General features: G+C 44.7%; 51 protein-coding genes and 9 tRNA genes (2 of these 60 cut by a window edge). 24 read left to right on the forward strand and 36 right to left on the reverse strand.

Features of this window, described 5'->3' with window-relative positions; all coding sequences use genetic code 11:
• On the forward strand, positions 1-2,135 hold the 3' portion of the coding sequence (pta, locus tag MHN00_RS14820; protein WP_075176291.1) for a phosphate acetyltransferase. 7 nt of this gene lie to the left of the window's left edge; 2,135 of the gene's 2,142 nt are visible here — the last part of the coding sequence; its start codon lies off the left edge, out of view; the stop codon is at positions 2,133-2,135.
• A gap of 211 nt (positions 2,136-2,346) precedes the next feature.
• Here the strand turns inward: pta and MHN00_RS14825 are convergent, their stop codons facing one another.
• The 6 genes from MHN00_RS14825 to miaB form a co-directional block, all read right to left on the reverse strand.
• On the reverse strand, positions 2,347-3,645 hold the full coding sequence (locus tag MHN00_RS14825) for an amidohydrolase family protein (protein ID WP_039230292.1): 1,299 nt from the start codon (positions 3,643-3,645) through the stop codon (positions 2,347-2,349).
• A gap of 118 nt (positions 3,646-3,763) precedes the next feature.
• Complete coding sequence (lnt, locus tag MHN00_RS14830) at positions 3,764-5,269, reverse strand: apolipoprotein N-acyltransferase (protein ID WP_239301596.1); 1,506 nt, start codon at positions 5,267-5,269, stop codon at positions 3,764-3,766.
• Between the two features lie 106 nt (positions 5,270-5,375).
• Positions 5,376-6,233, reverse strand: coding sequence for a CNNM family magnesium/cobalt transport protein CorC (corC, locus tag MHN00_RS14835; RefSeq protein WP_014948991.1), 858 nt, complete (start codon positions 6,231-6,233; stop codon positions 5,376-5,378).
• A gap of 116 nt (positions 6,234-6,349) precedes the next feature.
• Positions 6,350-6,826, reverse strand: a complete 477-nt coding sequence (gene ybeY, locus MHN00_RS14840) for an rRNA maturation RNase YbeY (RefSeq protein ID WP_239301597.1) — start codon at positions 6,824-6,826, stop codon at positions 6,350-6,352.
• Complete coding sequence (locus MHN00_RS14845; protein ID WP_039216249.1) at positions 6,823-7,905, reverse strand: PhoH family protein; 1,083 nt, start codon at positions 7,903-7,905, stop codon at positions 6,823-6,825. Before MHN00_RS14845 ends, ybeY begins: the two co-directional genes overlap by 4 nt.
• Before the next feature lie 29 nt (positions 7,906-7,934).
• A complete protein-coding gene (gene miaB / locus MHN00_RS14850) occupies positions 7,935-9,368 on the reverse strand; it encodes a tRNA (N6-isopentenyl adenosine(37)-C2)-methylthiotransferase MiaB (protein ID WP_014948994.1) in 1,434 nt (477 codons plus the stop codon).
• A gap of 305 nt (positions 9,369-9,673) precedes the next feature.
• Between miaB and MHN00_RS14855 the strand changes: the two genes are divergently transcribed.
• The 3 genes from MHN00_RS14855 to MHN00_RS14865 all read left to right on the forward strand — a co-directional run bounded on the left by MHN00_RS14855 (position 9,674) and on the right by MHN00_RS14865 (position 11,613).
• Positions 9,674-10,873, forward strand: a complete 1,200-nt coding sequence (locus MHN00_RS14855) for an FAD-dependent monooxygenase (RefSeq protein ID WP_239301598.1) — start codon at positions 9,674-9,676, stop codon at positions 10,871-10,873.
• Entirely contained in the window at positions 10,873-11,049 is a 177-nt protein-coding gene (locus MHN00_RS14860; RefSeq protein ID WP_014948996.1) for a hypothetical protein, read from the forward strand. The genes MHN00_RS14855 and MHN00_RS14860 overlap by 1 nt, the downstream gene beginning before the upstream one ends.
• Positions 11,050-11,130: 81 nt before the next feature.
• Positions 11,131-11,613, forward strand: a complete 483-nt coding sequence (locus MHN00_RS14865) for a hypothetical protein (protein WP_239301599.1) — start codon at positions 11,131-11,133, stop codon at positions 11,611-11,613.
• Positions 11,614-11,690: 77 nt separating this feature from the next.
• Here MHN00_RS14865 and MHN00_RS14870 read toward each other — a convergent pair whose 3' ends face one another.
• Positions 11,691-12,281 (reverse strand): TetR/AcrR family transcriptional regulator, encoded by a 591-nt coding sequence (locus MHN00_RS14870; protein ID WP_014976138.1) that lies wholly within the window; start codon positions 12,279-12,281, stop codon positions 11,691-11,693.
• Positions 12,282-12,430: 149 nt separating this feature from the next.
• Here MHN00_RS14870 and MHN00_RS14875 point away from each other — a divergent pair, with 149 nt between their 5' ends.
• Positions 12,431-12,982, forward strand: coding sequence for a carboxymuconolactone decarboxylase family protein (locus MHN00_RS14875; RefSeq protein WP_069944045.1), 552 nt, complete (start codon positions 12,431-12,433; stop codon positions 12,980-12,982).
• Positions 12,983-13,143: 161 nt separating this feature from the next.
• On the opposite strand, the gene MHN00_RS14880 is transcribed toward MHN00_RS14875, so the two are convergent.
• A complete protein-coding gene (locus MHN00_RS14880) occupies positions 13,144-13,326 on the reverse strand; it encodes a hypothetical protein (protein ID WP_239301600.1) in 183 nt (60 codons plus the stop codon).
• Between the two features lie 247 nt (positions 13,327-13,573).
• Here MHN00_RS14880 and MHN00_RS14885 point away from each other — a divergent pair, with 247 nt between their 5' ends.
• Together MHN00_RS14885 and MHN00_RS14890 are read left to right on the forward strand one after the other, a co-directional pair.
• Complete coding sequence (locus MHN00_RS14885) at positions 13,574-13,744, forward strand: hypothetical protein (protein ID WP_014949001.1); 171 nt, start codon at positions 13,574-13,576, stop codon at positions 13,742-13,744.
• A gap of 592 nt (positions 13,745-14,336) precedes the next feature.
• The gene (locus MHN00_RS14890) at positions 14,337-16,901 is read left to right on the forward strand and encodes a TonB-dependent receptor (RefSeq protein ID WP_239301601.1); all 2,565 of its coding nucleotides are present in this window, start codon (positions 14,337-14,339) and stop codon (positions 16,899-16,901) included.
• 69 nt (positions 16,902-16,970) lie between these two features.
• On the opposite strand, the gene MHN00_RS14895 is transcribed toward MHN00_RS14890, so the two are convergent.
• Entirely contained in the window at positions 16,971-17,528 is a 558-nt protein-coding gene (locus tag MHN00_RS14895) for an acyl-CoA thioesterase (protein WP_014976142.1), read from the reverse strand.
• A gap of 92 nt (positions 17,529-17,620) precedes the next feature.
• Here MHN00_RS14895 and MHN00_RS14900 point away from each other — a divergent pair, with 92 nt between their 5' ends.
• Positions 17,621-18,244 carry a flavin reductase family protein gene (locus MHN00_RS14900; RefSeq protein ID WP_083605851.1) on the forward strand — a complete coding sequence of 208 codons (624 nt, stop codon included), beginning with the start codon at positions 17,621-17,623 and terminating at the stop codon, positions 18,242-18,244.
• 11 nt (positions 18,245-18,255) lie between these two features.
• Here MHN00_RS14900 and MHN00_RS14905 read toward each other — a convergent pair whose 3' ends face one another.
• A complete protein-coding gene (locus tag MHN00_RS14905; RefSeq protein WP_039216240.1) occupies positions 18,256-18,600 on the reverse strand; it encodes a helix-turn-helix domain-containing protein in 345 nt (114 codons plus the stop codon).
• A 105-nt stretch (positions 18,601-18,705) separates the two neighbouring features.
• On the opposite strand from MHN00_RS14905, the gene MHN00_RS14910 reads away from it, so the two are divergent.
• Positions 18,706-19,500, forward strand: coding sequence for an SDR family oxidoreductase (locus MHN00_RS14910; protein WP_052235371.1), 795 nt, complete (start codon positions 18,706-18,708; stop codon positions 19,498-19,500).
• Positions 19,501-19,615: 115 nt separating this feature from the next.
• Entirely contained in the window at positions 19,616-20,272 is a 657-nt protein-coding gene (locus MHN00_RS14915) for a cupin domain-containing protein (protein ID WP_075176657.1), read from the forward strand.
• 157 nt (positions 20,273-20,429) lie between these two features.
• Here the strand turns inward: MHN00_RS14915 and MHN00_RS14920 are convergent, their stop codons facing one another.
• The 19 genes from MHN00_RS14920 to lolB all read right to left on the reverse strand — a co-directional run bounded on the left by MHN00_RS14920 (position 20,430) and on the right by lolB (position 31,413).
• Complete coding sequence (locus tag MHN00_RS14920) at positions 20,430-21,836, reverse strand: alanine/glycine:cation symporter family protein (protein WP_014949007.1); 1,407 nt, start codon at positions 21,834-21,836, stop codon at positions 20,430-20,432.
• 320 nt (positions 21,837-22,156) lie between these two features.
• Positions 22,157-22,232 (reverse strand) — tRNA-Gln (locus tag MHN00_RS14925).
• A gap of 4 nt (positions 22,233-22,236) precedes the next feature.
• Positions 22,237-22,321 (reverse strand) — tRNA-Leu (locus MHN00_RS14930).
• 34 nt (positions 22,322-22,355) lie between these two features.
• A tRNA-Met gene (locus MHN00_RS14935) sits at positions 22,356-22,432 on the reverse strand.
• A gap of 52 nt (positions 22,433-22,484) precedes the next feature.
• Positions 22,485-22,560, reverse strand: a tRNA-Gln gene (locus MHN00_RS14940).
• Positions 22,561-22,562: 2 nt separating this feature from the next.
• Positions 22,563-22,647: transfer RNA gene (locus MHN00_RS14945), tRNA-Leu, on the reverse strand.
• Positions 22,648-22,681: 34 nt separating this feature from the next.
• Positions 22,682-22,757 (reverse strand) — tRNA-Gln (locus MHN00_RS14950).
• A 4-nt stretch (positions 22,758-22,761) separates the two neighbouring features.
• Positions 22,762-22,846: transfer RNA gene (locus tag MHN00_RS14955), tRNA-Leu, on the reverse strand.
• A gap of 35 nt (positions 22,847-22,881) precedes the next feature.
• A tRNA-Met gene (locus MHN00_RS14960) sits at positions 22,882-22,958 on the reverse strand.
• Between the two features lie 171 nt (positions 22,959-23,129).
• On the reverse strand, positions 23,130-23,972 hold the full coding sequence (locus MHN00_RS14965; protein ID WP_239301603.1) for a peptidylprolyl isomerase: 843 nt from the start codon (positions 23,970-23,972) through the stop codon (positions 23,130-23,132).
• 277 nt (positions 23,973-24,249) lie between these two features.
• Positions 24,250-25,341 (reverse strand): redox-regulated ATPase YchF, encoded by a 1,092-nt coding sequence (gene ychF, locus MHN00_RS14970; RefSeq protein WP_075176301.1) that lies wholly within the window; start codon positions 25,339-25,341, stop codon positions 24,250-24,252.
• A gap of 41 nt (positions 25,342-25,382) precedes the next feature.
• Positions 25,383-25,964 carry an aminoacyl-tRNA hydrolase gene (pth, locus tag MHN00_RS14975; protein ID WP_039225631.1) on the reverse strand — a complete coding sequence of 194 codons (582 nt, stop codon included), beginning with the start codon at positions 25,962-25,964 and terminating at the stop codon, positions 25,383-25,385.
• Between the two features lie 5 nt (positions 25,965-25,969).
• Positions 25,970-26,602 carry a 50S ribosomal protein L25/general stress protein Ctc gene (locus MHN00_RS14980; protein ID WP_014976150.1) on the reverse strand — a complete coding sequence of 211 codons (633 nt, stop codon included), beginning with the start codon at positions 26,600-26,602 and terminating at the stop codon, positions 25,970-25,972.
• Between the two features lie 364 nt (positions 26,603-26,966).
• Positions 26,967-27,968, reverse strand: coding sequence for an NAD(P)-dependent alcohol dehydrogenase (locus MHN00_RS14985; protein WP_239301605.1), 1,002 nt, complete (start codon positions 27,966-27,968; stop codon positions 26,967-26,969).
• A 124-nt stretch (positions 27,969-28,092) separates the two neighbouring features.
• Positions 28,093-28,575 (reverse strand): ribose-phosphate pyrophosphokinase, encoded by a 483-nt coding sequence (locus tag MHN00_RS14990; protein WP_239301607.1) that lies wholly within the window; start codon positions 28,573-28,575, stop codon positions 28,093-28,095.
• A 255-nt stretch (positions 28,576-28,830) separates the two neighbouring features.
• The gene (locus MHN00_RS14995; RefSeq protein ID WP_014949014.1) at positions 28,831-29,778 is read right to left on the reverse strand and encodes a ribose-phosphate pyrophosphokinase; all 948 of its coding nucleotides are present in this window, start codon (positions 29,776-29,778) and stop codon (positions 28,831-28,833) included.
• A 33-nt stretch (positions 29,779-29,811) separates the two neighbouring features.
• Positions 29,812-29,887, reverse strand: a tRNA-Gln gene (locus MHN00_RS15000).
• A gap of 33 nt (positions 29,888-29,920) precedes the next feature.
• A complete protein-coding gene (gene ispE, locus MHN00_RS15005) occupies positions 29,921-30,787 on the reverse strand; it encodes a 4-(cytidine 5'-diphospho)-2-C-methyl-D-erythritol kinase (protein ID WP_239301624.1) in 867 nt (288 codons plus the stop codon).
• Positions 30,787-31,413, reverse strand: a complete 627-nt coding sequence (gene lolB / locus MHN00_RS15010) for a lipoprotein insertase outer membrane protein LolB (protein ID WP_131138404.1) — start codon at positions 31,411-31,413, stop codon at positions 30,787-30,789. The genes ispE and lolB overlap by 1 nt, the downstream gene beginning before the upstream one ends.
• A gap of 131 nt (positions 31,414-31,544) precedes the next feature.
• Between lolB and hemA the strand changes: the two genes are divergently transcribed.
• From hemA to kdsA, 6 genes are all read left to right on the forward strand, one after another.
• On the forward strand, positions 31,545-32,819 hold the full coding sequence (gene hemA / locus MHN00_RS15015; RefSeq protein WP_014949017.1) for a glutamyl-tRNA reductase: 1,275 nt from the start codon (positions 31,545-31,547) through the stop codon (positions 32,817-32,819).
• A 15-nt stretch (positions 32,820-32,834) separates the two neighbouring features.
• Positions 32,835-33,920, forward strand: coding sequence for a peptide chain release factor 1 (gene prfA, locus MHN00_RS15020; protein ID WP_168463541.1), 1,086 nt, complete (start codon positions 32,835-32,837; stop codon positions 33,918-33,920).
• A 36-nt stretch (positions 33,921-33,956) separates the two neighbouring features.
• Positions 33,957-34,796 carry a peptide chain release factor N(5)-glutamine methyltransferase gene (gene prmC, locus MHN00_RS15025; RefSeq protein WP_239301626.1) on the forward strand — a complete coding sequence of 280 codons (840 nt, stop codon included), beginning with the start codon at positions 33,957-33,959 and terminating at the stop codon, positions 34,794-34,796.
• 153 nt (positions 34,797-34,949) lie between these two features.
• Positions 34,950-36,512, forward strand: a complete 1,563-nt coding sequence (locus tag MHN00_RS15030) for a response regulator (RefSeq protein ID WP_014949020.1) — start codon at positions 34,950-34,952, stop codon at positions 36,510-36,512.
• A gap of 238 nt (positions 36,513-36,750) precedes the next feature.
• Positions 36,751-37,116: a SirB2 family protein gene (locus MHN00_RS15035; RefSeq protein ID WP_239301628.1), complete on the forward strand. Its 366-nt coding sequence runs from the start codon at positions 36,751-36,753 to the stop codon at positions 37,114-37,116.
• A gap of 20 nt (positions 37,117-37,136) precedes the next feature.
• Positions 37,137-37,991, forward strand: coding sequence for a 3-deoxy-8-phosphooctulonate synthase (gene kdsA, locus MHN00_RS15040; protein ID WP_061485402.1), 855 nt, complete (start codon positions 37,137-37,139; stop codon positions 37,989-37,991).
• Positions 37,992-38,053: 62 nt separating this feature from the next.
• On the opposite strand, the gene MHN00_RS15045 is transcribed toward kdsA, so the two are convergent.
• Positions 38,054-38,332 carry a hypothetical protein gene (locus MHN00_RS15045; RefSeq protein WP_014949023.1) on the reverse strand — a complete coding sequence of 93 codons (279 nt, stop codon included), beginning with the start codon at positions 38,330-38,332 and terminating at the stop codon, positions 38,054-38,056.
• A gap of 216 nt (positions 38,333-38,548) precedes the next feature.
• Between MHN00_RS15045 and MHN00_RS15050 the strand changes: the two genes are divergently transcribed.
• The 5 genes from MHN00_RS15050 (at position 38,549) to fusA (ending at position 44,009) form a co-directional block, all read left to right on the forward strand.
• Positions 38,549-39,451: a transcriptional regulator GcvA gene (locus MHN00_RS15050; protein ID WP_014949024.1), complete on the forward strand. Its 903-nt coding sequence runs from the start codon at positions 38,549-38,551 to the stop codon at positions 39,449-39,451.
• 1 nt (position 39,452) lies between these two features.
• Positions 39,453-40,145, forward strand: coding sequence for an alpha/beta family hydrolase (locus MHN00_RS15055; RefSeq protein ID WP_239301630.1), 693 nt, complete (start codon positions 39,453-39,455; stop codon positions 40,143-40,145).
• 35 nt (positions 40,146-40,180) lie between these two features.
• A complete protein-coding gene (locus tag MHN00_RS15060) occupies positions 40,181-40,648 on the forward strand; it encodes a DUF423 domain-containing protein (protein ID WP_239301631.1) in 468 nt (155 codons plus the stop codon).
• On the forward strand, positions 40,641-41,738 hold the full coding sequence (gene rlmM / locus MHN00_RS15065; protein ID WP_239301632.1) for a 23S rRNA (cytidine(2498)-2'-O)-methyltransferase RlmM: 1,098 nt from the start codon (positions 40,641-40,643) through the stop codon (positions 41,736-41,738). The genes MHN00_RS15060 and rlmM overlap by 8 nt, the downstream gene beginning before the upstream one ends.
• A gap of 183 nt (positions 41,739-41,921) precedes the next feature.
• Positions 41,922-44,009, forward strand: coding sequence for an elongation factor G (fusA, locus tag MHN00_RS15070; RefSeq protein WP_039225640.1), 2,088 nt, complete (start codon positions 41,922-41,924; stop codon positions 44,007-44,009).
• Positions 44,010-44,122: 113 nt separating this feature from the next.
• Here the strand turns inward: fusA and cynS are convergent, their stop codons facing one another.
• From cynS to MHN00_RS15100, 6 genes are all read right to left on the reverse strand, one after another.
• A complete protein-coding gene (cynS, locus tag MHN00_RS15075; protein ID WP_014949029.1) occupies positions 44,123-44,572 on the reverse strand; it encodes a cyanase in 450 nt (149 codons plus the stop codon).
• Between the two features lie 18 nt (positions 44,573-44,590).
• The gene (locus MHN00_RS15080; RefSeq protein WP_239301633.1) at positions 44,591-46,501 is read right to left on the reverse strand and encodes a protein phosphatase 2C domain-containing protein; all 1,911 of its coding nucleotides are present in this window, start codon (positions 46,499-46,501) and stop codon (positions 44,591-44,593) included.
• Between the two features lie 126 nt (positions 46,502-46,627).
• The gene (locus tag MHN00_RS15085; protein WP_014949030.1) at positions 46,628-47,476 is read right to left on the reverse strand and encodes a formate/nitrite transporter family protein; all 849 of its coding nucleotides are present in this window, start codon (positions 47,474-47,476) and stop codon (positions 46,628-46,630) included.
• A 440-nt stretch (positions 47,477-47,916) separates the two neighbouring features.
• Positions 47,917-49,983 (reverse strand): DUF3488 and transglutaminase-like domain-containing protein, encoded by a 2,067-nt coding sequence (locus MHN00_RS15090; RefSeq protein ID WP_239301634.1) that lies wholly within the window; start codon positions 49,981-49,983, stop codon positions 47,917-47,919.
• On the reverse strand, positions 49,980-51,113 hold the full coding sequence (locus MHN00_RS15095) for a DUF58 domain-containing protein (protein WP_101564051.1): 1,134 nt from the start codon (positions 51,111-51,113) through the stop codon (positions 49,980-49,982). The genes MHN00_RS15090 and MHN00_RS15095 overlap by 4 nt, the downstream gene beginning before the upstream one ends.
• Positions 51,114-51,149: 36 nt before the next feature.
• Positions 51,150-52,097: a MoxR family ATPase gene (locus MHN00_RS15100; protein WP_101564052.1), complete on the reverse strand. Its 948-nt coding sequence runs from the start codon at positions 52,095-52,097 to the stop codon at positions 51,150-51,152.
• Between the two features lie 500 nt (positions 52,098-52,597).
• Here MHN00_RS15100 and seqA point away from each other — a divergent pair, with 500 nt between their 5' ends.
• The 3 genes from seqA to MHN00_RS15115 form a co-directional block, all read left to right on the forward strand.
• A complete protein-coding gene (seqA, locus tag MHN00_RS15105; protein ID WP_239301635.1) occupies positions 52,598-53,383 on the forward strand; it encodes a replication initiation negative regulator SeqA in 786 nt (261 codons plus the stop codon).
• A gap of 47 nt (positions 53,384-53,430) precedes the next feature.
• Entirely contained in the window at positions 53,431-55,083 is a 1,653-nt protein-coding gene (pgm, locus tag MHN00_RS15110) for a phosphoglucomutase (alpha-D-glucose-1,6-bisphosphate-dependent) (RefSeq protein ID WP_101564056.1), read from the forward strand.
• A 218-nt stretch (positions 55,084-55,301) separates the two neighbouring features.
• Positions 55,302-57,671 carry the 5' portion of a glycogen/starch/alpha-glucan phosphorylase gene (locus tag MHN00_RS15115; RefSeq protein WP_014949036.1) on the forward strand. Its footprint extends 108 nt past the window's final position, so only the first 2,370 of its 2,478 coding nucleotides appear in the window; the start codon lies at positions 55,302-55,304; its stop codon lies off the right edge, out of view.

Genomic DNA, 57,671 nt, shown 5'->3' on the forward strand with positions numbered 1-57,671 from the left:
GCAGAATTATGTTGATCCCCGTAGGCACAAGTGTTGGCCTAACTACGGTCAGCATGGGCCTTGTTCGTGCTATCGAGGAACAAGGCATAAAGCTCAATTTCTTTAAGCCCGTTGCACAGCCACGTAAAGGCGATAACGGCGAAGAGCGCTCTACAGCAATTATTGCGCACCATGCCAGTGTGTCGCCCATCACGCCTTTCGAGCTTGAATACGTAGAGCGAATGATCAGTAACGACAGCACCGATGAGCTCTTAGAGGAGATCATCGAGCGGTTTGAAGAAAGCAGTGTTCAAGAGGCTGTAACTGTTATTGAAGGACTGGTGACAACTCGCCATCATCCTTATGCAGAGCGCCTGAATTTAGAAATTAGTCGGGCACTTGATGCCGACATCGTTTTCGTGGCTGTGCCGGGAAATGAGTCGACCACGGATATCAATCATCGCCTCGAAATCGTTGTAGACACCTATGGCGGTCACAAAAGTCAAAAAGTAGTGGGCTGTATCTTCAATAAGGTTAACGCGCCTTTTGATGAACATGGTCGCTTACGCGCTGATATTGGCGCAATAGAAGCCCCTGAGCACGACGAAGAGCGAACCCAAGCGTTACGTGATTTGCCTATTTTCAAAAAGGGCTTGAGTCTACTTGGCACAATTGACTGGAGCGCTGATTTAGTATCTCCTCGCGCCACCGACGTAGCGAAGCATCTTAACGCTAGCTTGTTAAACGAAGGCGAGCTGGCCGAGCGGCGTTTAAGTAGTGTCACGTTTTGCGCGCGAGAAATTCACAACATGACGCACACCCTAAAGCCGGGGGCGCTACTTGTAATGTCGGGTGATCGCGGCGATGTTTTTGTTTCGTGCTGTTTAGCTGCATTAAACGGCACAAAGCTAGGCGCGCTCTTGCTTACCGGCGGCTATCAGCCAGATGAAAACATTATGGCGTTGTGTAGCCAGGCCATGGAAACGGGCTTACCGGTTATGCTGGTAAATTCCAATACGTGGCAAACAGCACAAGCACTTCACGCTTTTAATCAGGAAGTACCTGTAGATGACAGTAAACGCATTGAAAAGGTGATGGTTCACACTGCGGAAAGTTTAGACGCAAGTTGGGTAAATTCACTTACCCAAAAAGTGTCGCGCCAGAAAAAACTCTCTCCATCAGCGTTTCGTTTTTACCTAACAAACCGTGCAAGGCAGGTAAATAAACGCATTGTGCTTCCTGAAGGAAACGAGCCAAGAACCGTGGTGGCGGCCTCTATTTGTGCCAAACGGGGTCTTGCTCGTCCTGTATTGCTAGGCGATGAAACTGAGATTAGGCGGGTAGCAGAACAGCAAGGTGTTGTACTGAGCGAAGGCGTTGAGATTCTCTCGCCGTCGGCCATTAAAAAAGACTATGTTGAGAGCTTAGTGGCGCTACGCGGCCATAAAGGTGTGACGGAAGTGGTTGCCCAAGAGTTGTTAGAAGATAACGTAACTCTGGGCACGATGATGCTTCAGCAAGATGACGTGGATGGATTAGTGTCAGGTGCAGTAAATACAACTGCGAACACTATTCGCCCAGCGCTCCAGTTAATAAAGACCGCTGAAAACGCGTCGTTGGTGTCGTCAGTATTTTTTATGCTGTTGCCTGACCAAGTTTTGGTTTACGGCGACTGTGCAATTAACCCAGATCCCAACGCTCAACAGCTCGCTGATATTGCTATTCAATCTGCGGAATCTGCACAAATGTTTGGCATTGAACCGCGGGTTGCGATGATTAGCTACAGCACTGGTTCGTCAGGTGCAGGAAGCGATGTAGAAAAGGTGAGAGAGGCAACCAAAATTGCGCAAAGCCTTCGCCCTGATTTACTTATTGATGGTCCACTTCAATACGATGCAGCGGCTATCGAAAGTGTGGGCAAGAGCAAGGCACCAAATAGCCCTGTTGCTGGTAAGGCAAACGTCTTTGTTTTTCCTGACCTCAATACTGGAAATACCACTTACAAAGCGGTACAGCGTAGCTTCGATCTAGTGTGTATTGGCCCAATGCTGCAAGGCATGCGAAAGCCCGTTAACGATTTAAGTCGCGGTGCATTGGTTGACGATATTGTATTTACCATAGCACTTACTGCTATTCAGGCGGCAGGTAACGTTTAACAGGGTAGACTACCTATCTGTTGTAAGGTAGTTGCTGCTAACAAAAACGGCGCTACTTCAAATGAAGTTAGCGCCGTTTTTTATTTTTTAGTCTGATGCAGTGTGATGTATTGCTAAGCTATTAACCTTGCGTAGCGACTATCCTCTGCTCTGTGCAGTAAGCTGCAATCTATGAACTACAAACTAAAATTTTTCCTTTAGCGGCCATTCATCACATCGCGTACTGCTTCACAATTTGTCCATCTTTCATAACAAAGCCCACTTTTTCCATAAGGCTCATATCATCTAGTGGGTTGCCGGGCACTGCGACGATATCTGCCAGCTTACCTTTTTCCAAACTTCCAAGGGTAGCTTCTTGTTTCAGTAAGCGGGCAGGGTTAATAGTAGCAGCTTGAATAGCCTGAATGGGGGTCATACCGAACTTCACCATCCGGGCAAACTGCTTAGGATTATCACCGTGAGGGTAAACCCCGGCATCGGAACCAAATACCATATTTACACCAGCTTTAACTGCCTTCTCAAAGTTTTCGCGCTGAGTTTTACCAACAATACGCTCTTTATTCAGGCTTTCTTCTAGAATACCGGCTTTCTCTCCTTCACCCAGAATATATTCAGTTACGTAAATATCCATAGAGAAGTAAGTACCGTTCTTTTTCGCTAAATCTATCGCTTCGTCATCAAGCAAACTTACATGTTCTACTGAATCTACACCCGCTTTAATGGCTGCTTTAATGCCATTAGTGCCATGAGCATGAGTCGCTACTGTCAAACCACGTAAATGGGCCTCATCAATGAGGGCTTTCATTTCTTCGAATGTGTACTGCTGTGCACCTACTTTTGTGCCTTTAGACAAAACGCCACCTGTAGCGCAGAATTTGATCACGGTAGCGCCGTACTTAATATTTCGACGTACTTTTTTGCGTACTTCCCACGGGCCATCGGCTACACCTTCGCTATAATTGTCATACTCATAGGGCAAAAGATTGCTGTCACAATGGCCGCCAGTTACGCCTAGGCTTGGCCCAGCTACAAACATGCGCGGTCCCACTACGTCGCCCGCGTTGATGGCATCTCTTAACGCAACATCAGCAAAACCAGGTGCACCTACATTACGCACAGTGGTAAAACCTGCATCTAACGTTGCTTTAGCGTGTTTAACGCCAGTAATAGCCGCGCGGGGCAGTGATACTTCTAAACGCTTGTACCCGTGTCGAGTTGCATCACTGGTTAAGTGTACGTGCATATCCATTAACCCAGGCATTAGCGTGGCATTGCCTAAATCAATACGTGTTGCTTCGTTTGGAACTGTCAGGTCTTTAAGACGACCAGATGCAGTAATTATATTGTCCGTTACAATAACAGCCGCCTGTTTGACGACTTTCCCGTTAGCAACGTCAATCATGCGATCTGCAGTAATTACCGTTGTCTCTGCGAAAACAGCAGTAGAGCAAACAATGGCAGTGATAGAAAAGGTGAGTAGTTTTTTTGAAAAAAGAGAAACCCAGTTCACAAGTATTTCCTTAATTAGCACACATTGAACTTTGCAAAAAAACAAGCTCAACATGTCCTACATCGAGTTAGTATTATTATTGAATGACTATTGTGTCGGTACCTTTAACTTGTACAGATCATCTCTGTCTTCGTCTAAGAAGTAACGCACTAACAAATAGCAAAATAACTATAAACCAAACACCTAGCTCTTGAAGATGGTAATACGGTGTAAACCCTCTGGTTGCGACAACTGGCGCCGAAATATTACCTGCCATGAATTGAGGTAGCCGAGCAGTTATTTCGCCTCTGTGGTCTATAAAAGCCGTAATGCCATTATTTGTCGCTCTAACGACAGGGCGGCCTAACTCAAGGGCGCGCATTTGCGCTATCTGCAAATGCTGAGCAGGCCCATGTGAGTGACCAAACCACGCATCATTACTCACGGTTATGATCATGTCGGTATTTTCAAATACATTTGCCATCACTTGATGAGGAAACGCAATTTCAAAACAGATAGCGGGGGCTAGGTGAATGCCGTTAGCTTCAAGGTTTGCCTGTTGATAGTCACCTCGAGAGAATGATGACATAGGTAAATCGAATAGGGGAGCGAGCGGGCGAAGCCAGTCTTCAAAAGGTACGAATTCGCCTACGGGCAATAGATGATGTTTCGAAAATCGGTTGTTGTGGAAATATTGATAGTCGGGATAAGCGGCATCTGGCGTACGTTTACCTAGCACAATTAGGTTGTTCCACGCTTCATCAGTTTCCCAGTTGTAATTAACAATACCCGTAATAAGTGCCGTGTTCTCTTGAAAGGCTCTTTCGTTAACTTTAGCAAGATAAGGTTGGGCTAATGGCTCAAGCTTGGGAACCGCGGCTTCAGGCCAAATGATGAGGTCGTTATCCCATAAGCTTTCAGTTAATTTCCAATAGGTGTCCATGGTTGGACCATCTTGCTCTGGCACCCATCGCAGACTTTGCGCGATGTTGCCTTGAGCCATGCCTACTGAGTAGATTTTTTTGGGGGCAACCCAAGTATGTTGTTTAAGAAGGTAGCCACTGGTAAATAAGCACAGCGCCACTAGCACTGCGTTGGCGAAAGTTCGCTTATTGTGTATCAACGCAAATAGTGTAGCGCTGATAACGATAAGCGCGCTTATTCCCGTTTCCCCGATGATTGGCGCAAAGCCTGAAAGAGGGCTCTCTAATTGACTATACCCTAAAGATAACCATGGAAAGCCGGTTAGCATCCAGCTTCGTAACCACTCAGCCGCAACCCAGAAAAGAGGTAACGCCATTGGCCACAAGTGAGGAGAGAAGAACTTGGCGGTTAACTTGGTGGCAAGCGCAGGATAAAGCGATAAGTAGCCACATAGCAACGCCATAATGCCAATAGATGCCGCAATGGGAAGCCCGCCAAAGTCGGCAATACTCACATGAACCCAACTTATACCCGCTCCAAACCATCCCGCACCGAACAGCCATCCGGCTAAAAATGGGCGATGTTTGAGCTTTATCACCTGACGTATAGCAAGTGCAAGCGCAGGAATAGTTAAAAGCCACATGTTAAAGGGAGCAAAAGCAAGGGTTAAGCTTGCACCACTTAGTAAAAGAAGAAGGTGGGGAGTAAACCGTTTCAGCATAGGAGTCATCTGATCGTGGTTAATAGAGTTGTTACGTCAACATAGGGTGAGCACGCATAAAATCATGCTGCCCTATGCTGAAACAGGCGTAGTTTGCGTTACTTCACTATTCGAGCGAAGGCACTGAAACCTTAAGTTGGATAAGTCGGCGCTTATCAGAGTTAGTCACTTTAAATTGAATGTCGCCAATGGTGATTTCGTCATTGGTTTCAGGCATATGACCAAACGCTTTCAGCACAATACCGCCAATAGTGTCGGCTTCTTCTTCGCTAAACTTGGTTTCAAAAAACTCGTTAAAATCGTCAACCGGCGTTAAGGCTTTAACAGAGTATGTTGATTTATTTAACGGGCGAATATCATCGGTACCATCTTCTTCCGTATCGTATTCGTCTTCAATTTCACCCACGATAATTTCAAGGATATCTTCAATCGTGACTAGACCAGACACACCGCCATATTCGTCTACAACAATGGCCATGTGGTAGCGTTGCTGACGGAACTCTTTAAGCAGAACGTCCACGCGTTTACTTTCTGGAACAATAACCGCTGGGCGAAGAATATCGCGAAGGTTAAATTCTTTTTCCGCGTTAAATGCAAAAGCTAAAAGATCTTTTGCTAACAGAATACCTTCGATGTGGTCTTTATCTTCGCTGATAACAGGGAAACGGGAGTGAGCAGATTCAAGCATTACAGGTAAAAACTCTTCTACCTTTTGCTCTACATCGATGGTGGTCATTTGAGCGCGAGGGATCATGATATCCCTTACTCGCATTTCATTTACCCCAATAACCCCTTCAATCATTTCGCGGGTTTGTGGGTCTATGATTTCGTTCTGTTCAGCATCAGTAATAACCGATACTAACTCTTCTTTACTTCTCGGCTCGCCAGAAATTGAATTTTTTAGTTTATCTAACCAACTCTTGCCTGATGAGCCGTTGGTAGAGTGAGGATTATCGTCGCTCATAATGTCCGTTTAATTGTTAGTTCAACGCCAACGTTAAAATGGTTCTCGCTGGTCGTCAATGTTTTATTGTTATTAAGTGTTAAAGTACTTAACTAACAATGGTTTATATTGAATTGTTAATCAATAGATTCGTAAGGATCAGCAATGCCAAGGTGCGCAAGAATATCAATTTCCTTGCTTTCCATTTCCTCAGCTTCCGCATCATCAATATGGTCGTAACCCATTAAATGCAATAGCCCGTGAACAGTCATGTGCGCGTAGTGGTTGCTTACGTCTTTATGCTGTTCTTCGGCTTCTCGACTAATAACGGGGGCACAAATAACCAGGTCGCCTAAAAGGTTTATTTCTATACCTGGAGGCGCTTCAAACGGAAAAGATAAAACATTTGTGGGTTTATCTTTTCCTCGGTATTCATGGTTAAGGCTTTGACTTTCGGCTTCGTCAGTAAAGCGAATGGTCACTTCTTGCTCAGCTAACCCTTCGTACTTGAGCACGGCGTTAGCCCAAAGCTCAAGTTCCGAAGGTGAGGGAATGGCCGACAAAATGGCCTCGTCACCTTCAAACGCTTGCTGTACATCAATAATGGCACTCACGATGCGTTGTCGTCTTTCGTTTGCGTGGCATTATCGTCTTGAGAAGCCTGTTCACGTTGAAGTCGCAACGCTTCTTCTTTACGTGCTTTGCGAAGACGCTCTTGTTCAGCATCGTGCACTTCATAGGCTCTAACGATACGCGCAACCACAGGGTGACGAACCACGTCTTCAGCGTTAAAGAAGTTAAATGAAATGTCATCCACTTCACTTAACACTTCAATAGCATGACGAAGACCTGATTTTGCACCGCGAGGTAAGTCTACCTGCGTGATGTCACCGGTGATCACCGCTTTTGAATTGAAGCCAATACGGGTTAAGAACATTTTCATTTGCTCTACCGTGGTGTTTTGACTTTCATCCAAAATAATAAAGGCATCGTTCAGTGTTCGACCACGCATATAGGCCAGCGGTGCAACCTCAATCACGTTGCGCTCCATAAGCTTTTCTACTTTCTCGAAGCCCAACATTTCAAATAGGGCGTCGTAAAGAGGACGAAGGTACGGGTCAACTTTTTGTGAAAGGTCGCCGGGCAAGAAGCCGAGTTTTTCACCCGCTTCTACCGCCGGGCGGGTAAGCAAGATACGGCGAATTTCTTGTCGCTCAAGCGCGTCCACAGCAGCAGCGACCGCTAGGTAGGTTTTACCCGTACCGGCAGGTCCAATACCAAAAGTAATATCGTGGTTTACAATGTTCGCCACATATTGCGCTTGGTTAGGGTTACGCGGCTTAATCACACCGCGCTTGGTCTTAATATTGACTTCTTTTCCATAGCCGCCTGTTGCGTCTTTTTCAATAACGCGGGCTTCTTGAATGGCAAGATGAACTTGTTCTGCTTCTAGCTCGGGAATACGGCCCTTAATAGGCTGAGTTTCTATATAAAGAAGCTTAAGTAATTCGCTGGCACTTTTTATTTGCTGCGGTTCACCCAACACCTTGAATGCGTTATTTCGGTAGGTAATTTCTACCCCTAACCTGCGCTCAATTTGTTTAATGTTGTCATCAAAGGGGCCACATAAACTCGACAAACGTTTGCTATCTGCCGGTTCTAATTCAAATTCGTTACTAACCAATGTACTCAAGCTACTTTTTTCCTCGCTATAAAATGTATTTAGGCTGGGTTAAATTGACCCACGCCAAGCTCATCGGGCAAATCTGCCTGATGCTTTGCCATGATAGATTGGGGCGAAACGGCAACACGCAAGCCCATTTCGCTCTCTCTGCGCACAACTTCACCACGTAATGAGTTAGTGAATACGTCAGTGATGTTTACATCAACGAATTCGCCAATCATGTCTGGTGTGCCTTCGAAGTTCACTACACGGTTATTTTCAGTACGTCCCGAAAGCTCCATTGGGTTTTTCTTTGACGGACCTTCAACCAATATTCGTTGCTCTGTGCCAACCATGTGACGAGCAATACGAAGAGCCTGTTGCGTAATACGCTGCTGTAGTAGGTGAAGACGTTGCTTCTTAGTTTCTTCACTTACGTCATCTACTGCGTCGGCAGCAGGCGTACCCGGGCGAGCACTGTAAATAAAGCTGAAGCTAAGGTCGTAATCGACTGCCTGAATCAAATCCATGGTGGCTTCAAAGTCGGCATCTGTTTCACCTGGGAAACCAATAATGAAGTCACTCGACAAACTAATGTTCGGGCGAATTTTCTTCAGCTTACGCATTTTAGACTTGTATTCAATTGCTGTATGGCCACGCTTCATCAAGTTCAATATACGGTCAGAGCCGCTTTGAACAGGCAAGTGTAGGTGGTCTACTAACTCCGGAATAGACGCGTATGCTTCTATAATGTCATCAGTAAATTCAACCGGGTGTGAGGTGGTGTAACGAATTCTGTCGATACCGTCTATGGCCGCTACCAATTCAAGCAGCTCAGAGAAACGACAAATTGTACCGTCGTAATTTTCACCGCGATACGCGTTAACGTTTTGACCTAGAAGATTGACTTCACGCACGCCTTGACCTGCAAGCTGAGCGATTTCAAGCAACACGTCGTCAACAGGACGGCTTACTTCTTCACCGCGGGTGTAAGGCACAACACAGAATGTGCAGTATTTTGAACAGCCTTCCATGATTGAAACGAACGCCGTTGGACCTTCAGCACGTGGTTCAGGTAAACGGTCAAATTTTTCAATTTCCGGGAAGCTAACGTCAATCACTGACTTTGCGCCGCCCTGAAGCTGATTGATCATTTCAGGCAAGCGGTGCAGTGTTTGTGGACCAAAAACTAAGTCTACGAACGGCGCGCGCTGACGAATAGTATCGCCTTCTTGAGAGGCTACACAGCCGCCCACACCGATAATAAGTTCAGGTTTATCTTGCTTAAGTGTTTTCCAACGGCCCAGCTGGTGGAACACCTTTTCCTGTGCTTTTTCACGAATTGAGCATGTGTTAAGCAAAATAACATCGGCTTCTTCAGCACTTTCTGCAGCACTGTAGCCATGCGTTGAGTCTAGTAAGTCTGCCATTTTCTCCGAGTCGTACTCGTTCATTTGGCAGCCCCAGGTTTTGATATACAGCTTTTTAGTCATAACAACTATTCGATAACCTGTTAGTGTTCCTGTAAGTGAGAGCAGTTTCACCGTTGTTTAGAAAAGGTGGCTGCCAGAATGTTATTTTACGTGAGGCGCTTAAATCACCACGTAAAAAACACTGATAATGTCAGTTACAGGAAGATGTTCAAAATAGCCGCATATTTTACCTGTTATGCAAGCATATTCCCAGTATCTTGAGACGATTCGTTAAGAATTGATCTAGGGCAAGCCAGTTCCACGTTTTACTTCACAGCGCTTTGTGTTTTAAGACATAATGCAAGTGCGTGTTTTAAGGAGAGTAAATGGTCGATTTTTGTATAAATGGCGGCGGTATGGTAGGTGCTGCACTTGCGTTGGGACTTGCTCAGCAGCAGTTTAAGGTAGCAGTGATAGAACCGTATCTACCAGCACCTTTTAACGCTGAGAAGGGGCCTGACTTAAGGGTTTCAGCCATCAGCGAAGCATCGGTAACGCTGTTAAAAGCCCTTGGCGCTTGGGAACACATAGCCGCCATGCGTGTTAAACCTTACACAGGCCTAAGCGTGTGGGACGACCCAGCCCATCGAACAGACTTTACCGCACAAAGTATCGACATGCCCCAATTGGGCTTTTTTGTGGAAAACCGATTGTTGCAGCTAGGATGCCACCACGCATTAAAGCAGTTTGACAATGTTGAGCTCATTACCGGACAAACGGTGCAAGATATTCAATTAACGAATACGGCTAAGGTCAGCCTTTCGAATGGCAGAACCATTGAAGCGAGCTGGCTTGTTGGCGCAGATGGCGCAAACTCTCAGGTGAGAAAGGCGGCGGGCATTGGCACTACAGGTTGGCAATATGCGCAGCAGGCGATGGGGATCACTATAAAGATGGAGAACGCCGTTGAAACTGTAACCTGGCAGCAGTTTACATCGAGCGGCCCTAAAGCCTTTTTACCCATGTTTGATAACTACGCCTCGCTCGTTTGGTATGACTCGCCTGACGAACTCAAACGGATTAAAAGTTTAAAAGCGAGCCAACTTGAAAGTGAAATTCTTAAAACGTTTCCCGATGAATTGACCAGAAATGGCAATCGCTTTTCAGTTATTGATAAAGCGATTTTTCCGCTTACCCGTTCTCATGCTAATCAATACGTTAAAGGCAGATGTGTGTTAGTTGGTGATGCAGCACACACTATTAATCCGCTTGCCGGACAGGGTGTTAATTTAGGTTTTAAAGATGTAGAAACCTTTCTTTCTGTGTGTGCTGAATTCAAGCCATTCGGTAGCGACAACGCATTGTCGCTAACCGATAAAGTATTTTCTCAAAGGCTTATCAGCAATTATGAAAAGCCACGAAAGCGAGATAATTTGGTGATGATGACGGCAATGGATGGGTTTTATACCTTGTTTAGCAATGACGTTGCCCCCATAAAATGGATAAGAAACCAGCTTCTTTCTGTGGCGCAGCGCATAGAGCCTGCAAAACAAGAAGTGCTCAAATATGCGATAGGGTTACGATAATGGAAGTGTTAATTTTACTGGCGGTGTTATTTGGTGCGCTAGCATTGATTATACCGCTAATAGAACGCTCTAAAATGCGAATCAGTAATGAGGATGCTGCGAAATGGGCTAAGTGGATTTGGCCCTTAATGGGGATTTTGCTTATCGCCCAGTTGTTGCGGTTACTGTTCTCTTAGCTGCTGCTTAGGTTTAAAAAGTCACAAAATCTAGCCACTTGCCGAACTCAAATCAATTCACTTTTTCAAAGGTTCAAAGGAATGACCGTACAATTTTCGCAAGGGTTCTCCAATCAATGTCCGTGGGTTAATCTAAAAGGCTATAGCCTTTATTATATTTGGCAAGGGCATCCAGCAGACGAAGGCGAAAAACACTTTTATCAGTTGAAGAGTAAACCTGACCCTGAAAAGGTTGGGGTGATGTCTGCCTGCTGGGATGGCTATGCAGGCAGTTATCAGTTAAGTGCTGAAGGAAGCCTTATTCTCACTCGGTTTCATTACTTCCTCCCCAACGGATTGGGGGAGTCCGATGCCTTACTTGAGGAGTTACACGGCGACTTTTACTTAGAATTTAGAACCCACTTTGAAGGCGATCAGCTATATGTACCGTTTGCTGATGGTAAAGTGACTGTTGACCAGGAACAGTGGGTTGAGGTAAAGCGAGCCTACGTTAATCTGAAAACGGACAAAAATGGTTTTTCCACTTGGTTTAATCGGTTCATTCCGAGCCGCTTAGTTAAGTAAACCAGGGCTCATCCAACTGGTTTCACGGCAATTTTCATGAAATGCATTGCGTCAGTTTTTGTAAGCCTTCATCTACATTAATGTGTTTGTTGTGGCCATTGTCCTTTCAAATCGATAATGACTTTGTCTATCATCTTAATAGTTGTTTGATTATCGTCTTGCAGTAAGGCAAACGCTCGTAAGCCAACGAACTGATTTTGAAGCCACTCTGCGGCTGTTGACGTTGGCGTATGTTCAGGCAGCTCACCTTTTTCGATACAGGCTTCAATAATATTTCTAAAACCAGCCTTAAGGGTTTGCATGCTCTCAAGTACAGCTTTTTTGGCAATATCACCAATGAGTTCTAATTCTGCAATAGACTTAACCAACAAGCACTGGCGCATGTAGCGTTGCTCGTCGGGGCCAGTTAATGCTGTTTCAAAAAAGTGGTAAAGAGCGTCTAAAGGTGATTGAGCTTCTGTGACTTGCTTTAAACGTTTTGCACTGTTGTCTGCATAATGCTCAACAACAAGTTTGAATAAACCTTCTTTGCTTTGAAAACGCGCATAAATACTACCGGGGCGCATATCCAATGCCTGCTGAATATCACGCATGCCAGCCGCCTGAAAGCCTCGTTGCCAAAAAAGCGTAGTGGCTTTTTCTATAATCTCATCGTGGTCATATTTCATCGCTGCATACCTTATACGTGAATATTTTGAACATATGTTCAATTATCGCTTGAACGATCGTTCAAGTAAACCTATTATTATTGGCATACGAGTTGTGAGTAGCGCAAAGCGTTGCTTGCAGTTTTTGATCACATCAATAGGAGAGTGACATGAGCGATTTTACTTTACACACGAAAGAGAGTGCGCCAGAAGCAGCGAAGCCTTTACTTGATAATTCGCAAGCAGCATTTGGAATGATTCCAAATCTACATGCAGTAATGGCAGAAGCGCCGACTTTGCTTGAAGGCTATCAAGTGCTGCATAAACTAGCGCAAGAAACATCGTTCAATGCAGAAGAGTTAACGGTGGTTTGGCAGGCAGTGAATGTAGAGCACGCATGTCATTACTGCGTTCCAGCGCATACGGGTATTGCGAAGAGTATGAAAGTGCGCGATGACCTAATTGAAGAGTTGCGAAACGATGAAACACTGTCTGACAGCAAATTGAATACGCTTAAAGAAACTGTGCTGGCTTTAACTCGCGGGCGAGGTAATGTTGATAATGCGCAGCTTGACGCATTTTACAGTGCTGGATACAAGCATCAGCAATTGTTAGAAATCATACTTATATTGGCGCAAAAAGTGATGAGTAATTATACCAATCATTTGGCCGATACGCCTGTAGACGAACCTTTCAAAAAATTTGATTGGTCGCCTAAATAATCATTTGATAGCTCTTTTAAAACGGAAGCAAGGCTTCCGTTTTTTGTTTCTGGCTCAAACGCTTGCGAGCAATCTCGCAAAAACTGAATAGCAGTAGGCTACACAGTGTGTAGATAAAAAGCGCAAACAGCATTTTTCTATTCCTATTCAAAATACGACTATTAAGACGCTAAGGGCAGCTGCGGGCTTAATTCTTCTACGGTTTCCATTGCAACTAACTCTTCGTATCCCTTTTGCTGCAACAGTGTTTTCAAATCATCGCAATTGCTGCATTTATTTTGTTTAGCGATAGCCACTGCTTCGATGAAACACGATAGGAGAGTTATAGATTGTGTTTGTGTCATGGTCTACTTCACTTTTGATTTTACGTAAGTTCGTTGTTTCCATTTTTATTGGAATTACTTTGGCTTAGCCTGAAGTCACTAATGTGACGCTAGCATTACGCTTTTATGAAAAATAAGGGTGAAAAGTTCAAAATACCTTGAAATGTATATACATAGGCTATACATTTTGTATTCGAATAATGTGGTAGTACTTGCAGATTCTCATAGAACGACATACTGCACGTATTGGTATTTGCAAGGATTTAAGGTGTCTGAAAAAAACAATAAAAAGAAGAAAAAGAATAGTCAGATGATTATTCGAATCAACGACGAAGAGCGTGCCCAGTTTATCGCGTTATGCGAAGACCTAGACACTTCTGCTGCTCGTGAAGTTAGACACTTTATTCGAGAATTTATTGCCAAACACGGCGATCAATAGCGGCTTTGCTAAACGTTATGTGAGTGAAGCGAACACTACAAATAAAGATAAGGATTTACATCATGGCTAAGAAAAAAGAGTTAAAAAAAGCGATTAAAGCAACTAAGGCAAAAATTTCTAAGCAAGAAGGAAAGCTGAAAAAGCTTAAGAAGAAGCTTAAAAAAGCATAAGCGCCTATTTGGCGCTCATTAGTGCAAATTTAGTATGAAAAGCGCTCTGAACGGAGCGCTTTTTCTGTTTCATGTACTCTAGTCCAAATTACCTTTTGTGAAGGAGGTATCTTCCTACTGCCTCTTACCACCAGTGCAATAGATGATTCCGTCGCTTCATCTTCAAAATTCCGCCTGTCGTCGATATTAAGGATTTATTACAACTTTAGTATTGTGCGAGCGAATCTTTTTGTGATTTACTCAGCCTTCAAGCACCGCGTGCTTTTCATCTCTAATAATAATAAGTCTGATCAGACAATCTGGCGTTTAGCAGTACCCCAACAACAGAAAGAAGATATTGTATTTCAACGCGTTTTTGATTCAAGAAATACAAAACTACACACTTCGAAAAGTAAAATTTAAAAGAATTCAGGAACAACACAATGCAACAGGCAAAATTTAACGCTTCTGCTTTCAAGCTTTCCCTCATTGCTTCTGCAATTGCAGGAATGGCTTTTTCTTCTTCGTCAGTGCTTGCACAGGAGCAAGCTTCTGTTGATGAGCAAGATGTTGAGCAAATCCAAATTGTAGGTTCACGTCGCGTTGGTCGCACCATCAATGACTCCCCTGTACCTATCGACATTATCGATGCTTCATCTATAGAAGCAACGGGGCTCACTGAAACCAACATGATCTTAAACCAGTTACTGCCTAGCTTTAACTTCCCTCAGCCATCTATTACCGATGGCACCGACCACGTACGACCAGCGCAGCTGCGTGGTTTAGCACCAGACCACACGCTGGTATTAGTTAATGGTAAGCGTCGTCATACCTCTGCGCTTCTTAATTTAAATGGTTCGGTGGGGCGTGGCTCTTCAGCGGTAGATTTAAACGCTATCCCGGCTAATGCGATTAAGCGTATTGAGGTGTTGCGTGACGGTGCTGCGGCTCAGTACGGCTCAGACGCCATTGCCGGTGTTATTAATATTGTTTTGAAAGATGCTGCCGAAGGCGGTGAAGTGTCGGCAACGTATGGTGCTAATGTTACAACAATGGACGGTGTGCCTAACCTTGAAGGTGTGAGTGTTGGTGCTGACGGTAATTTAGCATTCGCTGAAGGAAGCGACAGAGACGTAACCGATGGACAAACCTTTACCCTTCGCGGCAACGTAGGCTTCGAATGGGGAGACGACGGCTTTGTTAACGTATCAGGTGAATACCGCGACCGTGGACAGGCGAACCGTTCGGACTACGACCAGCGAGAAAACTATGCGCGAGACGCGGACGGCAACCTAGACCCTCGTGAGCTTACGGTCAACCGCTACAATCACGTTTACGGAAATGGTGAGGTAGAAGATTACGCCTTGTTCATAAACGCGGGCAAAGCCCTTACTGATAGCGTTGAGTTTTATACTACCGCAGGCTACAGCACTCGTGATTCGGTAGGCGGAGGCTTTTACCGTCGAGCTCAAGATTCACGAAACGTAGTTGAAATTTATCCAGACGGATTCCTACCTTCTATTCAAACTGACATAACCGATATGTCGCTGCTTGCTGGTATTAAGGGCTATGGCGATGTGTGGAATTACGACTTGTCCGTAACACATGGTGGTAATGAGCTTGAGTATGGTGTTATCAACACCCTAAACACGTCTTTAGGTCCAACGAGTCAAACTGAGTTTGACGCGGGTACGCTAGAATACAACACCACAATTGTGAATGCTGACGCGTCACGTTTGGTAGATACCGGGTATTTCTACAGCGAAATGAACTTCGCCATGGGCGCAGAATATCGTCATGAGAGCTATGAGATAACTGCAGGTGAAGAAGGGTCTTACATACAAGGTACGTTTGGACCTGGCGGCGTGGTAACTGACCCGGTAGACGGCCCGTATGGTGCTGCTGGTTCGCAAGTATTCCCTGGCTTTACACCAGAATCTGCAGGTGAAAACAGCCGTCATAACTATAGCTTCTATGTGGATGTAGAAGCTGACGTTGTAGAAAACTGGAACGTAGCAGTGGCAGGGCGCTATGAAGATTATTCTGACTTCGGCAGCACGTTTAATTGGAAAATGTCTCACCGTGTAACCCTGAGTGATGCATTTGCACTTCGAGCGTCAGTATCAACCGGCTTTAGAGCACCATCGCTACAACAGCAATTCTTCACCTCAATCGCGACGGTATTTGTTGATGGCGAGCCAACAGAGACGGGCACATTTGCGCCGTCAAGTGATGTTGCGCAAGCGCTGGGCAGCCCAGGTCTTGATGCAGAAGAATCGAATAACTACAGTGCAGGTTTTACCTACTCGCCAACTGCTGATTTCAACCTGACAGTAGACTTTTATCGCATTGATATCGACGATCGTATCGTGCTGTCTAACAACCTATCAGGTGAGGGTATAGAAGCACTACTTGCGGGTACGGGAGCTAATCAGGCTCGATTCTTCTTAAATGCGATAGATTCGCGTACGGAAGGTGTTGATATCGTTTCTACCTATACGCTTAATACGTCAGATTATGGTGCGTTTAACTTTAACGCAGGTGCTAACTTTAACGATAACGAGGTAACAAATGTTATCGATGCACCTGATGTGTTGCAAAATGCAGGCTTCGACCAGGCTAACTTGTTCGATGATGTTGAACTACGTCGCTTCGAAACGGCTTCGCCTGACAGCAAACTTAACTTAGGTGTTACGTGGAATTATGACCGCTACACAACAACCTTACGCACTACTCGTTATGGTGAAGTGGAAGACCCATCGTCAGTTGAAGCACGCAATGAAATCATTCCATCAGAGTGGATCACAGACCTAGACGTTCGCATTGCGTTAACAGAAGGACTTACCGTTTCTGTTGGTGCTAACAATTTGTTTGATGTGTATCCAGAAACAACCCGTGAACTTGTGGATGATGTAACTACGTTCTCGCGTTTATTCCCGTATTCAGGCTTTTCGCCTTACGGTTTTACAGGCCGTTTTGTTTACGGAAAAGTTTCGTATAGCTTCTAAATAGCACCGGTTCTTGAGTGCTGAAAGCCAGTTGATTAATACGCAACTGGCTTTTTTTGTACCTGTTACTTAGTCATTTTTCTCAAAGGTAACTACACAGCGATGTTCGTTTAAAAGCGCAAAGTCTTCTTTGGGAATAAAAGCGTCGTAATCACGTTGCAGCTTAACTTGTGCTTCTTTGCGAATTTTACTGCGGCGTATAGCCGTTACGAAATTGCGCATTTCATGGTGAGTAGATAACTCTAGCTCAGGGACTGAAACAGGTGTGCCGCTATCATCTTTGGCAACCATGGTAAAAAAGCTGTTATTGGTATGTTTGACCTCGTTGGTTTTGATATTTTCCGTAGTGACTTTTATCCCTACTACCAAGGATGTGTTTCCGACATAATGAACGGTAGCGTCGAGGTGAAGTAAGTCACCCACTTCAACAGGCTGTAAAAACTCGACGCCATCAACGGTAACGGTTACACAATAGGCCCCTGCGTGTTTACTTGCGCAGGCATAGGCGACTTTATCCATTAACGATAAAATGACACCTCCATGCACCTTACCGCCAAAATTTGCAAAAGATGGCACCATTAATTCAGTCAGTCTTGTTCTTGAAAAAGCGACATTACGTGCAGTCATAAACAATCTTTGATCTTAAGCCCTTGAAAAGCGCCGAATAAGCGTTCATATCAGTATTAGATTTACCCTACCACAAATTTTAAGGAATGGTTTTGTCACAAACGCATTTTTATCAACCAAAAGAAGGTCATGGCTTGGCTCACGATCCGTTTAACGCGATCATCGCACCGCGCCCAATCGGATGGATCTCTACAAAATCAAAAATGGGAGTGTTAAACCTTGCTCCTTACAGTTTTTTCAATGCGTTGAACTATACGCCGCCAATTATCGGCTTTTCAGTAGTAGGCAGTAAGAAAGATTCACTGGTAAACGTGCAGGAAACGGGTGAGTTTTGCTGGAATCTTGTATCGGAAGATTTGATTGATGCGATGAACACGACGAGTAAACCTCTGGCACCTGAAGAAAGTGAATTTGACCATGCAGGGCTTCAAACTGTAGAAAGTGAAGTGGTAAGCGTTCCCCGCGTTAAAGCGAGTAAGGTGAGCATGGAATGTAAGCTAACTGATGTGGTACAGCTTAAGACCGCCTCAGGTGAGGAGGTGAATAGCTGGTTTATCATGGGTGAAGTAGTGGGTGTACACATTGATAAATCACTCATAGAGAACGGCGTTTACAGCACGCTGAAAAGTGCGCCAGTTACCCGTGGTGGCGGACGAGGCGATTATTACACTATTTCCCGAGATAACTTTTTCGAAATGCTAAGACCAGAGGGATAGAGCTGGCGATGCTATCTCGATAGATTATTGAGGTCTTCTTGTAAGGCCTCTATTTGTTCTAGTACGGCTAAAAATTTATTTCCAAACTCTGTTACTTGGTATTCAACCCGAGGCGGGAGCTCGTGATACACCGTTTTTTTCAGAATACCAAATTCCGTGTTCTTCTTCAGGCATTGATTTAATACTTTGGTGCTTAGTCCGTCTACAGTACGCACCATTTCACCGGGGCGGTTAATGCCATTTGCCAAGAGTTGGTAAACGGTAAGCGACCATTTACAGCCGTAAATCGTCTCTACCATGCGCGCGCTTTCTTGAGGTGGTATTTTCCGCTCGATTTGTTTTTCTTTAAAATTCATAAAGATGTACCTAAAAGTACTTACTGAACCAAATTATACTTACTATTCATGGAGTTATCTAAGGCGTAAGGTTATCACGAATTGAAAACAGTGAGGGAATTTAAAATGTCACTTTTAAATGATTTTTGTGAAAACCGTAACGCGTTAATTGTAGGCGGTTCAAGCGGTATAGGTCTTGCCACCGCTAAGTTATTGGCGAATGAAGGTGTTAACGTTGTGCTTGTGGGCAAGAATGGTTCCAAACTGGAAGAAGCAGTGAAAGCGGTAAGTACATTCACAAATGTTTCAACCATTAGCATAAACGCTATCCAAGTTGACTTATATAAGCCTGCAGACGTACAAAAATTAATAAAGTATGTAGAAGATGCAGCTATACCTTTTCATTACTTAATAAATGCTGCAGGGTATTTTAACCCTAAGCCATTTTTACAGCATACATGCGAGGATTATGATGTTTATCATGATTTGAATAAAAGCCTATTTTTCATCACCCAAGCGGTAGCCAAAAGAATGTCTCAGCACAGTGTTGGCAGTATTGTTAATGTTGGTTCTATGTGGGCCAAGCAGGCCGTTAAGGCGACTCCTTCGTCTGCTTACTCCATGGCAAAAGCAGCGCTGCATTCACTTACTCAGCATCTGGCCATGGAACTTGCCGACGATGGCATACGTGTAAATGCAGTATCGCCAGCGGTAGTTAAAACACCTATTTACAATGCGTTCGTTCCAGAAGAGCAAACCGATGAAGTATTGGAAGGTTTCAATGCGTTTCATCCGATAGGACGTATAGGAACTCCAGAAGACGTGGCACATGGCATCCTTTATCTGTTATCAGAAAGAGCTAATTGGACTACCGGTACCGTATTAGATATTGATGGTGGTGTAATGGCAGGTAGGAACTAATAAATAGGACGTATCATTATCTTGCTTTGTCTTCATTCTAATAACACGAAGCGAGATGATGTATACGTTTATTCGGTAACAATTGCTTGCTCTAAATAAAACGAGATTATCAATGATGCTTAATATGAACTTTGATGAACGCCTAGCGATCAATACGCAAATGCAAGAGTGGCAGGCGTCACCGTCTTCTACGGTATGGCGGAAGCCTTTAGAGCGTGAAGCAAAAGAGTCTGGTCATACAACTAGCGTCGTGAAGTACGAAGCTGGCGCGAGCTTTAAGCAGCATAGTCATCCTTATGGTGAAGAAATTTTGGTGCTTGAAGGTGTGTTTTCCGATGAACACGGTGATTACCCTGCAGGCACTTACTTGCGTAACCCGCCAGGCAGTGAACATAGCCCTTTCAGTAAAGAAGGCTGTGTGATTCTGGTTAAGCTGAATCAGTTTGATAAGCGCGATTTGAGTGAAGTACGGGTAAATACAAATAAAGCACAATGGCTGCAAGGGCAGGGCGGTTTACAAGTGATGCCGCTTCACAGCTTTGAGCACGAGCATGTGGCGCTAGTTAAGTGGCCCGTGGGAGAGGTATTTAAGCCTCACAAGCATTTCGGAGGTGAAGAAATTTTTGTGCTATCGGGTACATTTAAAGACGAACATGGTGCATACCCAAAAGGCACATGGTTGCGCAATCCTCATATGAGTCAGCATCATCCTTACGTGGATGAGGAAACAATAATATGGGTGAAGACAGGGCATTTGCCAGTAGCGTTGTAGGCCTGCAGGTAAATCAAAACCAGTGTTTTACATGCGGTCAATTGCAACAAACGAAAAAGGCTAACCCGAGGTTAGCCTTTCTTTTGTTTAATCTCACTAGGTCAAAGTTAGCCTGGTAACATCTAACTTTAAAACACTCACCTAGTAAAAGCCGGACTTAATCCCAAATGCCATCTTCTGACTTACCCTGTATTTCACAGTCGCCCGCTTTGTATTCCATGTTTGCGCCACTGTCTTTTTTCTTAAAGTAGTCTTTGCTGATAGACACAATGGTAGGAGTCATCCACACAATAGCGATGATGTTAATCACCGTCATTAGGCCTAACGCCATGTCGGCCATGGCCCATACCTGAGGTAGGGCTGCCTGTGCGCCCCAGTAAATCATGCCTAAATAACCAATAGTGTAAACTGCACGGCCTATTTTGTTATCTAGCTTGAACATGTGCAGGTTACTTTCGCCATAAGCGTAGTTTGCTACTACAGATGTGAATGCAAATAAGCTGATGGCGGCTGCCACAAAGTCAGTACCGCCTTCGCCTAGGTGACTGCTCATCGCATCTTGGGTTAGGCGTATGCCTTCCATTTGATCAGAGCTTGAACCGCCAGCAAGTAAAATGATGAAGGCAGTAGACGTACATAGCACGAGTGTATCTAAGAAAACACCTAGCATTTGAATGTAACCCTGTGATACAGGGTGATTAGGGTTTGGCACAGCACTCGCCGCAGCGTGCGGTACAGAGCCGCTGCCTGCTTCGTTTGAATAAAGCCCGCGCTGAATACCATTTTTAATGGCCGCACCGAGTGCACCAGCGCCAGCTTCCTGCAAGCCAAATGCTGATTTAACGATATCGAGCAGCATGGCTGGCAGTTCGGAAATATTAATGAAGGTAATAGCCAAAGCCACAAGCACGTAGCCTATTCCCATAAAGGGCACCACAAACTCGGCAAAGCGCGCAATGCTTTTAAGGCCTCCCACGACGATTAAGGCTGCCAATGCAATAATGGCTAGGCCTACATATTCTGTGGGGAAAGAGTACGCATTGTTTAATGCATCGGTAATAGTATTGGCTTGAACGGCGCTAAAGACAAAGCCGTAGCCAAAGAACAAACATAGAGAAAATGCGACTGCAAGCCAGGTTTTATTCAAACCTTGCTTGATATAATAAGCGGGACCGCCACGGAACTCGCCGTTTTCGTCACGGACTTTATATAGCTGACCTAGTACACTTTCGGCAAAGCCAGTGGCCATACCTAAAAGGGCAATCATCCACATCCAAAAAATAGCGCCAGCACCACCTAGAGATATAGCAACCGCGACGCCAGCTAAGTTACCCGTGCCTACACGAGCCGATAAGCTGGTACACAAAGCTTGGAATGAACTTATCCCATCCTTAGTAGAAGTGTTACTGCCCTTTAGTAGGCTGAACATATGGCCAAAGTGCCTAAGCTGCACACCGCCAAGTTTAACGGTAAACCAGATACCACATGCAAGCAGCATAATGATAAGTACCTGACCGTCTCCCCAAAGAATATTGTTAACTAATGAAACGAATTCGTTTATCACGCACTTTCCTTCGTTATTGTTTTAATTATTGCTCGGCGTGTAGAAATGAACTGAACATGACAGGTGCGTTGTCAGAACAAACGCTTCGGCTTAAGCAAACTTGTATTTGCTAAACCTTGGAATAAGCCGAGCTATATCGATAAAAACCAATACTAGCACGACAATTAAATGATTGGACAATGAAAACGTACTGAAACTATGACGTTTTATGCTCGCATATAGCAAATTTATTCATTCATGGGGGGGAAGAACACATTTGCTGAACAAAACGAGAGTACAAACAAAAAAAACCGCTCAAAAGAGCGGCTTTTTCAAGAATATGGCTGGGGTAACAGGACTCGAACCTATGAATGGCGGGATCAAAACCCGCTGCCTTACCAACTTGGCTATACCCCAATATTGGTGCGGAAGGAGAGACTTGAACTCTCACGCCGTGAAGCACTGGAACCTAAATCCAGCGTGTCTACCAATTCCACCACTTCCGCAATGTAGACTTCCAATTAAGGAATGAGTAAAAGTTGGTGGCTACGGCGAGATTCGAACTTGCGACCCCATCATTATGAGTGATGTGCTCTAACCAACTGAGCTACGTAGCCTAAACTTTTATCTTCAATAAAAAGCCGCTCGATGAGCGGCTTCTCAAGAATTTGGCTGGGGTAACAGGACTCGAACCTATGAATGGCGGGATCAAAACCCGCTGCCTTACCAACTTGGCTATACCCCAAATGGTGCGGAAGGAGAGACTTGAACTCTCACGCCGTGAAGCACTGGAACCTAAATCCAGCGTGTCTACCAATTCCACCACTTCCGCGTAGACGCTAGCTATAATAGTCATTCAAAAAGAATGGCTGGGGTAACAGGACTCGAACCTATGAATGGCGGGATCAAAACCCGCTGCCTTACCAACTTGGCTATACCCCAGTCGTGGTGCGGAAGGAGAGACTTGAACTCTCACGCCGTGAAGCACTGGAACCTAAATCCAGCGTGTCTACCAATTCCACCACTTCCGCGCAGCTAAACTTTCCTAAAAGAGATAAGTGAGAATTGGTGGCTACGGCGAGATTCGAACTTGCGACCCCATCATTATGAGTGATGTGCTCTAACCAACTGAGCTACGTAGCCTTGCTATTCTCTTCCCTCTCAGGAAGTGGCGCGTATTATGCGTATATGACTGGCAACCGTCAACCCCTTTTTTACTAACTTTTTTTAAATGCTCATTAAGTGTGCGCATTAGGGCGAAATACGCGCAAAAAGCCGTGAAATTGAACAACTTGCACGAAAAAAGTTAGCTATTTACCACGCTTTGTTACTGGTTTTTGTTTGGTAATAACATACGTCAATAGGGCGCGGGCCATACGTATTGTCATGAAAAAACGGGTTATCTAAGTTTCTTCCTGTGTTTGCCCGTTTTTTATATTCTTCATGATGCGGCGTTTGTAAGAAATAAGGTGCCGCGTTGTTTGCATGCACAAAAGCCTGCTTAATTTTGCTTTCTTGCGTTATATCATCTAGAACGCCACCTCTGTCTATATTTCCTCGCGGCAACTTTTGAAGCACATCCATACCGTGCAGTACGCGACCAACGACCGACATATTTCTGTCTAAGTGTCGTGGTGCTTGCCCAATCACAATATAAAACTCCGTACTGGCTGTATCTTTCTCGCTATTGCGAGCAAACGCCACAACACCTGGGCAATGAAGTCCCCACATTTCTTTTCGGCTTTTATCAATGCCTACTGGAAAGCCATCTAAAAATCCGGTGTTAGGCGCAAACATATCCTGATTCTCAACCACGTTTACATTGCTATTAAGCGGTTGCGTAAATTCAGCGTTAATAGGTTTAAGCAGATTCGGCGGAAATTGTGATGCGTCATGCGTATCGTTGCTGCCTGCCTGTGCCACAAACCCGTCTACTACACGATAAAATGCTTGTTCGTTATAAAAGCCTGCGTCTATTAAACTTTTAAACCTGGCCACATGTTTTGGTGCAAGGGTAGGGTGAAGCGCAATAACTACATCGCCATATGCAGTTTTAAACGTCACAGTATTACTCTGAGGAACTTGATACCAACTGGCAGTGTTACTTGCTAATGCTGGTGCCTTTTCAACAGCATCGCTACTGATTTGTGAATTCACTGGATTAGTTTGAGGTTCACTGGCAAAAGAAAAATTAGCCAGGCTTAACAAGCACAACACTTTAATTGAGGTTCTTATTACAGAAAACCGTTTGGCGTGCTGTGATTTGCTGCAAGTTAAAGGGCGTGAAGCGCAAAGCTGATTAATAGTCATTACAAAAGCCGTTAGTTTTTTACTAGTTATATCAGGCCTATGTGCGCTTCACAATTATTCGCTAGAAACAAAAAAGCCACCTTGCGGTGGCTTTAGTAAACAGTGCTAATTTCTACAATAGAAATTACACGTTAAAGCGGAAGTGAATAACGTCACCGTCTTTAACAATATAGTCTTTACCTTCTAAACGCCATTTGCCTGCGTCTTTCGCACCTTGCTCGCCATTGAACTCAACGAAGTGCTCGTAGCCTACGATTTCAGCGCGAATAAAGCCTTTTTCGAAGTCGGTGTGAATTTTACCTGCCGCTTGTGGTGCAGTTGAGCCTTCAGGGAAGGTCCACGCACGTACTTCTTTTACGCCTGCAGTAAAATAGGTTTGTAGTGTAAGAAGACTGTAACCCGCACGAATTACGCGGTTAAGACCTGGTTCTTCTAGACCCATGTCTTGCATAAACTCTTCGCGTTCGTCGTCTTCAAGCTCAGCAATATCAGACTCGATTGCCGCGCACACTGCAACTACAGTGGCATTTTCGCCTGCTGCAATTTCTTTAACCTGATCAAGATACGGGTTGTTTTCAAAACCGTCTTCATTCACGTTTGCAATGTACATGGTTGGCTTAAGGGTAAGCATGTTCATGTAGCTGATTGCCGCAAGCTCTTCTTTAGTCAGCTCAAGTGAACGTAGTAACAAGCCTTCGTCTAGGTGCGGCTTAATCTTCTCAAGCACTTTCATTTCGTACTTGGCATCAGCATCGCCACCTTTGGCGCGCTTAGCAACACGGTGAAGTGCTTTTTCTGTCGTTTCTAGGTCAGCAAGTGCAAGCTCGGTGTTAATAACATCGATATCGTCTTTAGGGCTAACGCGACCTGCAACGTGAACAATGTTCTCATCGTCAAAGCAGCGTACTACGTGACCAATAGCGTCAGTCTCACGGATGTTAGCAAGGAATTTGTTTCCTAAACCTTCACCTTTAGAGGCACCTTCAACCAAGCCAGCAATGTCTACGAATTCCATGGTAGTAGGAATAACGCGCTGAGGCTTTACGATTTCAGCCAACTTGTCCAAACGAAGATCTGGCACAGGAACAACACCTGTGTTTGGCTCGATAGTACAAAACGGGAAGTTTGCCGCTTCTATACCTGCTTTAGTTAATGCATTGAAAAGTGTTGATTTACCTACGTTTGGTAGGCCAACAATACCGCATTTAAAACCCATGGTATGGATCCTTAGTTTGGAAAAGTGATAACTGGCTAGGTTTACCCTTTGTGCGAGTGTAACCTGTTTTGTGCTTGCTTAAGGTCTTCTTTCAGCAAAATTTCTGTACAGCGTACCGCTTCATCGATGGCACTTTCAATGGCTGCTTTTTCTTCTGCTGGTGGTTTTCCAAGAACATGGCCGGTAACGCGGCTTTTATGACCTGGATGACCAATACCTATGCGCAAACGCAAAAAATTCTTGTTGTTACCCATTTTAGCCACAATGTCACGCACGCCATTTTGACTAGAGCTTCCGCCCACTTTGTATTTTGCAACACCTGGGGGTAAATCTAACTCGTCAAACGCTACTAATATTTGTTCTGGTTCTATGCGGTAAAAGTTAGCCAGTGCTGCTACGGCTTGTCCACTTTTATTCATAAAGGTAGTGGGGTAGAGCAAACGGATATCTTTGCCTGCAATGGTAATGCGAGCAGTTTTACCGAAGAATTTGGTTTCTGGTTTTAGCGGGGCGTTGTAGGTGTCGGCTAGTTGGTTGAGAAACCATTCACCGGCATTGTGTCGGGTATTTTCATATTCGGGGCCTGGATTACCCAGACCCACGATAAGGCGGATATCAGCCAAGAGGATTATTCCTCAGAAGCTGCTTCTTCGCCGTCTTCTTCTGCGTCAGCCGCTTTAGGAGCAGGCTTAACAGTTACAACCGCTAGGTCGTGAGCTTCGTCGTTCTTCGCAAGTTCTACTGAAGAAACGCCAGCTGGAAGAGTTAGGTCAGAAAGGTGTAGCGTTTGACCCATTTCAACACCAGCCATGTCTACTTCGATGAACTCAGGAAGGTTCTTAGGTAGACAAGTAACTTCGATTTCAGTTACGTGGTGCTCAGCAATACCGCCAGCTTTAACAGCAGCAGATTTCTCTTCATTTACGAAGTGAAGTGGTACGTTAGTGTGAACGTCTTGACCAGCGATTACACGTTGGAAGTCAATGTGTGTGATCTTTGGCTTGAACGGGTGACGTTGCATATCTTTAACTAGAACTTCAACAACTTTACCGTCAAGGTTAATCTCAAGAACGTGAGAATAAAACGCTTCAAAGTCAGCAGAGTTGTTTACTTTGTTATGATCTAGTGTGATAGAAACTGGTGCTTCTTCACCACCGTAGATGATACCAGGAAGCTTATCTTCGCGACGTAGGCGGCGGCTCGCACCTTTCCCTAGGTCTGTACGAACAGAAGCGTCTAGTTTGAAATTTGCTTCAGACATTGTCTGTCTCCAAAAATATAAGTCTAATAATGTGGATTTTTGCGACCAAAACCCACGGTAAAATGATGTGAATTACGTTAAAAAGTAATTTTCTATGCGCAATAAAACACCAGCCCAAAATTCAAGGGCGGCGAATTCTAACACCACCTACCAAAACATACAATTACAAAGGCAGATAAAATATCCAGCTAAGCAAATGCAAGTATTTGCGTTACTCACAATAAAAGAAGCGCACCTTGGCGCTTCTATCATATTTATAGAAAAAAGCATTTTGTTAAGACTAACTTGACCGCTAATTGTCTCTTTCCAAAGGCTCAATAAGATCAACAGGCCTTAGGAACATAGCAACTTTTTACACAAGCGTTTACTTCGTCAGCACCACTCTGTAATGGGCTTTACCTTCTCTTAATCGAACAATAGCCTCATTTACGTCATCAAACTTGAAGGTTTCGGTCACAGGTTCAATATTGTGGTGTGCAGCGAAATCTAGCATGGTTTTAATGGTCGCGGGGCTTCCCACTGGCGAACCTGACACACTTTTCTGACCACCAATTAAGTTAAACGCACCAATATCTAGAGGTTCAAGGGTGGCGCCTACAAAGTGAAGCCGGCCTTTCGGTGCCAATGTAGATAGATACAAGTTCCAGTCAAGCTTTACATTTACGGTTGAAATAATTAAGTCAAACCGACCGCGCGCTTTTTTAATCTCATCTTCATCACGGCTATTAATCGTATCTGACGCACCTAGCTCTAGCACTTCCTTCTTTTTAGATTCGCTAGAAGTGAACGCTACTACCTTACATCCCCATGCATTTAAAAACTGCAGAGCGAGATGGCCCAGACCGCCAATACCAACTACACCCACTTCACTGGTTGGGCTAATACCAAACTGGACAAGAGGGTTGAAAACGGTAATACCTCCGCAAAAAAGAGGGCCTGCCTTTGTGCTATCGATAGCATCGGGAAGGGGAATAACGGCACGTGCTTGGGCGCGCACTTTATCTGCAAATCCACCGTGACGACCACCTATGGTCATCGTAGCATCGGCACACAGGTTATGATCGCCTTCTTCGCAGGTTCTACAACTATTACAGTAGCCTGAATGCCAGCCTAAACCGACACGCTGTCCCACCTTAAGTGACGTTACATGTTCACCTATTTGGCTAATTGTGCCGACAACCTCATGACCAGGCACAAAGGGATATTCTGTCATGCCCCATTCATTATCGAGCATGCTTAGGTCGCTGTGGCAGATACCACAGCTTTCAACGTCTATTTCAACGTCATGTGAGCCAAGCTTACCGGGGTCGTATTGAAACTTTTCCAGTTTTCCACCCGCTTCTTTAGCGGCATATGCATTTATCATCAATAACCGTCCTTTTAAGTGTTGCAGTGCAACATTCACGCGTACGCAAAAATTCTATAATTGCTAAATCGCTAGCTTAATTACCTTTATGAATAATTTGCTACACGCAAAGCTATATTCGCGATCATTGTGTTTGCAGGTTATCAATGACTTTACTGGTATCGAGTACTTTAACGCTTGATACTTGAAGCACCGTACCGAATTGTGTAAAGGTCATCATATCAGGTTTAGGCATACCTTTAACTTCCACAACAAGGCCGTTCTTTTGATAAGTTTCATCTAAACCATGTAGCGTATAGCGATCGCCATTTTCAGCAATAAAAGCGTAAAAACCGCCTTCGAGATCTTTATAAATAATACTGCCCTTCATGGTGACTTCACCTTTTGCATTATCTTCTACGGCTTCAGCCTGAGTAACTGGTTCGGCTACCAGTTCCTTGGGCATAGAACTCTTATCATTAGCTTGAACTGTGGAAGATTTGTCTTTCATTTCAGTTCCTTGTTTCTCAAGATCTGCTTGTTTCACTGAGTCGTCATCTCCAGAGCAGCCCGCTGTATTTAAAAGGGCAGCAATTACTGCAACAAGGCATAGTGTTTTTGTTTTCATTTTATGTCCTTAATATTAGTTTTAACGCACAACAATTCTTAACGTTAAACCTAAAATTGATGAAAAGAAAGTCACATTAACGAGTCGGAAAACGGCAATAAAGTATATTTAAGGCGTAAACGGAATGTGTTTGGCTTGATGTACTGTTCTTATTCTTAAGGCGATGTTCGCTTTCAAAGAAAAAAGAAAGGTAAAAAAAGAGCCGGCGCCACTTACATGGGCCAGCTCTTTGGTAGGAGTAACAATATTTAAATTTTAGTATTCAAACATTGCTGAAATAGACTCTTCGTTGCTGATACGACGAATAGTTTCTGCAAGCATCTCAGATAAAGTAAGCTGTTTTACTTTTCCAATTTGCTTCATCTCTGCACTTAGTGGGATAGAGTCGGTAACGATAATTTCGTCAATAACAGACTCTTTAAGATTGTTTGCAGCGTTGCCTGAAAAGATAGCGTGAGTCGCGTAAGCATAAACACGGCGCGCGCCATGTGCTTTAAGTGCTTCGGCTGCTTTTGCAAGCGTACCGCCTGTATCAATCATGTCATCGACAATGATGCAGTCTCTGTCTTTTACGTCACCAATGATGTTCATTACCTGAGCCACGTTCGCTTTAGGGCGACGCTTATCGATAATGGCAAGGTCGGTGTCGTTAAGTAGTTTCGCAGTAGCACGTGCACGTACAACACCGCCAATGTCAGGAGAAACGACTACAGGGTCGGCAAAATCACGTCTTACCATGTCAGCAAGAAGGATAGGAGTACCGAATGCGTTATCCACCGGAACATCAAAGAAACCTTGAATCTGTTCGGCGTGTAGGTCGATAGTAAGTACGCGGTCAACACCAACGTTAGACAGGAAGTCAGCCACTACTTTCGCAGTAATTGGCACCCTAGCTGAACGAACACGACGGTCTTGGCGTGCATAACCAAAGTAAGGAATTACTGCTGTAATACGACCAGCTGATGCGCGACGTAGTGCGTCGATCATCACAATAAGTTCCATAAGGTTATCGTTAGTAGGCGCACACGTAGACTGGATAATAAAAACGTCCGAGCCACGGACGTTTTCATGAATTTCTACGCTGATTTCACCGTCACTGAAACGGCCAACTTTGGCATTTCCAAGTTTGGTGTAGAGGCGATCGGCAACTTTCTGGGCAAGTTCTGGTACGGCATTACCTGCAAAGAGCTTCATATCTGGCACAAGTGGTTCCTCAGTGCGTTGATAAAAGAGGTTTGGCTGGGGTAGCAGGACTCGAACCTACGAATGGCGGGATCAAAACCCGCTGCCTTACCAACTTGGCTATACCCCAATTTTTAAGTTCTTGTCCGATGTGGCGTACACGCTATCTTTGTTGTTCTAATTTATCTAATAGTGGTGAGCGATTCACACCTTTTGCGACAAAACTCTGCCAAGTTTCAGGCATTTGAGCCCTAACTTGTTCGGCTAAAGTGTAGTCAGAAAAAGTGGCAAACACGCATGCACCTGTGCCCGTCATTCGCGACGGTGCGTAGTGTACCAACCACTGTAATAATTTTGCAACTTCAGGATAGCGATTCGCGACTAATTGCTGACAATCATTCCAAGTTTTTTCAAATTTATAGTCTTCCCAACGTATCGCAGGTGTATTTCTGGGCAAATCCGGCGAGGTGAACACTTCTGCTGTACTGACATGAACATTTGGGTTCGCTACAAGAAAATACTGTTCTTTTTGGGGAGCTGGCGTTATGTCTTCTCCAACGCCTCCTGCAAATGCTGTTAGACCTCGCACAAAAATAGGTACGTCAGCGCCTAAAGATAACCCAAGCTCAGCCAGTTCATCTTCACTTAGCCCTGTGTTCCAAAGGTGATTAAGCGCCACTAACGTGGTGGCTGCATTCGAAGAACCCCCGCCAATGCCGCCCCCCATAGGAAGGCGCTTGTCTAACGAAATAACGGCACCTTCATTACATTTTGTTTTTGTTGCCAGCAGCCGCGCTGCTTTTACAATTAAATTGTGATCGTCCGGAACCCCATCCAGTGGGGTTTCCATGCGAATCGTTGTGTCGTCTGTACTTATGTCAAAGGCGAGTGCATCGCCGTAATCTAGCATTTGAAACAGACTTTGAAGCTGGTGATAGCCGTTGTCGTAGCGGCCAAGTATATGCAAGAAAAGATTCAGTTTAGCGGGGGAAGGCCACCAATCTTTATGTTCTGAAACAGATGAGTTCACTACAGAGTCCACTGATAAATTTTAATTTTAAGCTGAGTATTAGGCATGTCCGGCGTTTCATTCTGGGTAAGCGTTATGCTGTGAGGCAACCATACAGATGTGCCATCATCTAGTTCAACACTACCGTAATTACCATAAGCAACTTGCCAATTGCGGCAACCTCGGCAATAGCTTTCAAGGGTATTAACCAATCCTTTTTCAGTTAGGGTGAATTTATCACCGTCCAGCGGTAGTCCTTTTACCCAAGACAACAGTGATTCCACCGGAATGACCATTCCCGTAATCTGATAAATAAGTGGTTCTGGTAAAGCATCAACGTACGTTTCACCGTCAGCCTCTAATACCGACTGCTGCTGGGTAACATTAAGGTTTACCAGACTTACCCCTAAAAAATTGGTTAATCGAAAATCAAAATCACCGGAATCGTTTTTCCAGACTAAATTAAGGCTGGCCGCTTCCTTTCCTTGGCGAAATGCAATTTTTCCGCGCATTTGCCACTGATGTACTTCAGCAACTTTTTCAAGTTGGGCCGTGAGGTTTACCGCGTTTTCTGGGCCTTTGGGAGCGGTTGTGCATGCGCTCAGTACGAAGCAGAGAAACAACAGTAGGGAAATAAAGCGAATCATTAAGGCGCGTTACCTGTATAAAAATAAAACACATTTAATTGTGACATTATGGGAACACAGTTTCACCAACACTTTCAATCATTTTGGGTTTTTCGTACAATGCCGCTCCGACGTTGCCAGCACAGATTTTAATGACTTTACTCGCCCTCGGTATTAACCACAAAACAGCACCAGTAGCACTTCGCGAAAAAGTGGCCTTTACACCAGATTCTCTGGTGGAAGCGCTTGCGAGTTTAAAAAAGCTGGAAGGCGTAGATGAGTCTGTCATTGTATCGACCTGTAACCGCACTGAGCTATACGTCAATACTCAAGACGACACCGGCCAAAAGCTTCTACAATGGTTAAGTGACTTCCATCACTTGGATGTAGAAGAGATTGCCAATAACAGCTATGTGCTCGCGCAGGATGAAGCGGTAAAGCACATTATGCGTGTAGCCAGCGGACTTGATTCACTGATTTTGGGTGAACCTCAAATCTTAGGTCAGGTGAAGCAGGCGTTTGGTGATGCAAAACACTCAGGTATGGTGAGCAGCGAATTTGATAAGCTGTTTCAACATACGTTTTCGGTGGCGAAGCGAGTTCGCAGTGAAACAGATATAGGTGCAAACGCGGTAAGCGTGGCATATGCAGCCGTTCAGTTGGCCAAGCATATATTCGCTGAACTACCAAAACGTTCAGTGTTATTAGTGGGAGCTGGCGAAACCATTGAGCTTGTGGCTCAACATTTGAAAGAGCAGGGCGTGAGCTGTTTGGCGGTGGCGAATAGAACCGTAGCCCGCGCAGAGGCCTTAGCCGAAACACTAGATGCGAGTGTGTTTACCTTATCGCAAGTGCCAGAGCACTTAAAAGACTTTGATATCGTGATAAGCTCTACCGCTAGCCAACTGCCCTTAATTGGCAAGGGGATGGTGGAGAAAGCCCTTAAACAGCGCAAAAATATGCCGATGTTTTTGGTGGACTTGGCGGTACCACGAGATATTGAGTCAGAGGTTAACGAGCTAGGCGATGCCTATCTTTATACTGTTGATGACCTGCAGCATATTGTTCAGAAGAATTTAGAAAACCGCGAGCAAGCAGCAAAAGAAGCCGAAAAGCTCATAGACAAACAAGCTGGCGACTACATGACGTGGAAGCAGTCGCAGCAATCGATAGATTTAGTAAGACAGTATCGCCAAAAAGGCATGGCACAGCGTGACGATATTGTGGAAAAAGCCAAAGCGCAATTAGCGGAAGGTAAAAATGCCGAAACGGTATTAGAAGAAATGGCGTATAAATTAACCAATACGCTATTGCACCCAACAACCTTAGCGTTACGCGAGGCTGCCATGCACGATGACCCGGCATTGAGCCGATGGATGGGACAGGCATTAGATTTATCTGACTTTTCGTCAGACGATAATAAATAAGGTAATAAGAAGCATATGAAAGAGTCGGTAGTTAGGAAACTCGAACACTTAGTCGAGCGTTTCGAAGAAGTTCAGGCGTTGTTAGGCGACCCTGGAGTTATCGGCGATCAGGATAAGTTTCGCAACTTGTCAAAAGAGTTCAGTCAGCTAGAAGATGTAGTGGCAGGCTTTAATGCTTATCAGCAAGCACAAGAAAACTTGGCTTCAGCGCAGGAAATGCTGAATGAAGACGACGCCGACATGCGCGAGATGGCGCAGGAAGAGATGAAAGATGCCAAGGCGGAAATTGAACGCCTTGAAACTGAACTTCAGGTGCTACTCCTGCCAAAAGACCCTAACGATGATAACAACTGTTTCTTGGAAATTCGCGCTGGTGCGGGTGGTGACGAAGCGGCAATATTCGCAGGTGACTTGTTCCGCATGTACAGCCGTTATGCCGAAAGTCGTGGCTGGCGTGTAGAGTTGGTTAACGCCAATGAAGGCGAGCATGGCGGTTATAAAGAAGTCATTGCGAATGTTAGCGGCGATGGCGTGTACGGCGTATTGAAATTCGAGTCGGGCGGTCACCGCGTACAGCGTGTACCAGAAACCGAATCACAAGGCCGTATCCATACCTCGGCATGTACTGTGGCGGTATTACCAGAAATTCCAGAGTCGCAGGCAATTGAAATTAACCCTGCAGAGCTTCGCATCGATACCTTCCGTGCATCAGGTGCGGGTGGTCAGCACGTTAACAAAACCGACTCGGCGATTCGTATTACCCACTTGCCAACAGGCTTGGTAGTGGAATGTCAGGACGAGCGTTCACAGCACAAAAACCGTGCGAAAGCGATGTCGGTACTTCAAGCGCGCTTAAATCAGATTGAAGAAGAGAAGCGAGCAGCAGAAGAGGCTTCTACTCGTAAGAGCCTAGTCGGTAGCGGCGACCGCTCCGAGCGAATTCGTACTTATAACTTCCCGCAGGGACGTGTAACCGACCACCGTATCAACCTGACTATTTATCGTTTAGACGAAGTGGTGGAAGGTGACCTTAAGCAGCTTATCGACCCAATTTTGCAAGAGCATCAGGCCGATCTGCTGGCCTCTCTGTCTGACGAATAACGCTGTCTTGTTACACAAACTGTTTATAGAAAAACAATGCGCATAGACAACGCCTTAGCATGGGCTGCTGAACAACTAGAGGGTGGGGAGTCACCCTCTGTTGATGCAAAAGTCATGTTGGCGAACATTCTAGGTAAGTCACAAACTTATCTATTCACATGGCCTGATAAAACCTTGGACGCCGCCCAGAAAGCGCAATTTGAAGCGGATGTGGCCAAGCGTAAACGGGGTGAGCCCGTGGCGTATATTATCGGCAAGCGTGATTTCTGGACCCTGTCACTGTTTACCTCGCCAGATACCTTAATTCCACGACCGGATACTGAAGTATTGGTTGAGCACGTGCTTAATTGGGCAAATCAACAATCCTCTGCACCCTTATCAATCTGTGATTTGGGAACCGGTACGGGCGCTATTGCGTTGGCATTAGCGAGCGAACTGCCAGAAGCATCCGTTACTGGCGTAGACTACCAAGCGGGGGCGGTGAAGCTTGCTACCCGCAATGCTCAAGCTAATAGCATAGCCAATGCGCATTTTGTGCAAAGTGACTGGTTTAGTGCGCTGGCAGGTCAAACCTTCGACATTATTGTTTCAAACCCACCTTACATAGAAGAATCCAGTCCATACCTTAATGAGGGCGACGTGCGTTTTGAACCTAAAACAGCATTAACCTCGGGCACTGACGGCCTAGACGACATAAAACACATCATCAATAGCGCGCCGCAATATCTCAATAAAGGTGCCTTACTTGCATTCGAACACGGCTTTGACCAAGGGGTTGCGGTTAACGCTTTGCTCGTAGATGCGGGATTTGTAGACGTCAAAACTGTTAAAGATTACGGCAACAATGACCGTGTAACGCTAGGACAGTGGCAGTAGGTTTTAACCTCCAAAGAAGTTATCTTTTCTGTAGTTATCAAAATTTAATTGCAAACTTGCTAATATTTTGTTTTACATTAGTATCTATTAAGCGGTTGTAAGACCTCAAAAAGCACTAAGTTAAACAATCTCTTACACTACAGGACGTACCAGATGAATGATGACTTTCTTTTCGCAGAAGATGACGATGAAAATGAAGTAGATGATCTGGGTAGCTGGAAAGTACTCATTGTTGATGATGAACCCGAAGTACACGCCGTTACCAAGCTGGCGCTAAATGACTTTAGTTTAAATGGCAAAACCCTTGAGTTTGTTAGTGCCTATAGCGGAGAGGAAGCGAAGGCCATTTTCAAAACCCATGATGATATCGCCGTTGTGTTACTTGATGTTGTTATGGAGACTGATGACGCCGGTCTTAAAGTGGCGGAGTATGTTCGTAACGAATTAGACAATCATTTCACGCGTATTATTTTGCGTACTGGACAACCTGGCCAAGCCCCTGAAAAAGATGTCATCATTAATTACGACATCAACGACTACAAGTCGAAAACCGAACTGACCGCGCAAAAACTTTTTACTGTTATCATTGCAGCGCTCCGCTCATATCGAGATATTATCGTTATCGAAGAAAATAGACGCGGCCTTGAAAAAATTATAGATGCGTCTGTGGATTTATTTTCCTCCCGTTCCCTCGAAAAGTTCATGCAGGGCATCATTCAACAGCTGGCGTCTATTCTGGGCTGTTCAAAGGATGCAGCCTACATTACTACAGCGGTGGCAACTACATCGCGTACTATTAATACCAGCAACAACAAACTGGGTGACGACGAACTATATGTTTTTGCTGGCAACGGTGAGTACGCCAGTAAGGAAGGGGTGCCTTTAAAAGACGCGATTAGCGCACAAGAATATGCCCTGTGCGCAAGAGCCATGCGCGATAAGCAAATTGTTTATGCAGAAGATCACGTTGTGGCTTATTGCAACAGTAAAAGCCACAATGGCGCACTCTTGTACTTGTCAGGATTACCGAGACGAATAGGGGAAAGTGATCGTCATCTGGTAAAACGCTTTTCAGACAGTGTTCAGCTTGCTTTTGACAACGTACTTAAAACCGTAGATGTTGAAGCGACGCAGAAAGAAATAATTGAGCGTTTAGGTCGAGCGTTAGAGCATGAGTCAAATGCATCAAATAATCTCACAAGAATGGTTGAAATGGCGCAACTGTTGGCAGAAAAGGTTGGGCTGAACGAGCAAGACATCCACGCATTACGCCTTGCCGTGCCACTCCATGATATTGGGACGTCTATAGTGCCTAAATCTATTTTGCACAAAACGACGCCGTTAACCGAAGAGGAAGTATTTAAAATACGTCAGCATGCTGAATTTGGTTACCAGATCTTGCGAGATTCAAGCCGGCCCACTATCCAACTTGCAGCAATGTTAGCAAAGCAACATCACGAACGCTGGGATGGAAAGGGATATCCAGACGGGCTTAAAGGCGAAGAAATTGATATAAAAAGCCGTATTGCCACGTTAGTTGATGTGTTTGATGCACTGTTAAACGCAAGGCCGTATAAGCCAGCGTGGACAATTGATAAGGTTGAAGCCGTATTGAAAGAGGAAAGTGGCAAGCACTTCGACCCTGATTTAGTTCAGTGTATGCTAAATGACCTTCCGGCCTTTATGGCAATTCAAGCTCAATTCCCTGACGCATAATGATTTATTTCTCCGTTATTTACGTACTGTAATACGTTACAATAACAGCCTCTAAACAGGCGCCATAATTAAAACGAAGGCAGGTGCTACATGCACCTGTTTTTTTGAGTCTGCTACTCGTATTCTGAGTCTGTTGAATTTTGCATTGCTGTAAAACTAAATCGGCTTAATTAACACCTGTGTTAAAGTAACCAGAAGCAGCCTTACTATCTAATAAGAACAGGAACACATTATGTACATGATGGCTAAACACCTTCACATGACCGCCGTTGGCTTGAGCATATTATTTTTTGTCTTTCGCTTTATATGGAGTCAATTCGACGCTACAGCACTTAGCAAAAAATGGGTTAAAATTCTCCCTCATATCATTGATAGCGTGCTATTAGCCAGCGCAATTTGGCTATGCATTATTTTGTCTCAATATCCTTTAGTTAATGCATGGCTCACATTTAAAGTTGTGGGCGTGGTGCTGTACATAGTGTTTGGATTGTTTGCATTGAAAAAAGCCAAAACAGCGTTAGGCAAATGGAGCTTTTTCGTAGCAGCGCTTGTTGTGCTTATGGCAACGGCTATGGTTGCTGTAACCAAACAACCTCTTTTTTAAGATTTAATTGGAAATAGATAATGTCTGAATCTCAACAGATTATTAATGTAGGTAACGTTGACGTTGCCAACCACTTGCCGTTTGCTCTGTTCGGTGGAATGAACGTACTTGAGTCTCGCGATCTCGCTATGCGTATTGCAGAACACTATGTTGAAGTAACGCAAAAGCTCAATATTCCGTACGTTTTTAAAGCCTCGTTTGATAAAGCGAACCGTTCATCTGTGACTTCTTACCGTGGGCCTGGCATGGAAGAAGGGTTGCGTATTTTTGAAGAAATTAAGTCGACCTTTAACGTTCCGCTTATCACTGATGTGCACGAACCGCACCAAGCAGCTCCCGTAGCTGAAGTGGTGGATGTTATTCAACTGCCTGCTTTCTTGGCGCGCCAAACCGACCTTGTGGTTGCAATGGCAAAAACCGGTAGCGTTATCAATGTGAAAAAGCCTCAATTCTTAGCACCGCATGAAATGCGTCACATCATAGGAAAACTAGGCGAAGCGGGGAACGATAAGGTTATTCTTTGTGAGCGTGGTAGCTGCTTTGGATATAACAATTTAGTTGTGGACATGCTTGGCATGGACGCAATGAAAGAATATGCCCCAGTAATATTTGATGCGACTCACGCACTTCAAATGCCGGGTGGCCGAGCGACGTCTGCAGATGGTCGTAGAGCGCAAGCTGCACAGTTGGCCAGAAGTGGTATGGCATTAGGTTTGGCAGGGCTATTTATAGAAGCGCATCCTAACCCAGATGAAGCACTATGTGATGGGCCTTGCGCACTGCCGTTGGCAAAATTAGAGCCTTACTTGCAGCAGATGAAAGCACTAGATGAATTGGTGAAAGGTTTTGACGCGTTAGATACAAGTAATACCTAAGCTAGTATTTGATGGCGTATGCCGGTGCAAGCACCGGCATGCGTATCAGGTGTGTGAGTTGCTTATTCCGCTTCAGAAACGTTTACGCGCTCTTCACCTTTTGTCATTGCTAATAAGTTCTTGTGAAGCTGAACTTGCGTCTCTTCAGCTAAAATCGCTTTAGACTGCTTTTTCACAACAATGTGCGCATCGTTTTCTGGCAGTACTTCGGCCATTTTTACGCTGGTCATTGCTGTGTTGATTAACGATTGTAGATTGATCTTTTCTGGTTGTGCGTTAGCATTTGCAGCAGCGCTTACAAAAGCCATTACAGAAACACTAGCTAAAAGTAATTTTTTCATTTTCACACCTAATAAAAATAATTAAATAATTGTTGATGAATGTTAAAATGTTTAACAAATGTTCATCATAAAATGCTGAAATTAAATGTTCTTTTTTAATTTCGGGTAAATTATAGTCAGTGGGTGGTGAAAAATAAAACGAGTAAAAGTATGGGTTGTCATTAGAAAAACTAATGAATTTGTCATGCTTCGGTCACACTGGATTAAAAACGATATATGCATCGACGTTTACCCCCTCTCAACGCCTTGAAATCGTTTGAAGCGGCTGCTCGCCATTTGAGCTTTACTAAGGCTGCCGATGAGCTGTTTGTTACGCAAGCTGCCGTTAGCCACCAGATAAAAGCGCTTGAAGATTTCTTATCGATGAAGCTATTTCTTCGAAGAAATAGAACCCTGCTTCTAACCGAAGAAGGTCAAGCTTATTTTCTTGAGCTAAAAGATATCTTCAAAAACTTACAAGATGCGACAGAAAGGCTACTTGCGAAGGGCAGTAAAGGTGCTATCACGGTAGCGATGCCGCCCAGCTTTGCGAGCCAATGGCTGGTACCCCGTATTCATAAGTTTAGCTTGGCGCATCCAGACATCGACGTACGCATCAAGGCAGTTGATTTCGATGAAGGCTTCTTAGAAGACGATGTAGACGTTGCGATATATTACGGTAAAGGTCGTTGGGCTGGTCTTCAAGCCGACCAGCTACATCGAGAGTTTCTAACTCCGCTTTGCTCTCCAATGCTTTTTCAAGGCCCCAAACCTTTATCCAGCCTGTCTGACTTAAGGCACCACGTGTTGCTTCACGACTTAAGCCGTACTGCATGGAAAAATTGGTTGAAGCATGTAGGTGTGGTTGGCGTAAACGTTAACCAAGGACCGGTTTTCAGTCACTCCATGCTAGTTTTGCAAGCCGCTGCACTCGGTCAAGGCATTGCGTTGGGTAACACGGTACTTGCAAGGCCGGAAATTGAAGCGGGAAGGCTAGTTATGCCGTTTGAAGAACGAGTGGAGAGTCGCGATGCGTTTTATCTCGTGTGTGAGGAATCACAGGCTGAACTAGGTAAGATTGCGGCATTTAGGGACTGGATTTTAGCGCTGGTCGAAGCTGAACAAGAGGACTTGTTGTAATATGACTAAGTTGAACACCATTGCTGAACAGCCTAGTTTTGACATTGAATTGCATGAAGCCGATAAGCCCTTAGCGTGTTTGATACTAGGCCATGGAGCCGGCGCCGGTAAGGAACATGAGTTCATGCAAGACATTGCGAAGGAACTTGTTGCTAGAGGTATATCAACCGTTCTTTTTAACTTTCCCTATATGCAAACCATAAAAGCTACCGGTAAGCGTAGGCCTCCCGATAAAGTCGATAAACTTATGTCACATTTTACTGCGGTGATTGAAACCTGCAGCAAAGATAACAAAGACTTGCATAACTTGCCTGTGTTCATCGGTGGAAAGTCGATGGGCGGGCGTATGGCGACCATGGTGTACGAAGCGGTGAGCAATGTAAAAGGCGCGATAGCGCTGGGCTATCCGTTTCACCCTCCTGGTAAGCCAGAAAAAACACGAACCGAACATCTGCAAACGGCGTCTAAGCCTTTGCTTATTATTCAGGGTGAACGAGATACCTATGGTACAAAGAGCGAAGTAGAGGATTACAAAAAGCGCAGCGTATTATCTACAGACATTGAATGCGCCTACTTAGACGACGGCGATCACAGTTTTAAGCCTCGCAAAGCAAGTGGCAAAACGCAGGAAGAACATATTGTTACCGCTGCCACGCTTACCGCTTCTTTTATTGAAGCCCATTTAAATAATTAATGGTTAATTAGAAATCAGAGCGAAAGACTAATTTAATGAAAACTGAAAAATTTAGGTTTGCCACCGTTGCTAAACCTTATCTTATTATTGGCGCATTGCTAGCGGGCCTTTCTGTCGTGCTAGGTGCGTTTGGCGCACATGGTTTAAAAAGCGTCTTAACTGCACAGCAGCTCAACACGTTTGAAATTGGCGTGCGTTATCAAATGTATCACGCATTAGCCTTGCTGATTTTGCCTGCGCTGTCAGGCGTTGTCTCATCGACGTGGGCAAATCGGGTAGCGTTTTGTTTCGTTACCGGTACGGTGTTGTTTAGTGGAAGTTTATACGCGCTAGGAATAAGCAGCATAAAATGGTTTGGCCCGATAACCCCTTTGGGTGGCATGTTCTTTATTATCGGTTGGGTGTTGTTAGTAATTGGGCTGATAAAGGGTCATGATTTAAACAAGCAACAAATAGAAGAGCAGAACAAAACTCACCACATGCCGGGGGCAGGTAATGTCTAACACCAGTATTTTAGGTTATTGCCGACCTGGTTATGAAAACGATACGGCTAACGAGCTTACCTCTCGTTACGGTGAAGCCCAGTGTTATGGCTACCCAGTATCTAAGAAGAACAGTGGCTTTGTACTTTATCATTTATATGATGCCACGCAGCTTGAGCAAACCATTACCCAGTTTGCTGTTCACGACAGTATCTTCCCTCGTCAACTGGTGGCTGTTTTTGCCACGCTAAACGATATAGAGAAAGAGGACAGGGTAGGGCAAGTGCTCGAGGCTTTGAAAGAGGTAGAAAAACCATTTCAAATTTTTGGCGCCATAGACGTCGAATACCCAGATACAGAAGAAGGTAAAACCCTCGCAAAGTTCTGCCGAAAGTTTACTGTTCCTCTTCGCCAAGCCCTAAGAAAAGCGGGATGGCTCACCGCAAAGGAAAATTTAGGTAAACCAAAGCTACATATTTTCTTTGAGTCATTTGAGATTTGCTATATTGGCTATACATTACCCAGTCATGCTAGTGGCGATCACTTGGGTATTTGCCGGTTAAAGTTCCCAAGTGATGCGCCGAGCCGCTCGACGCTTAAACTTGAAGATGCTTTAGTGAATATGCTGAGCGACAAACAGCAGGCTAAGGTACTTCGAAGCGGTGGACGTGCCGTGGACCTAGGTGCATGCCCGGGTGGTTGGACATATCAGCTGGTGAAACGCGGAATGTATGTTGAAGCTATCGACAATGGACTTGTAGCCGATAGTTTAATGAACACGGGCTTGGTTGAACATCACGCGGCAGACGGGTTTACCTATCGACCACAATTTGGTCGTGTAGATTTGCTGGTATGTGATATGATAGAGCAACCCGATAGGGTAGCTAAATTGATGGGTGATTGGTTAGTTAAGCACTGGGCAACGCACGCAATATTCAATTTAAAGTTACCTATGAAACAACGTTATGAAACTGTAGTTGAAGCCATGACGTTGCTAAGAGGCCGATTAAATGCCTTGGAAGATGCATTTGCGGTGAAGGTGAGGCATCTCTACCACGACAGAGATGAAGTTACAGTAACAATTGTTCGCACTTCAAAAGATGAGGTGTGATTTTGTTATTTTTCAAAAAAGTGTCATTAATTAATAAGTTATTGATACTTAAAGAAAAGAATTGATGGTGGCGCGGATTTTAGCAAACGAATTTAAGGTTTATGCTAAAAAAGGTGTAAATCTGGTATAGAAATCCTTTATAATCCGGCCGTTTTTTTACTCTGAACCAATGAAAGTGAACTAATGTCAGACTTATCTCATTACAGAAACATTGGTATTTTCGCCCACGTAGACGCGGGTAAAACTACCACAACAGAACGTATCTTGAAGCTTACTGGTAAAATCCATAAAACTGGTGAGGTTCACGATGGTGAATCAACAACTGACTTCATGGAGCAGGAAGCTGAGCGTGGTATTACCATCCAGTCAGCGGCAACAACCTGTTTCTGGAAAGATCATCGCATGAACATCATCGATACTCCGGGACACGTTGACTTTACAGTTGAAGTATATCGTTCACTTAAAGTACTAGACGGCGGTATCGGTGTATTCTGTGGTTCTGGCGGTGTTGAGCCTCAGTCAGAAACTAACTGGCGTTATGCTAACGAATCAGAAGTTGCGCGTGTAATCTTCGTAAACAAACTAGACCGTATGGGTGCAGACTTTTACCGTGTAGTTGGCCAAGTTAAGAAAGTACTTGCTGCTAACCCACTAGTAATGACGCTTCCAATCGGTATCGAAGACGAGTTTAAAGGTGTTGTTAACCTTCTAGACATGAAAGCGTACATCTGGGACGATTCAGGTCTTCCTGAAAACTACGAAGTTGTAGATATCCCAGCAGATATGGTTGATAAGGCTAACGAGTACCGTGAGCAACTAATCGAAACTGCTGTTGAGCAAGATGACGACCTAATGATGGCTTACATGGATGGTGAAGAGCCGTCTCTAGAAGACATCAAGCGTTGTATCCGTAAAGGTACTCGTGACCTAGCGTTCTTCCCAACATACTGTGGTTCTGCATTTAAGAACAAAGGTATTCAGCTAGTTCTTGACGCGGTTGTAGACTTCCTTCCGTCTCCAACAGAAGTTGATCCACAAGATCTAACTGACGAAGAAACGGGTGAGCCTACTGGTGAAGTTGCAACAGTATCTGTTGACGAGCCGTTCCGTGCACTTGCGTTCAAAATCATGGACGACCGTTTCGGTGCCCTTACGTTTATCCGTATCTACTCTGGTAAGCTAAACAAAGGCGACACTATTCTTAACAGCGCAACGGGTAAAACTGAGCGTATCGGCCGTATGGTTGAGATGCACGCTGATGAACGTACTGAACTTACTTCAGCACAAGCAGGTGACATCCTAGCTGTTGTTGGTATGAAGAACGTACAAACTGGTCACACACTATGTGATCCTAAGCACCCATGTACACTAGAGCCAATGATCTTCCCTGAGCCAGTAATCTCGATTGCTGTTAAGCCAAAAGACAAAGGCGCTAACGAAAAGATGTCTATCGCTATCGGTAAACTAGTAGCAGAAGACCCATCTTTCCAAGTTGAAACTGACGAAGATTCTGGCGAAACCATCCTTAAAGGTATGGGTGAGCTTCACCTAGATATCAAAGTAGACATCTTGAAGCGTACTTACGGCGTTGAGCTAGAAGTTGGTCAACCTCAAGTTGCTTACCGTGAAACTATCACACAAGCAGTTGAAGACAGCTACACGCACAAGAAGCAGTCTGGTGGTTCTGGTCAGTTCGGTAAGATTGATTACCGCATCCGTCCGGGCGAAACTAACTCTGGCTTCAAGTTCACATCTACTGTTGTGGGCGGTAACGTTCCTAAAGAATTCTTCCCTGCAATCGAAAAAGGTTTTGCAGGTATGATGGAAGTAGGTCCTCTAGCGGGCTACCCAGTACTAGACGTTGAAGTTGAGCTATTCGACGGTGGTTTCCACGCAGTTGACTCATCAGCAATCGCGTTCGAAATTGCAGCTAAAGGTGCATTCCGTCAGTCAATGCCAAAAGCAGGTCCTCAAATTCTTGAGCCTGTGATGAAAGTTGACGTGTTCAGCCCAGAAGACAACGTTGGTGACGTAATCGGTGACCTTAACCGTCGTCGTGGTATGATCAAAGACCAAGAAGCTGGCGCTACTGGCGTTCGCATCAAGGCTGACGTACCTCTATCTGAGATGTTTGGTTACATCGGTCACCTACGTACTATTACATCTGGTCGTGGTCAGTTCTCTATGGAATTCAGCCACTACTCAGCATGTCCTCAGAACGTAGCTGACAAAGTAATTGAAGAAGCGAAAGCGCGTAAAGCTGCTAAGTAATTAGCCTTTGCGAACGTAAGCTGACCTTGGGTTAGCTTACGCTTCAAGAAATACTAAAAAGCCGGTCGCATGACCGGCTTTTTTTATGTCGAGTGTCCCATCCTGAAATACGTTTAGTACATCTTATATGGCAGAAACTTACCTGACATAACTACGCTGACACGGTCACCTTTAGGATCGTTTTCGCGCTGTAAATCCATAGAAAAATCAATGGCACTCATGATGCCGTCGCCAAACTCTTCATGAATTAATTCCTTTAATGTAGTGCCATACACACTCACCAATTCATACCAGCGGTAAATAAGTGGGTCGGTAGGGACTTCTGTGGGTAACGAGCCTTTGTAAGGCACGATTTGAAGCCAGGCAATCGCTTCGTCGGTAAGCTCAAGTAACTCACCCACGGCTTCAGCTTGCTGTTTTGTCATGGCCATTTGTCCTAAGCAAGCTGCTGTACTCCATTCTTTTGATTGACCAACAACTTCGGCAATCTGGCTCCACTTTATGCCTTTTAAAATTTTGGCTGACTGGATCATGTCGGTAACTTGGGTTCTCGATGTAATCATTTACATTTCCTTAAAGGGTTAGTTAAACAAAATGAGCGTAACTAGATTGCTAAAAATAAGTACCAGTATTAGCACCTTGTACACAAAAAGAGGGTGTCGTTTTACTAACGGCTCGTATGCCGTATGTTGTGATGGATTTGGGTAGCGAAGCGAAAAAAGAAACTCAGATAGTGAAGAAAATCGCTTGTCAGGGTTCACATGCAAAGCACGTTTAAGAGCGCTATCAACCCAATTAGGTATTGGCCGATTAGGAGCCAATGCGGTTTGGTATTTTAACTTTTTCTGCTCGGCCAACGTGCGACAGTGAGCGAGCTTTGTGCCATAGGGGTAACGCCCGCACAAGAGATAGTAGGTGAGTACGGCTAAGGAAAACAGATCAGAGCGCTCTGTGCCTACATTTCCTAAAAAGTATTCAGGTGCGGAAAAAAGTGCAGCGCCAGGAATAGGTGTGTCACTATAGAGGCTTGGTGCATCGGCTAAGGCTGCTGAACCCAAATCTATAATAGTACAGTGCCCTTGTTCGCTAATAATAATATTGTCAGGGCGTATATCCCTATGAACAATGCCCTGACGGTGCATTGCCTGTAAACCTTTACCAACCTGCTCGATTATATTTCTAACTTGCTCTAATGGCGGCGTAGGATTATCAACAGCCCATTGAGCTAGCGTTTGACCTTGTACATATTCACTTACGCTGTAAAAAGCAGAAGGAGAGTACGGTAGACCCAAATCAGTAAACGTTGGGCTTTTAATAACGTGTGCCGAATTAATCCGTCTCGAAAACCAGCTCTCTATTAGGAACCCATTTACCATTTCTGGTGATAGGGTAAAGTCGGTAGCCGGCGTTTTTACAACCACAGGGCTGTTTCTGTGCGTAGCTTCACAAGACGAATTGGTGGCAATAAAAACATGGCTTCGGGCCGACGTATAAAGCTGTCGTTCTAGCTTCAGTCCATCAACATCATCACCCGTCTTAAAGTTTGCGGCAGCAGGCTCTTCGCATACATGTTCATCAGACTGCTGATTTGAGTAATGAATCGCAGCATCAGAAACCTCAGAATTGGTTATCAGTTGGTTGCCCAACGGCCTGTTAAGTACAGATGAATGAGGTGAAGTTGAAACGCCTGTATACAGTGGGTGTCTGTGATCGTCTAGGCCATCATGGCTAGCTACAAGAACCTTTACGAGAAGTAAGGTGAGGTTGTCATCGCTTCCTCTAGTAAATGCCTCATGTACTACCAACGCAGCTTGGTTTTCAGAAAGCGTATCGGCCTCACTGATTTTCATAAGAATGGTGGGTAGCGAAACAAACTCATAAACGCCGTCGCTACTTATCGAAAACGTGCTCGATGAGTTGAGGGTGAGTGTTGTGTGGTCGATATCTATATGTGCTTGAACGCCTAATGCTTTAGTAAGATAACTCTGCGAAGGCTCACTTTCCGATACTTGACGATGAGGTTTTGTGAGTAAGACAGGCGACTGTGCGTTCTTAGAAATAGCCTGAATTTGACAATCCCCCACATGAAATACATCCATGTGATTGCCTGTTACCACTGCCACTGTTAACGTGCACACATAACCTTTTTCTGGTGTATAGCAAAAGGGACTTCTTTGCGTACGTGTGTAAAGCAACGCGTTTATCTCTTTAATAATGGTTTCAGCGCGCGTCTTAACCGACCATTGTTCCGGCGCTATTTTAAACAGTTTAATAAACTGACTGGTAGCAAAGTCGCTAGCAACCTGGCTAACCGTACTGCTACTTACACCGTCAGCGATAACAAAAACGCTGCTTTGATTTGGGTTATCAGAGACATGGAAAGCGTATGCATCTTGGTTTATCGCTTTAACGCCGGCTGTAGAAAATGCACTTACACTGAGCGTGTTAGCTGGTGGGTTAATTGGGGCGTTTAACGCGGCTCGCTCATTCATGTTTAATTGCTTCTTACCTGCATATTTAATTATGAGCCCAATTAGTTATTTCCAAGGAAACGGATAACGCCATCATGACGTGTCTTGTAGGGACAAGGCATGATGGCTTTAAGATAAGCGCCTTAATTAAATAGGCAGTGTTTGCGATGCAGCGGCTTTATCAACAGGGATAGTACGTTTGGGTAGCGTCTTAACGTGGGTGGTGTACAGGGTTAGTCCAGTAAAGGCGAGGCCACCAACAAGATTTCCAAGTGCAGTTGGGATCTCGTTCCAAATGAAGTAGTCCATAACCGAGAAGTCGCCGCCCATAATAAGGCCAAATGGGAAAAGGAACATGTTTACTACTGAGTGCTCAAAACCCATAAAGAAGAACAGCATGATTGGCATCCACATGGCTAGTACTTTTCCGCTAACGTGAGTTGAAATCATTGCACCCACTACGCCTAGCGACACCATCCAGTTACACAACATGCCGCGAATAAAAATGGTGAACCAGCCTGCAACGCCGTGTTCTGCGTAGCCCAATGTACGAGCTTCGCCAATGCTGGCTACCTTAGTCGCGATGGCACCGCCATCCACGTTATACCCCATGGTAAAAATAAACGACATCATAAAGGCCACGGTTAATGCGCCACCAAAGTTACCTAAGAATACTAATCCCCAATTCCGTAGAATTTGTTTTGGCGTGACGCCAGGTCGCTGTGCAAGCCAAGCGAGTGGGGTAAGTACAAACACGCCGGTTAATAGGTCAAACCCCATAAGGTAGAGCATACAAAAGCCCACTGGGAATAACACTGCGCCAAGAAGAAACACGCCGGTTTGAACGGCAATGGTAACGGCAAAAACAGCGGCAAGGGCCAATATTGCACCTGCCATATAAGCGCGAATAAGAGTATCTCGTGTAGACATATAAATTTTGGCTTCGCCTGCATCTACCATCTTGGTTGCAAACTCAGCGGGGAGAAGATAAGCCATGGTTTCACCTCACGTTGTCGTTATTAATAAGTTGTCATCTGTGTGTTGGCGTTTACTGTTTCAATGCGTTCCAGAAGATCAAAAAAAGGCGTCCGCAGCGCTCTCGTAAGAAAGAACTGGGGACGCCTTTGTCCGAAACTCATGCATTGTGGTAGCTAACAAATAAACCGTCGGTTATGTGTACGCCTTTGTACTCTAAAGCCCGTTGGCAACTAATACTTGTATAAGCGCCTTCGTACTTTTGTTATCCATTTGTACAAAGCTAAAAAAGTGCCAATAACCAAAATGTACCTAAACGTGTTATTTATTGCTATTTAAAACAATGGCTTGTGTAAATTCGTGGCTGTGTTGATAGTCGCTTGCGCCAAGGCACTATTAATTAGTCTGCACTAAAAAGGGGGGAGTGTGAGTGTTTAAGGTGCAATCGGTTTTACTATTTCCTACTTTAATGCCTGTTTTAACATTTTTAGCTGACGCTTCATGGTTGGATAAACTTTTGCCTCTTGTGTTCGGTGTGCGTATTTTTCATGCTCAAATAGTTCACACAGTAGTCTTAGTGCCTTGGTAGCATCTTCGTTTATCAAAGGATTAACTTCACTCATAAAGGCGGACAAGGTTTTATTCCCTCTTTCTTTTCCTGTTTTAGCTTCAACGCATTTTATTGCGTTTAGTAAAACTCTGTGTGAGGGCGACCGTGTGTTGCGATGCGTTTTGGGTAAAAAATAAAGTGCTAAAATAAGCCCAATTAGGCCAATGGCGGAAAGAAATACAACTTGCATTTTTTGCGGCGTTAGCGAGCCTAGTAATTCTTCAAGCATGTTGGTTTGCGCAGTATTGTCAAAGCCCAGTACCCATTTACTCCATGAGTAATCGAGCTGTTGAAACCAGCTTTGTAACGTTGCAAAAATGGCAGCGTTGCTAAGGTCGCCCAAAATACTCGCTTCACGAGACTCCCCAAGCTCTTCCAACGCACGTTCAAGCCCGAAGGTTAAGCGTGACGGTGCCACCATACTCGTTGGGTCGTGTCGAATCCATACACCATCAATAAATGCTTCCACCCACGCATGTGCATCGTACTGCCTTATTTGCAGCACATTGTCATTAAGTGCGCTTCCGCCCTGGTAGCCTGTCACCATTCTTGCCGGTACCCCTGCGGCGCGAAGCACATACACCATGGCGCCTGCGTAATGGGCACAAAAACCTGAGCGTTCTTCAAATAAAAAACGGTCGATGGGGTCGGTAGGCATGGCGTTCGGCGATAGGGTGTAGCGGAAGCCCCCTTGATTAAATTCACGCATTATTGCGCTAACTATTTGCTGTGCGCTTGAGTATTGTTTGGCAAGTCTCTGTCCCCATGCCCTGGCTTGTGGGTTGCCACTCATGGAAACCTGTAGGTTTAGTTGAGATTCAAAATTTCCTATTCCGCTAGTGATTTGAGCAGTTGGATAGTAGCGCAGATAAAACGCCTTCTTACTGGATATTGGGCTATTCGCCCTTAACGTAAAATCAAAAAGACTTCTTACGAAAATACTGTTCTCGCGGTTGTTGGGGGTCGAAGGCGCTAACGCAAACAGCCACGTTTGCTGTGTGGGTTCCACGATCAATTCATAACTTATCACTTGAGGCGTATTTTCCTCGGCCAGAGCTGACAAGGGTGTTGGCTTGCCCATGTAAGCTAACTGCTGCTCTGCCTGTTTGCGTTTGTTGCTAATAGACCAGGTTTTCCCGTCAAAATGTTCTAAGGTCATAGCGCGCCAATACCTGGACGGTGCAACAGGGACTGCTTCTGCGTTTTCAAATGTGGCGCTGAAAGCCAATTCAGATGAACTTGCAAGTGACGCAATATCACCAGGCGTCACCGTGTCAGAAAGCCCGGTTTCAGTCGACTTTGACGTGGGCATCTGCCAAAGCGGAGGGAGTTGGGGAAGCAGTAAAAACAGTAGCAGCGCGATAGGGAAAGCTTGGACAATAAGCACGGTCACGAATTTAATGCTTTTTGATTTGGGTATTCCTGCACCGTGATAAATGGCAGTCGCGAATAGCAGCAGGGCCAGTATTCCTGTATAGCCAATCCACGCAAATACGCTTAGAGACGAGATAAATCCGCAGCCGATCAAGAACAAACAGGTACATACAATTAAGTGAAAATCTCGTTTTTTCTCAACCAGCATGATTTTGAGCGCGCACGCGACGGTCAATAGGTTGATCATGCTATCAAGCAATCCTACTGAGAAGCCAAACCACGATAATGCGAACACTGCCAATATCGCCAGTAGATTAACCGTGCGTGATGTTGGCAAACTATTCAACGCACTAAGGCCTGCCGTCCTTACTATCACTGCGCATCCGCCTAGCATGATTACCCATGTCATAAGCGGCGCGGTGAGAGTGAAAAGAATAAAAGAGAATGCTATGCAGAGCATAAGCACAGCCACGGACGTTGGTTGGCTAAACACGCTTTTAACAACGGTTAATTGTGATAAACGGCTTAAGATAGCGGAGTTCATTTCGTTGACCTCGCTCTTTCACTCTTTATGGAAGATATTGAGACCGTTTTATTTGAGGTTGAAGAAGCTTGTGATGAATGCGAATTCAAACAAGCAAGTGCACTAAGACATTCGTGCCTATGTTTTACCCCGCGAGCAGGGGCAATGTTAAGCCCTTTGTACTGTATTCCAAATACCCGGTCTGCGCCTGTCCAAGACAATGTTGCATAGGTAAGTGCCGACACGGCAGTTTCCACATCGATGTTTGAGGGAACTGAAAGTACAAAACTGTCGCTTTGCAAGGAGGTAAAGGATTTCGAAACCCAATTTCCGTTTTTCGCCACATGCTTCCACGATACGCGATTAAGCGGCTGTCCAACTTCGTAATCGTTTAATGCGTAGAAGTCCTCGTTACTTGTAAGGTCGTTAACCTGACTGACGCTATCCGACTCATTAGAACTCGCTACCTTATTAACAGTGACCGGACCTTCTTGAGGTTTTGCATAGACAGTAACCTGTTGGTCAAAATCGAGGTGGGTCCAGCATTTGTATAATCCCAACGGAAAATCGCATGCAATGGTTAGTCTGCCCAGTGCAAATCGCCCCCGTACTGGTATTGGAAGAGGCACGCTGAGGGTTTGCGTTTGTCTTGTATCCGTAACTTCATTGTCGTTTAAAGAAAAGCTGTACGTCTGCTGATCCACTGAGGTGTCTTGATTGCTTGCATGAACAGCGGTTTCCATGGGGCGCGCTGTATTTAGCCACTTTATTGCTAATACACCATTGCACGTTTTCGTTGGCGCTGCCGCGTGAGGGATAACCTGAAGCTGCAATTCACCCTGTAAGTTACAGTGAAATGGACTGGGGGGCGTCGCTTTAAGCGCTAAACGCGCAAAGTTTTGATGAGTGTAAAACAGCGTTAATAGCATAATGCTTAAGCACAAATAGCTAAGCAGCAACATCAAGTTGTTTTGGTAGTTAGTGCCAAGTAAAAACAAACACAGCGATAGAATAATAAAAGACCAACCGAATCCGCTCGGCAATATAAAAATACTGTTTAAGTTGAGGTGATGTTCGTGAGAAGCCGGAACTCGCCTGTCTAACCACTTTAATAGCCTACGTTGTAGGTAATTCGAAAGTGAAGCTGGCATTCTACGCACCTTTAGCGCTCCGAAAATTCATGAATGCTAGGCTGCCAGTGGGTCAATACTATCGAGTAATTTCTGGCTCAGTTTTTCACCGTCAAAAGCATGGGTTTGCTGCCCTTGTGCCAACTGATGTGAAGACAATGTTAGCCTATGAGCGGTAATGGCCACGAAGACGGCCTGTACATCTTCGGGAGTAACATATGATTTTCCGGAAACAAACGCCCAAGCTTTGGCACCTTGTAGTATCGCTCTACTCGCTCGTGGCGATAGGGGGTTAGGGTAATCATTACTTTCTCGACTTTCACTCACCAATCTTAGAATGTAATGAATAATGGCATCGCTGGTATGAATAGTGGCTACCTCTCGTTGCATCTCGCGCAAATTCTCCTCATTTAGTATTTGTGCAAGCGGTGCTGATGCATCCTGTTGCAATAGCATGGCTTTTTCTGCTTCCCACGCTGGATAGCCCAAAGAGATACGCATAAAGAAACGGTCGAGTTGGGACTCTGGCAAGGGATAAGTGCCCGATTGATAGCTTGGGTTTTGTGTAGCAATAACAAAAAATGGAGAGGGTAGCGCGTGGGTTACACCATCTATACTTACTTGTCGCTCTTCCATCGCTTCTAACAGGGCGCTTTGTGTTTTGGGGCTGGCTCTGTTTAGCTCGTCCGCTAACACCACTTGGCTAAAAATAGGGCCGTGTCTAAACGAAAAGCGCTTTGCCTCGTCTTGTTCATTACTATGAAAAATGTTTACGCCCAACATATCTGATGGGAGTAAGTCAGAAGTAAATTGAATGCGAGAATATTGTAGGCCAAAAACTTGGGAAAGCGCATGAGAAAGGGTGGTTTTACCCATTCCCGGTAAGTCTTCAATTAATAAGTGGCCATTGGCAAGTAAACAAGTTATTGCGAGTTTTAATTGGTGATCTTTACCAATAATTTTCTGACTAAGAGCCCGCTGTACGTTAATGATATCTTGGCGCATATGATTGTCACTTAAGTTTAAAGTTACTCTGTCACACTACGTATTAAACAGTGAGAAAGCGATTAAGGCTTTTCTAAGGATGTTGCGCAATGATGTTTAAGTTCATGTCTGAGTTCATGTTCTAGCTTACATGTTTAGCGAACGGTAACGAGTGCCGACAATGTGGTGTTTCGAAGGTCACTACTTCTTAATAATAGCAACGATAGTGAAAGGCTTTCTATTGAATTACCTGTTAAATTTTATACGCAGGTATATCAGCGACTTGATGGTTCGTTGCGTTGTTTCTCCTATGTTCTTAATGTTGTTAAGGCGACGTCTATTTTAAAAAAAGTAAAAACGGCTTACATGGACTTTATCGACAGCAGATACGACGGGATGGGAAGCAGTAAAACGTCACTTTCTTGCCTTATTAGCATAGATTCCCGCAAAACATCTGTTATTAAGTGCTGCGTAGTTTATCTGTGTTGTCTATAATGGTGCCTCTTAAAAAGGAAGTAGTTATGAAAAGCATTGAAATAGATGACGATTTATATGCCTTCATCGCCAGCCAAACGAAGCATATTGGTGAGAGTGCATCACAAATTTTAAGACGTTTACTTTTGCCTGAAGACGGTGCCGTGTCCCACGGTGTCCAGCATGGTGGGGCTTCATCTACATCTGTAAAAACAAGCGAACCAAAAAGTACAGGCGTTGTAGAAACCGCAGATAACGCAAGTGAGTCAACACCCGAAGTTGAAACTCAAGTGGCGACTAAAACACCAGCCAAAGCACCCACCAAAGCGACATCCAGTTCAGCAGTTAAAGCAGCGCCAAAGGCTGCAGCGAAGAAAGCTCCAGCTAAAGCAACGGCAGCAAAAGCGCCTGCGAGCTCAAGGGCAGCTAAAAAGGTTTCGGAAGTTTCTTCAATAACGCCAGCAACAGAATCTCACTCGAAAAGAGACATTCTTGAAGCGGTGTCAAAAGATGCATTAGGCACATTTACCAAGCGCGTTGATCAATTCCTGTTTGTTTTAAGTGCAGCGCACAAGCTTAATGCAGAAAACTTTACTCGTGTTGAAAGTATAAAAGGTAAAAACCGTACGTACTTTGCGACAAGTAAGGCGGCATTGTTGGAAAACGGCAGCAGTACTAATCCTAAAGCTATCCCTGATAGCCCGTTCTGGGTGGTAACTAATAACAATACTGCCAAGAAAACGAATATGCTGGAACAAGTTTTGCGTAACTTAGGCTATCAACCCGATGTTATTGAAACCGTGATTGCGCGTTTCTCTTCAGAAGGTAAATAGCAAGCCAAGGTATAGAACAACGAAACTTCTAAATAAGGATTTTTTTCATGGCATTACATCCGCAGGCTGGACAGCATGCAGCAAAAGAGCAACTCATTAACGTAGCGCAGTTAGTGAGCCAGTATTACAGCTATAAACCGGATATGAATGACCCGGGTCAAGCGGTCTCTTTTGGCACGTCAGGTCACAGAGGTACAGCTTCCAACGCTACGTTTACCGACACCCACATCAGTGCAATTTGCCAAGCATTGGTAGAGTATCGTAAACAAGAAGGTATCGACGGTCCGCTGTTCGTTGGTAAAGATACCCACGCGTTATCTGAGCCTGCCATGATTACCGCTATCGAAGTTTTGTGTGCAAACGGTGTCAATGTTGTCGTGCAGCGCGCAGACAATGAAAGCATGGGCTATACGCCGACACCTGTTATTTCACGTACTATTATTCGCTACAATCGCGCAGGTAACACCGACAAGGCAGATGGTATCGTCATTACGCCTTCTCATAACCCTCCTTCAGACGGTGGATTTAAGTATAACCCGCCTCACGGTGGGCCTGCCGATAGTGATGTAACCAAACAAATTCAAGAACGCGCTAATGAATTAATTGCCGATGGCAATAAAAACGTTAAGCGCATTGATATTCGTCAAGCTACCGCGCGCAAATTGGTTCGTGAAGAAGACTTCATGGAACCTTACATTGAAGACCTTGCAAGCGTTATCGACATGGAAGCGATTGCAAAAGCTAACTTGAAGTTAGGTACTGACCCATTAGGTGGTGCAGGCATAGGTTATTGGTCGCGAATTGCAGATAAATATGGCTTGGACATTACCGTTGTTAACGACGCGGTTGACCCACAGTTTGGTTTTATGCGCCGTGACAAAGACGGTAAGCTTCGTATGGATTGTTCGTCTGCCTATGCGATGGCAGGGCTTATCGAGCTGAAAGATAACTTTGACTTAGCTTGGGGCAATGATCCTGATTTCGATCGTCACGGTATTGTGTGCAAAAGTGCGGGCCTAATGAACCCAAACCATTATTTGGCCGTGGCTATTAACTACCTTTATACTCACCGCCCACAATGGCCTAGCGATTTAAATATCGGTAAAACACTGGTGTCTAGCAGTATGATTGATCGCGTAGCTAACAGCTTAGGTAAGCCTTTAGCTGAAATGCCGGTAGGCTTTAAATGGTTTGTTGATGGTTTATCAAACAGCACTATTGGTTTTGCGGGTGAAGAAAGTGCTGGTGGGATTTTTCTTGAACGCAATGGAAGCACGTGGGCGACAGACAAAGACGGCTTTATTCTTTGTTTGCTGGCAGCTGAAATCCTAGCCATCACAGGCAAAGATCCTGGCGAGCACTACAAAGCGCTAACGGAAAAATTTGCAGCGCCGGTTTACAGCCGTGTTGACGTGGCAGCAACCCTTGAACAAAAGCAAAAGCTTTCGGCGATGGATGCATCTGTCGTCACTAGCGATACGTTGGCGGGCGAGCCTATCACTGCCGTTCAAACCCATGCGCCAGGTAATAACGCGGCAATTGGTGGCGTTAAAGTATCGACAGAAAATGGCTGGTTCGCAGCGCGTCCTTCTGGCACCGAACAAATTTATAAAATCTATGCGGAAAGCTTTAACGGTGAAAGCCACTTACAGGATCTAATTGCTGAAGCCGAAGCCTTAGTCGGAAAAATAATCAAATAAGTACAAAAATAAATCACTTTAAATCCCTTTTTGTAAATTCAATGTTAAAAATCGCATGAATGCATACGAATTCATGCGATTTTTTGTTATTTTAACAAAATTGTTACAACATAATCGTTTAAGCGCTGCTATATTGCTGTCATATTCTGAAGTTATTCTGTAATTAAATTACGTTTTCGGTGTGTAAACACCGCTTCTACTTAAGAGTGAGACGCAAAATGAACGCAAAAGCGACCAAGACGCAACCCTCTCCAGTGATCGATAAGGCTGCATTCAAAGCAGCGGTTATTAAACACTTACACTGCACGCTAGGCACCGACGAAAACAAAGCAAACAATCACGCTTGGTGGAAAGCAACGTGCGCTGCAATTCAAGAACAAGTACTTGAAGGGTTGCGCAAAACCCAGAAAAGTCATTACCTGAACGACACGCGCGCCGTTCATTATTTCTCTGCTGAATTCCTAATGGGCCGTTTGCTTTCAAACAACCTGCAAAACTTTGGCCTATTCGATGTAGCTAGTGGCGCGTTGAAAGAGCTAGGTGTTGAAATTTCAGACATTCTTGAAGAAGAGCCTGATATGGCGCTAGGTAATGGCGGTCTTGGCCGACTAGCGGCTTGCTTCATCGACTCACTAGCAACCATGGAATTACCTGCAATAGGTTATGGTATTCATTACGAGCACGGTTTGTTCCGCCAAGAAATTAAAAGCGGTGCGCAAATCGAGCGTCCAGATAGCTGGCGTGACTACGGTAATCCATGGGAAATTTGCCGTCCAGAATCTATTCAAGAAGTATCGCTTTACGGCTATGTAGAGACTAAATATGGCGACAACGGACGAGTGCTAAAAGAATGGCACCCTGGCTCAATTGTTAAAGGTGTGCCGTGGGACATTCCGGTTGTAGGCTACGAAGGTAAAACCGTAAACGTACTGCGGTTGTGGCAGTCAGAAGCGTCTGACTACTTCAATTGGGACGTATTCAATGCGGGTGGTTATGTTGATGCACAGCGTGAAAATGTATCAGCTGAAACGATTTCAAAAGTACTTTATCCAAACGATGAGACCGAAGCGGGTAAAGAGCTGCGTCTTATTCAGCAGTACTTCTTCTGCTCGTGCTCGCTTAAAGACATTATCCGTCGTTACAAGCGTGCTCATGGTGACGATTGGAGCCGTTTCGCCGATCAGGTTGTTATTCAGCTAAACGACACGCACCCAGCTATTTCTATACCAGAGCTAATGCGCATTCTTGTTGACCGCGCAGAGCTTGGCTGGGATGAAGCGTGGGGCATTTGTACAAAAGTATTTGCATATACCAACCACACCTTGCTACCAGAGGCACTTGAAAAGTGGCCAGCGCGCATGATTGAGAAGATCCTTCCTCGTCATCTAGAAATCATTTATGAAATTAACCACCGCTTTATGGCAGAGGTTGATAAGAAGTGGCCTGGCGACAATGCCATGAAAGCTAAGCTTTCAATCATTGAAGAAGGTAACGAGAAGATGGTTCGTATGGGCCACCTGTCGGTAATCGGTTCATTTGCCGTTAACGGTGTGGCAGAAATGCACTCTCGTCTTGTTAAGTCGTCTCTGTTCCCAGAGTTCGATGAACTGTATCCAGGTAAGCTAACTAACGTAACCAACGGTATTACACCACGCCGCTGGTTGAAAGCTTGTAACCCAGCGCTGTCTAAGCTAATCGATAAAAAGATTGGTGAAGACTGGCCGCGCGACTTAGACAAACTGCAAGGGTTAGCTAAATTTGCGAGCAATAAAACGTTCCAGAAGCAATTCATGAAAGTGAAGCTTGAGAACAAAGAGTTGCTAGCAGAGGAAATTCGCAAGTCACTTGATATAGAAGTAGACGTTAACGCCATTTTCGATGTGCAGATTAAGCGTTTGCACGAGTATAAGCGTCAACACTTAGCGCTTCTGAATATTATGGCGTTATACCGTCGTATTCTAGAAAACCCTGATTACGATATGCACCCGCGTGTATTTGTGTTTGGTGCTAAAGCCGCACCGGGCTACAAGCTTGCGAAAGATATTATCTTCGCTATTAACAAGGTAGCGGATAAGATCAACAACGATCCGCGCGTAAACAACAAGATTAAAGTAGCATTCTTACCAAACTACCGTGTATCACTCGCTGAAAAAATGATTCCAGCGGCAGACGTATCTGAGCAAATCAGTACGGCAGGTAAAGAGGCATCAGGTACCGGTAATATGAAGCTTGCACTGAACGGTGCGGTAACTATTGGTACACTTGATGGTGCAAACGTTGAAATTGCTGAAGAAGTGGGCGATGACAACATCTTTATCTTCGGACTTACAGTAGAAGAAGTGAACGAGCTTAAAGCGAATGGCTATAACCCACATGACTACTACTATAAAGATCCAGAAATTAAAGCTGTGCTGGATTGGTTAGAAACGGATTACTTTACGCCAGGTAAACCAGGTGCATTGGTGTCAATTAAGCAAAGCTTACTTGATAACGGTGACCCGTACATGGTGCTTGCAGATTTCCGTGCTTATTCTGATGCACAAATTGCAGTTGATGCTGCATACCGCGACAAAGAGCGTTGGGCAGAA

Source organism: Alteromonas sp. Cnat2-8 (assembly GCF_022348355.1).
GTDB lineage: Bacteria > Pseudomonadota > Gammaproteobacteria > Enterobacterales > Alteromonadaceae > Alteromonas > Alteromonas macleodii.

Bases quoted from the DNA above. Each gene is read 5' to 3' on its own strand.
- lnt (WP_239301596.1), bottom strand. From the start codon at position 5,269: ATGCTGAAACGGTTTACTCCCCACCTTCTTCTTTTACTAAGTGGTGCA.
- corC (WP_014948991.1), bottom strand. From the start codon at position 6,233: ATGAGCGACGATAATCCTCACTCTACCAACGGCTCATCAGGCAAGAGT.
- miaB (WP_014948994.1), bottom strand. From the start codon at position 9,368: ATGACTAAAAAGCTGTATATCAAAACCTGGGGCTGCCAAATGAACGAG.
- MHN00_RS14855 (WP_239301598.1), top strand. From the start codon at position 9,674: ATGGTCGATTTTTGTATAAATGGCGGCGGTATGGTAGGTGCTGCACTT.
- MHN00_RS14860 (WP_014948996.1), top strand. From the start codon at position 10,873: ATGGAAGTGTTAATTTTACTGGCGGTGTTATTTGGTGCGCTAGCATTG.
- MHN00_RS14865 (WP_239301599.1), top strand. From the start codon at position 11,131: ATGACCGTACAATTTTCGCAAGGGTTCTCCAATCAATGTCCGTGGGTT.
- MHN00_RS14870 (WP_014976138.1), bottom strand. From the start codon at position 12,281: ATGAAATATGACCACGATGAGATTATAGAAAAAGCCACTACGCTTTTT.
- MHN00_RS14875 (WP_069944045.1), top strand. From the start codon at position 12,431: ATGAGCGATTTTACTTTACACACGAAAGAGAGTGCGCCAGAAGCAGCG.
- MHN00_RS14880 (WP_239301600.1), bottom strand. From the start codon at position 13,326: ATGACACAAACACAATCTATAACTCTCCTATCGTGTTTCATCGAAGCA.
- MHN00_RS14890 (WP_239301601.1), top strand. From the start codon at position 14,337: ATGCAACAGGCAAAATTTAACGCTTCTGCTTTCAAGCTTTCCCTCATT.
- MHN00_RS14895 (WP_014976142.1), bottom strand. From the start codon at position 17,528: ATGACTGCACGTAATGTCGCTTTTTCAAGAACAAGACTGACTGAATTA.
- MHN00_RS14905 (WP_039216240.1), bottom strand. From the start codon at position 18,600: ATGAATTTTAAAGAAAAACAAATCGAGCGGAAAATACCACCTCAAGAA.
- MHN00_RS14910 (WP_052235371.1), top strand. From the start codon at position 18,706: ATGTCACTTTTAAATGATTTTTGTGAAAACCGTAACGCGTTAATTGTA.
- MHN00_RS14915 (WP_075176657.1), top strand. From the start codon at position 19,616: ATGCTTAATATGAACTTTGATGAACGCCTAGCGATCAATACGCAAATG.
- ychF (WP_075176301.1), bottom strand. From the start codon at position 25,341: ATGGGTTTTAAATGCGGTATTGTTGGCCTACCAAACGTAGGTAAATCA.
- MHN00_RS14980 (WP_014976150.1), bottom strand. From the start codon at position 26,602: ATGTCTGAAGCAAATTTCAAACTAGACGCTTCTGTTCGTACAGACCTA.
- MHN00_RS14985 (WP_239301605.1), bottom strand. From the start codon at position 27,968: ATGATAAATGCATATGCCGCTAAAGAAGCGGGTGGAAAACTGGAAAAG.
- MHN00_RS14990 (WP_239301607.1), bottom strand. From the start codon at position 28,575: ATGAAAACAAAAACACTATGCCTTGTTGCAGTAATTGCTGCCCTTTTA.
- lolB (WP_131138404.1), bottom strand. From the start codon at position 31,413: ATGATTCGCTTTATTTCCCTACTGTTGTTTCTCTGCTTCGTACTGAGC.
- hemA (WP_014949017.1), top strand. From the start codon at position 31,545: ATGACTTTACTCGCCCTCGGTATTAACCACAAAACAGCACCAGTAGCA.
- prfA (WP_168463541.1), top strand. From the start codon at position 32,835: ATGAAAGAGTCGGTAGTTAGGAAACTCGAACACTTAGTCGAGCGTTTC.
- prmC (WP_239301626.1), top strand. From the start codon at position 33,957: ATGCGCATAGACAACGCCTTAGCATGGGCTGCTGAACAACTAGAGGGT.
- MHN00_RS15030 (WP_014949020.1), top strand. From the start codon at position 34,950: ATGAATGATGACTTTCTTTTCGCAGAAGATGACGATGAAAATGAAGTA.
- MHN00_RS15035 (WP_239301628.1), top strand. From the start codon at position 36,751: ATGATGGCTAAACACCTTCACATGACCGCCGTTGGCTTGAGCATATTA.
- kdsA (WP_061485402.1), top strand. From the start codon at position 37,137: ATGTCTGAATCTCAACAGATTATTAATGTAGGTAACGTTGACGTTGCC.
- MHN00_RS15045 (WP_014949023.1), bottom strand. From the start codon at position 38,332: ATGAAAAAATTACTTTTAGCTAGTGTTTCTGTAATGGCTTTTGTAAGC.
- MHN00_RS15050 (WP_014949024.1), top strand. From the start codon at position 38,549: ATGCATCGACGTTTACCCCCTCTCAACGCCTTGAAATCGTTTGAAGCG.
- MHN00_RS15055 (WP_239301630.1), top strand. From the start codon at position 39,453: ATGACTAAGTTGAACACCATTGCTGAACAGCCTAGTTTTGACATTGAA.
- MHN00_RS15060 (WP_239301631.1), top strand. From the start codon at position 40,181: ATGAAAACTGAAAAATTTAGGTTTGCCACCGTTGCTAAACCTTATCTT.
- rlmM (WP_239301632.1), top strand. From the start codon at position 40,641: ATGTCTAACACCAGTATTTTAGGTTATTGCCGACCTGGTTATGAAAAC.
- fusA (WP_039225640.1), top strand. From the start codon at position 41,922: ATGTCAGACTTATCTCATTACAGAAACATTGGTATTTTCGCCCACGTA.
- cynS (WP_014949029.1), bottom strand. From the start codon at position 44,572: ATGATTACATCGAGAACCCAAGTTACCGACATGATCCAGTCAGCCAAA.
- MHN00_RS15080 (WP_239301633.1), bottom strand. From the start codon at position 46,501: ATGAATGAGCGAGCCGCGTTAAACGCCCCAATTAACCCACCAGCTAAC.
- MHN00_RS15085 (WP_014949030.1), bottom strand. From the start codon at position 47,476: ATGGCTTATCTTCTCCCCGCTGAGTTTGCAACCAAGATGGTAGATGCA.
- MHN00_RS15090 (WP_239301634.1), bottom strand. From the start codon at position 49,983: ATGAACTCCGCTATCTTAAGCCGTTTATCACAATTAACCGTTGTTAAA.
- MHN00_RS15095 (WP_101564051.1), bottom strand. From the start codon at position 51,113: ATGCCAGCTTCACTTTCGAATTACCTACAACGTAGGCTATTAAAGTGG.
- MHN00_RS15100 (WP_101564052.1), bottom strand. From the start codon at position 52,097: ATGCGCCAAGATATCATTAACGTACAGCGGGCTCTTAGTCAGAAAATT.
- seqA (WP_239301635.1), top strand. From the start codon at position 52,598: ATGAAAAGCATTGAAATAGATGACGATTTATATGCCTTCATCGCCAGC.
- pgm (WP_101564056.1), top strand. From the start codon at position 53,431: ATGGCATTACATCCGCAGGCTGGACAGCATGCAGCAAAAGAGCAACTC.